General features: G+C 63.1%; 47 protein-coding genes (1 of these 47 cut by a window edge). 21 read left to right on the plus strand and 26 right to left on the minus strand.

What is annotated here, in order from left to right; all coding sequences use genetic code 11:
- Both ASE71_RS29870 and ASE71_RS29875 read left to right on the plus strand, forming a co-directional pair.
- Positions 1–630, plus strand: the 3' portion of a protein-coding gene (locus ASE71_RS29870) for an ATP-binding protein (RefSeq protein WP_060521679.1). Its footprint begins 468 nt before the window's first position; the window shows 630 of its 1,098 coding nt (coding positions 469–1,098); its start codon lies beyond the left edge, outside the window; it ends in the stop codon at positions 628–630.
- A complete protein-coding gene (locus tag ASE71_RS29875; protein ID WP_060521680.1) occupies positions 627–2,183 on the plus strand; it encodes a TniQ family protein in 1,557 nt (518 codons plus the stop codon). The genes ASE71_RS29870 and ASE71_RS29875 overlap by 4 nt, the downstream gene beginning before the upstream one ends.
- Positions 2,184–2,452: 269 nt before the next feature.
- Here ASE71_RS29875 and ASE71_RS29880 read toward each other — a convergent pair whose 3' ends face one another.
- Entirely contained in the window at positions 2,453–3,352 is a 900-nt protein-coding gene (locus ASE71_RS29880) for a GNAT family N-acetyltransferase (RefSeq protein WP_060521682.1), read from the minus strand.
- 252 nt (positions 3,353–3,604) lie between these two features.
- Here ASE71_RS29880 and ASE71_RS29885 point away from each other — a divergent pair, with 252 nt between their 5' ends.
- The 3 genes from ASE71_RS29885 (at position 3,605) to pbpC (ending at position 12,029) form a co-directional block, all read left to right on the plus strand.
- Complete coding sequence (locus ASE71_RS29885; RefSeq protein WP_051659493.1) at positions 3,605–4,270, plus strand: GntR family transcriptional regulator; 666 nt, start codon at positions 3,605–3,607, stop codon at positions 4,268–4,270.
- Between the two features lie 218 nt (positions 4,271–4,488).
- Entirely contained in the window at positions 4,489–9,939 is a 5,451-nt protein-coding gene (locus ASE71_RS29890; protein WP_060521826.1) for an alpha-2-macroglobulin family protein, read from the plus strand.
- 8 nt (positions 9,940–9,947) lie between these two features.
- Positions 9,948–12,029: a penicillin-binding protein 1C gene (gene pbpC, locus ASE71_RS29895; RefSeq protein WP_060521683.1), complete on the plus strand. Its 2,082-nt coding sequence runs from the start codon at positions 9,948–9,950 to the stop codon at positions 12,027–12,029.
- Here pbpC and ASE71_RS29900 read toward each other — a convergent pair.
- Positions 12,019–13,815, minus strand: a complete 1,797-nt coding sequence (locus ASE71_RS29900; RefSeq protein ID WP_060521685.1) for an ATP-binding protein — start codon at positions 13,813–13,815, stop codon at positions 12,019–12,021. The genes pbpC and ASE71_RS29900 overlap by 11 nt on opposite strands.
- A 68-nt stretch (positions 13,816–13,883) precedes the next feature.
- On the opposite strand from ASE71_RS29900, the gene ASE71_RS29905 reads away from it, so the two are divergent.
- From ASE71_RS29905 to hpaH, 3 genes are all read left to right on the plus strand, one after another.
- Positions 13,884–14,543: a response regulator gene (locus ASE71_RS29905; RefSeq protein WP_034799397.1), complete on the plus strand. Its 660-nt coding sequence runs from the start codon at positions 13,884–13,886 to the stop codon at positions 14,541–14,543.
- Between the two features lie 207 nt (positions 14,544–14,750).
- Positions 14,751–15,365 (plus strand): LysE family translocator, encoded by a 615-nt coding sequence (locus ASE71_RS29910; RefSeq protein ID WP_060521686.1) that lies wholly within the window; start codon positions 14,751–14,753, stop codon positions 15,363–15,365.
- Between the two features lie 72 nt (positions 15,366–15,437).
- Positions 15,438–16,241, plus strand: coding sequence for a 2-oxo-hept-4-ene-1,7-dioate hydratase (gene hpaH, locus ASE71_RS29915; protein WP_034799390.1), 804 nt, complete (start codon positions 15,438–15,440; stop codon positions 16,239–16,241).
- Between the two features lie 42 nt (positions 16,242–16,283).
- Here the strand turns inward: hpaH and ASE71_RS29920 are convergent, their stop codons facing one another.
- The 4 genes from ASE71_RS29920 to gcl all read right to left on the minus strand — a co-directional run bounded on the left by ASE71_RS29920 (position 16,284) and on the right by gcl (position 21,358).
- Positions 16,284–17,552: a glycerate kinase gene (locus tag ASE71_RS29920; RefSeq protein ID WP_060521688.1), complete on the minus strand. Its 1,269-nt coding sequence runs from the start codon at positions 17,550–17,552 to the stop codon at positions 16,284–16,286.
- Positions 17,553–17,790: 238 nt separating this feature from the next.
- Positions 17,791–18,675 (minus strand): 2-hydroxy-3-oxopropionate reductase, encoded by an 885-nt coding sequence (locus tag ASE71_RS29925; RefSeq protein WP_034799385.1) that lies wholly within the window; start codon positions 18,673–18,675, stop codon positions 17,791–17,793.
- Positions 18,676–18,680: 5 nt separating this feature from the next.
- Complete coding sequence (gene hyi / locus ASE71_RS29930; RefSeq protein WP_060521690.1) at positions 18,681–19,496, minus strand: hydroxypyruvate isomerase; 816 nt, start codon at positions 19,494–19,496, stop codon at positions 18,681–18,683.
- A gap of 77 nt (positions 19,497–19,573) precedes the next feature.
- Positions 19,574–21,358 carry a glyoxylate carboligase gene (gcl, locus tag ASE71_RS29935; RefSeq protein ID WP_034799378.1) on the minus strand — a complete coding sequence of 595 codons (1,785 nt, stop codon included), beginning with the start codon at positions 21,356–21,358 and terminating at the stop codon, positions 19,574–19,576.
- Between the two features lie 171 nt (positions 21,359–21,529).
- Between gcl and ASE71_RS29940 the strand changes: the two genes are divergently transcribed.
- Positions 21,530–22,351 carry an IclR family transcriptional regulator gene (locus tag ASE71_RS29940; protein ID WP_060521692.1) on the plus strand — a complete coding sequence of 274 codons (822 nt, stop codon included), beginning with the start codon at positions 21,530–21,532 and terminating at the stop codon, positions 22,349–22,351.
- Between the two features lie 89 nt (positions 22,352–22,440).
- Here the strand turns inward: ASE71_RS29940 and guaD are convergent, their stop codons facing one another.
- A complete protein-coding gene (gene guaD / locus ASE71_RS29945; protein ID WP_060521693.1) occupies positions 22,441–23,793 on the minus strand; it encodes a guanine deaminase in 1,353 nt (450 codons plus the stop codon).
- Positions 23,790–25,028 carry a urate hydroxylase PuuD gene (locus ASE71_RS29950; RefSeq protein WP_034799370.1) on the minus strand — a complete coding sequence of 413 codons (1,239 nt, stop codon included), beginning with the start codon at positions 25,026–25,028 and terminating at the stop codon, positions 23,790–23,792. Before ASE71_RS29950 ends, guaD begins: the two co-directional genes overlap by 4 nt.
- A 147-nt stretch (positions 25,029–25,175) precedes the next feature.
- Between ASE71_RS29950 and ASE71_RS29955 the strand changes: the two genes are divergently transcribed.
- Positions 25,176–26,090, plus strand: coding sequence for a LysR family transcriptional regulator (locus ASE71_RS29955; RefSeq protein WP_034799367.1), 915 nt, complete (start codon positions 25,176–25,178; stop codon positions 26,088–26,090).
- A 181-nt stretch (positions 26,091–26,271) separates the two neighbouring features.
- Here the strand turns inward: ASE71_RS29955 and ASE71_RS29960 are convergent, their stop codons facing one another.
- Positions 26,272–26,919 carry a hypothetical protein gene (locus tag ASE71_RS29960; protein WP_200949982.1) on the minus strand — a complete coding sequence of 216 codons (648 nt, stop codon included), beginning with the start codon at positions 26,917–26,919 and terminating at the stop codon, positions 26,272–26,274.
- Between the two features lie 269 nt (positions 26,920–27,188).
- Positions 27,189–28,115, minus strand: coding sequence for a LysR family transcriptional regulator (locus ASE71_RS29965; protein ID WP_060521696.1), 927 nt, complete (start codon positions 28,113–28,115; stop codon positions 27,189–27,191).
- 94 nt (positions 28,116–28,209) lie between these two features.
- Here ASE71_RS29965 and ASE71_RS29970 point away from each other — a divergent pair, with 94 nt between their 5' ends.
- A complete protein-coding gene (locus ASE71_RS29970; RefSeq protein ID WP_060521697.1) occupies positions 28,210–29,019 on the plus strand; it encodes an NAD(P)H-dependent oxidoreductase in 810 nt (269 codons plus the stop codon).
- A 12-nt stretch (positions 29,020–29,031) separates the two neighbouring features.
- Here ASE71_RS29970 and xdhC read toward each other — a convergent pair whose 3' ends face one another.
- Genes xdhC through uraH form a run of 4 tightly spaced genes read right to left on the minus strand, consistent with a single transcriptional unit; the run spans position 29,032 to position 34,124 of the window.
- Positions 29,032–29,898: a xanthine dehydrogenase accessory protein XdhC gene (xdhC, locus tag ASE71_RS29975; protein ID WP_060521827.1), complete on the minus strand. Its 867-nt coding sequence runs from the start codon at positions 29,896–29,898 to the stop codon at positions 29,032–29,034.
- An 18-nt stretch (positions 29,899–29,916) separates the two neighbouring features.
- A complete protein-coding gene (xdhB, locus tag ASE71_RS29980; protein WP_060521699.1) occupies positions 29,917–32,256 on the minus strand; it encodes a xanthine dehydrogenase molybdopterin binding subunit in 2,340 nt (779 codons plus the stop codon).
- Between the two features lie 11 nt (positions 32,257–32,267).
- The gene (gene xdhA / locus ASE71_RS29985; RefSeq protein ID WP_034799360.1) at positions 32,268–33,749 is read right to left on the minus strand and encodes a xanthine dehydrogenase small subunit; all 1,482 of its coding nucleotides are present in this window, start codon (positions 33,747–33,749) and stop codon (positions 32,268–32,270) included.
- 3 nt (positions 33,750–33,752) lie between these two features.
- Entirely contained in the window at positions 33,753–34,124 is a 372-nt protein-coding gene (uraH, locus tag ASE71_RS29990) for a hydroxyisourate hydrolase (RefSeq protein ID WP_060521700.1), read from the minus strand.
- 172 nt (positions 34,125–34,296) lie between these two features.
- On the opposite strand from uraH, the gene puuE reads away from it, so the two are divergent.
- The 3 genes from puuE to ASE71_RS30005 all read left to right on the plus strand — a co-directional run bounded on the left by puuE (position 34,297) and on the right by ASE71_RS30005 (position 37,299).
- Positions 34,297–35,712, plus strand: a complete 1,416-nt coding sequence (gene puuE / locus ASE71_RS29995) for an allantoinase PuuE (RefSeq protein WP_060521702.1) — start codon at positions 34,297–34,299, stop codon at positions 35,710–35,712.
- Positions 35,713–35,722: 10 nt separating this feature from the next.
- Positions 35,723–36,742, plus strand: coding sequence for an allantoicase (gene alc / locus ASE71_RS30000; protein ID WP_060521704.1), 1,020 nt, complete (start codon positions 35,723–35,725; stop codon positions 36,740–36,742).
- A gap of 71 nt (positions 36,743–36,813) precedes the next feature.
- Positions 36,814–37,299, plus strand: a complete 486-nt coding sequence (locus ASE71_RS30005) for an ureidoglycolate lyase (protein ID WP_034799348.1) — start codon at positions 36,814–36,816, stop codon at positions 37,297–37,299.
- An 83-nt stretch (positions 37,300–37,382) separates the two neighbouring features.
- Here the strand turns inward: ASE71_RS30005 and ASE71_RS30010 are convergent, their stop codons facing one another.
- Positions 37,383–38,231 (minus strand): helix-turn-helix transcriptional regulator, encoded by an 849-nt coding sequence (locus ASE71_RS30010; RefSeq protein ID WP_060539366.1) that lies wholly within the window; start codon positions 38,229–38,231, stop codon positions 37,383–37,385.
- Between the two features lie 111 nt (positions 38,232–38,342).
- Between ASE71_RS30010 and ASE71_RS30015 the strand changes: the two genes are divergently transcribed.
- Positions 38,343–39,596 carry a cytochrome P450 gene (locus ASE71_RS30015; RefSeq protein WP_113293792.1) on the plus strand — a complete coding sequence of 418 codons (1,254 nt, stop codon included), beginning with the start codon at positions 38,343–38,345 and terminating at the stop codon, positions 39,594–39,596.
- 42 nt (positions 39,597–39,638) lie between these two features.
- Positions 39,639–39,959: a 2Fe-2S iron-sulfur cluster-binding protein gene (locus ASE71_RS30020; protein WP_043613820.1), complete on the plus strand. Its 321-nt coding sequence runs from the start codon at positions 39,639–39,641 to the stop codon at positions 39,957–39,959.
- 155 nt (positions 39,960–40,114) lie between these two features.
- On the opposite strand, the gene ASE71_RS30025 is transcribed toward ASE71_RS30020, so the two are convergent.
- Positions 40,115–41,407, minus strand: coding sequence for an NCS2 family permease (locus tag ASE71_RS30025; protein WP_034799339.1), 1,293 nt, complete (start codon positions 41,405–41,407; stop codon positions 40,115–40,117).
- A gap of 421 nt (positions 41,408–41,828) precedes the next feature.
- On the opposite strand from ASE71_RS30025, the gene ASE71_RS30030 reads away from it, so the two are divergent.
- A complete protein-coding gene (locus tag ASE71_RS30030) occupies positions 41,829–42,026 on the plus strand; it encodes a heavy-metal-associated domain-containing protein (protein ID WP_034799336.1) in 198 nt (65 codons plus the stop codon).
- An 86-nt stretch (positions 42,027–42,112) separates the two neighbouring features.
- Here the strand turns inward: ASE71_RS30030 and ASE71_RS30035 are convergent, their stop codons facing one another.
- The 7 genes from ASE71_RS30035 to ASE71_RS30065 all read right to left on the minus strand — a co-directional run bounded on the left by ASE71_RS30035 (position 42,113) and on the right by ASE71_RS30065 (position 49,392).
- Positions 42,113–43,783 carry a dihydroxyacetone kinase subunit DhaK gene (locus tag ASE71_RS30035; RefSeq protein ID WP_060521708.1) on the minus strand — a complete coding sequence of 557 codons (1,671 nt, stop codon included), beginning with the start codon at positions 43,781–43,783 and terminating at the stop codon, positions 42,113–42,115.
- Positions 43,784–43,792: 9 nt separating this feature from the next.
- A complete protein-coding gene (locus ASE71_RS30040) occupies positions 43,793–44,788 on the minus strand; it encodes an ABC transporter ATP-binding protein (protein WP_034799319.1) in 996 nt (331 codons plus the stop codon).
- Positions 44,781–45,878, minus strand: a complete 1,098-nt coding sequence (locus ASE71_RS30045; RefSeq protein ID WP_034799317.1) for an ABC transporter ATP-binding protein — start codon at positions 45,876–45,878, stop codon at positions 44,781–44,783. The genes ASE71_RS30040 and ASE71_RS30045 overlap by 8 nt, the downstream gene beginning before the upstream one ends.
- Before the next feature lie 3 nt (positions 45,879–45,881).
- Positions 45,882–46,070: a hypothetical protein gene (locus ASE71_RS30050; RefSeq protein ID WP_034799314.1), complete on the minus strand. Its 189-nt coding sequence runs from the start codon at positions 46,068–46,070 to the stop codon at positions 45,882–45,884.
- On the minus strand, positions 46,067–47,008 hold the full coding sequence (locus tag ASE71_RS30055) for a carbohydrate ABC transporter permease (RefSeq protein WP_043613810.1): 942 nt from the start codon (positions 47,006–47,008) through the stop codon (positions 46,067–46,069). Before ASE71_RS30055 ends, ASE71_RS30050 begins: the two co-directional genes overlap by 4 nt.
- Positions 47,005–47,952 (minus strand): carbohydrate ABC transporter permease, encoded by a 948-nt coding sequence (locus ASE71_RS30060; RefSeq protein WP_043613808.1) that lies wholly within the window; start codon positions 47,950–47,952, stop codon positions 47,005–47,007. Before ASE71_RS30060 ends, ASE71_RS30055 begins: the two co-directional genes overlap by 4 nt.
- A gap of 105 nt (positions 47,953–48,057) precedes the next feature.
- Positions 48,058–49,392 carry an ABC transporter substrate-binding protein gene (locus ASE71_RS30065; protein ID WP_060521828.1) on the minus strand — a complete coding sequence of 445 codons (1,335 nt, stop codon included), beginning with the start codon at positions 49,390–49,392 and terminating at the stop codon, positions 48,058–48,060.
- A 255-nt stretch (positions 49,393–49,647) separates the two neighbouring features.
- On the opposite strand from ASE71_RS30065, the gene ASE71_RS30070 reads away from it, so the two are divergent.
- Entirely contained in the window at positions 49,648–50,670 is a 1,023-nt protein-coding gene (locus ASE71_RS30070) for a LacI family DNA-binding transcriptional regulator (RefSeq protein ID WP_060521709.1), read from the plus strand.
- 184 nt (positions 50,671–50,854) lie between these two features.
- Here the strand turns inward: ASE71_RS30070 and ASE71_RS30075 are convergent, their stop codons facing one another.
- Complete coding sequence (locus ASE71_RS30075) at positions 50,855–51,052, minus strand: hypothetical protein (protein WP_060521711.1); 198 nt, start codon at positions 51,050–51,052, stop codon at positions 50,855–50,857.
- A gap of 632 nt (positions 51,053–51,684) precedes the next feature.
- On the opposite strand from ASE71_RS30075, the gene ASE71_RS30080 reads away from it, so the two are divergent.
- Entirely contained in the window at positions 51,685–52,680 is a 996-nt protein-coding gene (locus ASE71_RS30080; protein ID WP_060521713.1) for a GlxA family transcriptional regulator, read from the plus strand.
- A 66-nt stretch (positions 52,681–52,746) separates the two neighbouring features.
- On the opposite strand, the gene ASE71_RS30085 is transcribed toward ASE71_RS30080, so the two are convergent.
- Entirely contained in the window at positions 52,747–53,685 is a 939-nt protein-coding gene (locus ASE71_RS30085) for an MYG1 family protein (RefSeq protein WP_060521714.1), read from the minus strand.
- A gap of 226 nt (positions 53,686–53,911) precedes the next feature.
- The gene (locus tag ASE71_RS30090) at positions 53,912–54,259 is read right to left on the minus strand and encodes an antibiotic biosynthesis monooxygenase family protein (protein ID WP_060521716.1); all 348 of its coding nucleotides are present in this window, start codon (positions 54,257–54,259) and stop codon (positions 53,912–53,914) included.
- A 362-nt stretch (positions 54,260–54,621) separates the two neighbouring features.
- Between ASE71_RS30090 and ASE71_RS30095 the strand changes: the two genes are divergently transcribed.
- Complete coding sequence (locus ASE71_RS30095) at positions 54,622–57,096, plus strand: heavy metal translocating P-type ATPase (RefSeq protein WP_060521829.1); 2,475 nt, start codon at positions 54,622–54,624, stop codon at positions 57,094–57,096.
- A gap of 99 nt (positions 57,097–57,195) precedes the next feature.
- Positions 57,196–57,666, plus strand: a complete 471-nt coding sequence (gene cueR, locus ASE71_RS30100) for a Cu(I)-responsive transcriptional regulator (RefSeq protein WP_060521718.1) — start codon at positions 57,196–57,198, stop codon at positions 57,664–57,666.
- Positions 57,667–57,671: the final 5 nt, after the last annotated feature.

The following is a 57,671-nucleotide window of genomic DNA, read 5'->3' on the forward strand; positions in this document are numbered from 1 at the left end:
AGGGTACTCTTCGTGCTGATCGACGAAGCGCAACATGCGGTCAATACGGCAAACCGTATTGAGGCCCAAAAGATCGCGGACGCGTTCAAGAACTTGGTGCAGATGCCTGACTGGCCTGTGCGGCTCATTCTTGCGGGCGTGCCGCCACTCGACGAATTCTTGTCGACCGAAAAACAGCTGTTCAATCGGAGGACTCTCATCAGGTTCGAGAAGCTCCACGGCAAACGTGGGCTCGAGAGCATCCGCGAAGTCCTTGGAAAGGTCATCCAAGAACACGCGGGGCTTCAATTGGGGGAAGACCTCGACGGCGATTTCGCTGCTCGCCTCAGTCATGCGAGCGATGGCGACTTTGGGTCCGTCATCCAGATGATCCGAGACGCAGCGGAAATCGTGATCGCAACAGGTCGCGCGGTCGTGGAGAAATCTGACTTCGCTGCAACTTACGACTCTTTCACCGGATGCACACCGGACAACAACGTCTTTCGTCTCAAGGGCGACGCATGGGTCAGTCTCAAACCGCTTCGCGCGTATGCCAGACCGGAAGACCATGACTGGCGCAGTTCGTTCAGCGAGGCCGCCGCAATGCCAAGGTCCAAAAAGAAGACCGTCGCCTTCGGAGACCGGCCATGAGACACCTGACCCTCACGTTGCCCCGCGGTCAGGACGAATCCCTGGCGAGTCACTTCTCGCGGGTCGCCGCCCTGCACGGTCAGCCTACCGCGTCCGCGTTTGCGAGCGTGTTCGGTCTTCGCTTTCGCAAGGTGGCAGCGGGAGCGAGTCCAGATGTGTATGAGGCGGCGGCAGCGCTGGGCGATACTCCCGAGAGCGTCGAGGCGACCCTGACGCGTTACGAAAAGAGGCGTCTCACTATTCGAGGCCATCAATTCACCCGGGATTTCGCGTGCGCGAGCCAGAAGCGCTTCTGCCCATCGTGCCTGCTCGAAGACGAAGAGCAAGGAACGGGTCGACCTGGCCTTCGAGCTTACGGCAGGATCATCTGGCTTCCACGCTTGATCCAGGGATGCCCCGTGCATGAAACGACATTCGTCGAGTTCGACGCGCTCAGGTGGCAACTGGGTCCCGACTTCGCGCTATATCTGCGGTCGAACCAAACGTCGCTGGCCGAGTGTCAAAAACGGACGGAGCCCGCCGTGAACACGGACTTCCAGCAATTCGTGCTCGCCCGTCTCGCTGGCGCGGCCTCAGGTCTCTGGCTCGACACTATCCCGCTGCAAGCAGTGGGCCACCTGGCAACCGTCGTAGGGATGGTCACAAGGGGCGAGACTGCTGTTTCACCACGCGCAGACGAAAAGGTAATCCGCGACTGCGCGCCTGACGGTTTCGCCATCCTCGCGACCGGGGAGAACGCCTTTCGTGAGTTTCTCGCGTCCGCCATCACCCGCAACTACACGCCAAGAAGAAAGATCTCCGCGTTGATCATCTATCGCGAGCTGGCCGCGGAGATGTTATTCCATCAGGATGTGCCTGGTTATCGTGACCTGTTGGCGATCATGCAAAGCGTCGCTCGAGACATGCTTCCGCTGAGTCCAAATGAAGACTTCCTGGAACCGGTCACCCGACGCAAACTTCACTCGATCCACAGCGCTTCCAAGGAATATGAGATCCCTTTCACAATCCTCTGGGCAGCCCTGGAAGAAGAAAGGTTGGTACCGTTGGGTCTCAGCCCCTGGGTCGTCGCCAGAATGACTTTCGAAGCCGAGGCGGTTACCGACGTCGCCCGCGCCCTGCTTGAAAGCGGCTTTGCCGGCTCGGAGGCCCACAAGCGCTTTTCCCTGTCGGCCCGTTTGGCCGCAGCGGTCGACAAAAAGAACTTCGTGCCGGCCGAATGGCTGACCATGGCGCATGCAACCGCGAAGCTCGGCACCACGAATGAAGATCTCACGGCTGCCTTGATTGACGATGGCTATCTGACAGAAATCGATGCTCCTACCAAGCAGTCGCCGCTGCGAATACGAAGAGCCGACATAGAGGAGTTCCGCCGAAAATACGTACTTGGGCCGTCCTTCCATAAATGGGTTTCCCGGAAGACCCGCCTTGAGCCAAACGGCTGGCTCAACTCTTTGGACATCGCTCCGGTGATATCCGAGCACCGAATAGGAATGAACATCTATCCAATGGACTGCTACGCGAAAGCATCACTCGCCATGTCGGCGATGTCCTGAAAAAAGCGAGCCGGGGATGCCCGGCTTCTTTTTTGGCGATATTCCGTGGGAAATTTGAGAGTTTCTTTTGGGAATCGAGGTTTACTCTTGGCGATTTCCGGTCCAATGATATCAATAGGTTGCACAGGGGGTGGGCAATTTGTGCTTACTTTCAACAGCAAACGTACGCCGTGACAGTCCGCCGACCGGCTTGTCGGCAGCGACGTCGAAATAGCTGCGCTTTGAGTTCGATCAGCGACATGGAAGCGCCTCGAGCACACCTCAAGAGCTCACATGAACCCCGGATTGCGGGGCAGATAGCGCGTCCAGTCGCCATAACCGGGAGACGCCATCAGCAGCATTGGAAACGTGATCCGCATCCCCTGATTGACCGCAAGGCTCAAAGCGCCGTCGCATGCCCCGGGCAAGAAGGCCGAAATCCTCTCAGACGTGCCCGCGGCGGCCAATCGCGACGCGGCCGCGAAGGCATCTTGAACATGGTCGGGCCACAGGACGGCGAGTGGGCCGATGTGCCCGTTGGCGCCGATATAGCCGTATCCGGCAGGATCGCTGCCGGCGTAAAACAGAAACCCTCGGGTTGCCAGATCGCCAAGCAGGTAGCGATGATGCTTGTCCCGCGATACGCCGATGGCGCAGCGATCGACCGTCGCCAGCGTCTCCATGGTCGCTGCATCGGGTTCGATCGGCACGGCGCGCAGGACCGTCTCCGGCAACATCCGCATTGCCTCTCGCCTGGCATCGAAAAAATAGATCGGCGTGCGCGGAAAGAAGCCGTGTCGCATGTAGAGCCCCTGCGACACCCGATTGAAGGTGAAGGTGATCAGCGCCTTGTGGGCTGCGCCTGACTTGCGCGCATGTTCCAGAGTTCGTTCCAGCAGCGAATTTCCGATGCCCCGGCCCTGTTGAGCGGGATCGACGAACAACTGGGCGAGAAACCAGAGATCCCCGCAAGTCCAACTCCAGGCGCATCCGACGATGCCCCCGCCCTCTTCGGCCACCCAGAGGCCGTCCGGATCGTCCCTAAGGCAAAAAAGCTGAAAATTGGGAGGGCTTGTCGCCGCCATCGGGCCGAAGCCGTGCCGAATGGTAAGATCGTTGATGCTTGAGACGACCAGTGCATCGGTCGCAGCCAATTCGTCGGCTCGAGCGGGCCTGTAAACGAGCGGCATTGGTAACACCACGAGAGGTTTCCAAGACAAGGCTGGCTTCGCAGCTCGACCATATCACGCTCTGCCGCTCCGCTTCATCAGAGACCTTTCCTCCGTCAGACGATTTCCGGTTCCGGCGACGAGATCGTCGCGCCTACTTTCCAAAGCTCTGTTGCCCGGCGCCCGGATTGGACCTATGACCGTTGACCAACAGCGCGAAAACGCTTCCGAATTCGCCGTGCCGAGGGGCTTGGCCAGCGGGGTTTGAACAGGATGAAACTCGACGCCGTCGATGTCAGGCAAGCCGCCTCAGCGGCCGATATCGTCTATGAGGCCTTGCGCAAGGCGATCATCGAAGGCGACCTTGCCGAAGGCGAGAACCTGCGCCAGGACCACATCGCCCAGATGTTCAACACCAGCCGCATTCCGGTGCGCGAGGCGCTTTCACGGCTGGAGCAGCATGGGCTGATTACCACCGAGCGCTATAAGGGCGCCGTTGTCGCCGGCCTCTCGATTGAGGAAATCGAGGAGATTTTCGAGTTCCGCGCACTGATCGAGGCGGAGGTCATTCGGCTTGCCGTACCCAGTCTCGACCGCCGTACGCTGGACCTTGCACGCCAGCATTGCGAGGAATTCGAGCAGGAGGAAAATTCCGACCGCTGGGGCGAAATCAACCGCAACTTCCACTACAGCCTCTACGAGGCAGCACGTCGCCCCTATTACCTGCAGATCGTTCGCGCCTCTCTCGATCGCATCGACCGTTACCTGCGGGCGCAGCTGACGCTAACCTCGGGCGTCGCGCGTGCGCGCCGCGAACACAAGGCGATCCTGGATGCCTGTGTGGCGCGCGACGCCGAGCGGGCCAGCGCCTTGACGCGCGATCATATCCTCGATGCCGGTCGCTCGCTGACCGTCTTCCTGAGAGAACAAAGAGGCTAGCGGCGCGGTTTCTCCCGCGGCTTTGGCCGACCGTCATAATAGTTTGATTTACATATCGTTTTATCGTGTTTCATTCCGGATCGATGCTCGATCCTTCACAGCAGTGCTCCCGCTGAAATTGCGCCGCACGTCGACTGCTCTCCGGTTGACAAGCGGGGCGGAAGCCTGAAAAGTGAAGCCTCTATCGAGACCGGCAGCGTTGGGAGGACTTGATGTCTGTGCGCGCGTTTTTCGGCCTTTCCACCCTCTTCCTGTCGCTTTTGACCGCCGGCATCCCCGCCGTTGCCCAGGAGAGTGGACGGCAGATCGAGATCACTCAGGACGGCGATTATTTCGGTTTCGACCTCAGGACCGAACAGAACGTCTCGCTCGACGAATGCCAGCAGACATGCATCGCGGACCAGGCCTGCCGCGCCTTCACCTACAATCCCAAGGTGAAGTGGTGCTTCCTCAAGTCCGACTATAACCAGCTCAACACCTTCCCCGGCGCCATCGCCGGCAAGGTCGTGCAGCCGCAGGTCACACAAGCCGACATCGGGGCGCCGCCGCGCCTGAAATTCCTGTCGGATCAGTTGCTGCAGGACGCCCGCAACACCAAGGCCAATCTTACCCTTGCCGACGATCAGCAGGGCATGGGCGTCAATACGCTCATCGACATGGCACGCGGCCAGGCCGGCATGGGCAATATCGAAAATGCGCTGAAGGCCTTCCAGGGCGCGTTGGCGATCAATCCTGATGACGCCGAACTCTGGCTGGAGGCGGCGCGAACCGCGAACCGCATCACCAACAATTCAAGCGTATCGATCCAGGCGGCGATCGCCGCGATCAACGGCTACGAGCTGACCCGCACCACCGAGAGCCGGGCGCATGCGCTTGCCGTCATGGCCAAATCGCTGGAAGGCGCCGAGAATTTCCGCGCCGCACTGAACGCCTACAAGGCGAGCCTGGAACTGGTGAAGGCAAAATCGGTCGAGGCAGCCTATCTCGACCTTAAGCAGCGCAAGGGCTTCCGCGTCGTCGAACATACGATCGATTCCGACGCTGCGACGCCGCGCGCCTGCGTGCAGTTCTCCGAGCAGCTTTTGAAGAGCGGCGCCGACTATGCCTCCTTCGTCACCGTCAATGGTGCTGCGCCAAAGGCGCTTGAGGCGAAGGGCGACCAGATCTGCATCGAAGGCCTATCGCATGGCGAGCGCTACAAGCTGACCCTTCGCGCCGGCCTGCCGTCCACCGTCGACGAAATGCTCGAAGCGCCCGTCACCCTCGATATCTATGTCGCGGACCGCGCCCAAATGGTGCGCTTCACCGGCGACAGCTTCGTGCTGCCGTCGACCGCGCGCCGCGGCATCCCGCTCGTTTCCGTCAACACCGACAGCGCCAAGCTGAAACTCTACCGCGTCGGCGATCGCAGCATCGCCCAGGTGCTGCAGAGCTCGCAGTTCCTGACCCAGCTCGACGGCTACAGCGCCCAGCGCATCGAGGATGAGATCGGCGAACTCGTCTGGCAGGGCTCGATCGACATCGAGCGCGACGTCAACAAAGAGGTCGTCACAAGCTTCCCGGTCGACGAGGCACTGCCTCAACGCAAGCCCGGCGTCTACGTCCTAACCGCCGCACCGACCACCGGTATCAGCCAGGAATGGGATGCGCGCGCGACGCAATGGTTCGTCGTTTCCGATATCGGTATCTCCACCTATGCCGGCACAGACGGGCTGAACGTCTTCGTGCGCTCGCTTGCGACTGCCGAGCCGATCGAAGGCGTCGAACTGCAGCTCGTCGCCAAAAACAACGAGATCCTCGGCACGGCGGTGAGCGATGATGACGGCCGCGTGACCTTCACTGCTGGACTGATCCGTGGCACGGCCGGCCTCACGCCCGCCGTCATCACCGCCAAGAAGGGCGAGGACGACTATGTCTTCCTCGACATGAGCCGCGCCGGCTTCGACCTTTCGGATCGTGGCGTCACCGGGCGCGCGGCTCCTGGCGCCATCGACATTCTCGCCTGGACCGAGCGCGGCATCTATCGTGCCGGCGAAACCGTGCATGCGGCAGCGCTTGCCCGTGACGTTGACGGCATGGCGATCGAGAACCTGCCGCTGACCTTCGTCTTCCTCCGCCCGGATGGTGTCGAATATCGCCGCATGACCAGTGCCGGCGGCAAGCTCGGCGGCCATACGCTCGACCTCGACACCCAGGCAAACGCCATGCGCGGCACCTGGACGATGCAGATCTTCACTGACCCGAAGTCGCCTGCGATCGGCGAGAAGCAGTTCCTGATCGATGACTTCGTGCCGGATCGCACCGAATTCGATCTCACCAGCGACGCCAAGGAAATCGCCGTCGGTGAGACGGCAAGCGTGGCAGTCGACGGGCGCTATCTCTATGGCGCACCGGCTGCCGGCCTCGAACTTGAAGGCGAAGTGACGATCAAGCCGACACGCGAAAACGCCGCCTTCAAGGGCTATTCCTTCGGTCTTGCCGACGAAGAGGCGAGCGAAGACACGCGCCTGCCGCTCGAAGAGCTTTCGTCGCTCGACGAAGAAGGCAAATCCAGCTTCGACGTCCTCATCGACGAAGTGCCCTCGACCACGCAGCTGCTAAATGCCACCGTGACCGTTCGCATGCGTGAAGCCGGCGGCCGCGCCGTCGAGCGCTCGCTGAAACTGCCGGTGCGCGCCGAGGGCCCGATGCTCGGCATCAAGCCGGAATTCGAGGGTGAGCTCGCCGAAAACTCCGTCGGCAAGTTCCGCGTCATCGCCGTCGATCCGGCCGGCAGCAAGGTCGCCATGCAGGGGCTCCTCTGGAAGCTGATCAGCGTCGAACGGAACTATCACTGGTATCGCGACGGCAGCGCCTGGAAATACGAGCCCGTCGTTACCACCAAACAGGTGGCCAACGGCAGCGTCGACCTGACGGAAGACGGCGGCGATATCTCCGTGCCCGTCGGCTGGGGGCGCTATCGCCTGGAAGTCGAGACGGCCGCGGTCGATGGCCCGACTTCGAGCGTCGAATTCGACGCCGGCTGGTATGTCGCGGCCACCTCGACGGAAACGCCTGACGGCCTTGAGATCGCGCTCGACAAGGAGAAGTATGCGGTCGGCGACACGGCCAAGCTGAAGGTCTCGCCGCGTTTTGCCGGCGAACTGCTGGTCACCGTCGGCACAGAGAACCTGATCACGACCGAGACGGTATCGATTGCGGCTGAAGGCGGCGAAGTCGAATTGCCGGTCACCGACGCCTGGGGCGCCGGCGCCTATGTCACCGCCACGCTCTACCGGCCGGGCGATGCCCAGGAAAGCCGCATGCCGATGCGCGCCATCGGCATCAAATGGCTCACCGTCGATCCGGCCGAGCGCAAGCTCGCCGTCACGCTTAACGCGCCCGAAAAGATGGAGCCGCGCCAGCCGCTCGACATCAGCCTCCAGGTCGCCGGTGCCGGTGCCAATGAGGAAGCCTATGTGACGATCGCCGCCGTCGATGTCGGCATTCTCAATCTCACCCGCTACGAGCCGCCGAACCCGGAAGCCTGGTATTTCGGCCAGAGACAGCTCGGCCTTGAAATCCGCGACCTTTACGGTCGCCTGATCGACGGCTCGCTCGGCGCGACCGGAAAACTGCGCACCGGCGGCGATGGCGGCCAGGTCGCGCTTCAGGGCAGCCCGCCCACGGAAAAGCTGGTCGCCTTCTTCGAAGGACCGGTACAGCTCGACGGCGACGGCAAGGCAACCGTCAGCTTCGACATCCCGCAGTTCAACGGAACGGCGCGACTGATGGCCGTTGCCTGGACGAAATCCGGTGTCGGCCACGCCACGCGCGACGTGGTGATCCGCGACCCCGTCGTCGTTACCGCCAGCCTGCCGCGGTTCCTGGCGCCCGGAGACCGGTCGGACCTGAGGCTCGATATCGCCAATACCGACGCACCGGCCGGCGATTACCAGATCCATGTGACGACCAGTGGCCAAGCCACGGTCGAGCAACCGGGGACGGGCAGCACGGTCACCCTGGACCAGGGCGGTCGCTCCTCCATCACCTTGCCGGTCGTCGGGCAATATCCCGGCAACGGCGTCGTCACCGTGGCGCTGACCGGCGCCAACGGCCTTTCGCTCGAGCAGTCGCTCGACCTGCTCGTGCGTCCGGCAACCCTGCCGGTGACACAGCGACAAGTGGTTTCGATCGCGCCAGGAAGCAGCCTGACGGTCGACGGGCAGTTGCTCGCCGACAGCATCCTGCAGGGCGCTTCCGTCAACCTCAGCGTCACCCGCTCTGCCGCCTTCGATATGCCGGCACTGCTGATGACCCTCGATCGCTATCCCTATGGCTGCACGGAGCAAACGACCAGCCGCGCGCTGCCGCTGCTCTACCTGAGCGAACTCGCCAAGCAGTCCGGCCTTGCCGATGACGAGGGCGTGACGAAACGGGTGCAGGAGGCGATCTACCGCGTGCTCTCCAACCAGTCCTCGTCGGGCAGCTTCGGGCTTTGGGGCCCGGGCTACGGCGACCTCTGGCTCGACGCCTATGTCACCGACTTCCTGACCCGCGCCCGCGAGCAGAAATATGACGTGCCCGAGGCCGCAATGGTTCAGGCGCTGGAAAACCTGCAGAACGGCGTCAGCTACGACACCAACGCCAAGGATCGCGGCAACGAGATCGCCTATGCGCTCTACGTGCTTGCCCGCAATCGCAAGGCGGCGATCAACGACCTGCGTTATTACGCAAACACGCTGATCAACGATTTCCCGACGCCGCTCGCCAAGGCTCATATCGCCGCAGCGCTTTCGCTGTATGGCGATGCTCAAGGGGCGCAGGACACGTTTGCCAACGCGGCGAACATGTCGACGGGCCTCGTCAATGTCAGCCTGTCGCGCTCCGACTACGGCTCGTCGCTGCGTGACGGCGCGGCGGTGCTGGCGCTTGCGGCCGAAAGCCGACCGGTCCCGCCGATCGTTCCAGAGCTATCGAAAATGGTCGCCCGCGAATGGGAACAGAAGACCTATACCAGCACCCAGGAACAGGCCTGGATGCTGCTTGCCGCCCGCGCCATCCAGAATGGCGACGAGGACATGGCGCTCGACGTCAACGGCGCATCGAAGTCCGGCAGCTATGCCGCCCAGATGACCGGCGACGCGCTCATCACCCACCCGGTGGTGATCCGCAACCAGGGTGCCGATCCGGTTTCGGCCGTGGTCACCACGGTCGCCGCCCCCGCCCAGCCGCTTTCGGCCGGCGGCGACGGCTTCACCATCGAGCGCACCTACTACACGCTCGACGGAGCCGAGGCGAACGTCATGGAAGCGCGGCAGAACGAACGCTACGTCGTCGTGCTGAAAGTCACGGAGGCCAACGACTGGCCGTCGCGCGTGCTGGTCACCGACCTGCTGCCGGCCGGTTTCCAGATCGACAATCCGAGCCTCGTCGACAGTGCCCAGCTCAGCAATTTCGAGTGGCTCGGCGAAATCACCGCGACCCATACGGAGTTCCGTAACGACCGCTTCGTCGCAGCACTCGACCGCAGCATCGGCGCCGGCCGCGAGGTCACGCTGGCCTATGTCGTGCGCGCGGTAACGCCGGGCACCTATGACCATCCGGCCGCAACTGTCGAGGACATGTACCGGCCGCAGCTTTCGGCCCGCACCGCGACCGGGCGCATGGAGGTGCTGGCCGCGCAATAGGCAAGATCATGTCGATTGGGCGCAAACTGCTGATCGCCTTGCCCGTCTGCCTGCTGGTGACGGGGCTGACGGGCTTTGCGATCGAAAAGGCTGACGAGGCCTTCCCGCCGCCGCTTGCGGAGGCGGACGTCGTCTCGCGCGAGGTGGACGACGCCAACGGACAGCTCTTGCGCGCCTTCGCAACGCCGGATGGCCTCTGGCGACTGAAGACCACGGTCGACGATGTCGATCCGCAGTTCCTGAAGATGCTGATCGCCTACGAAGACCAGCGTTTTGAGGAGCATTCCGGCGTCGATATCTTGGCGCTTGGCCGCGCCGCGCTTCAATTCGTCAGCAATGGCCGGATCGTCTCGGGCGCCTCGACGCTTTCCATGCAGGTCGCCCGGCTGATCGAGCCGCGGCAGCAGCGCTCGATAACCGCCAAGATGTTGCAAATCGCACGCGCGATCCAGATCGAGCGACGGCTATCGAAGGACCAGATCCTCAATCTCTATCTCACCCATGCGCCTTATGGCGGCAATATCGAGGGTGTGCGCGCCGCGAGCCTCTCGTGGCTAGGCAAGGAGCCGAAACGGCTGACGGCCGGCGAAGCGGCCCTGCTCGTGGCACTACCGCAATTGCCGGAGAAGCGCCGCCCGGACCGCAACCATGCCGCCGCTGTCGCCGCCCGCGAACGGGTGCTGACGCGTCTCGCCGTTGCTGACGTGATTGGCGACGGCGAAGCGGAACGCGCAATCGCCACGTCCGTTCCGTCGCGCAGGCTGCAACTCCCGGCCTATGCCGCGCACCTCGCCGAACGGGCGTTGCGCAAGGACCCGCGGGCGGTTCGGCATGAGACGAGCTTGCGCCTTGCCGTCCAGCGCAACCTCGAAGCCGTGGCAAAGGAAGGGGCAGCCAAGCTCGGACCGAAGGTTTCGGTCGCCATGGTGATGGCCGATGCGAAGACCGGAGAGATCGTCGCTTCGGTCGGATCGGCCGACTATTTCGATGCGAGCCGCTCCGGCTGGATCGACATGACGCGCATCACGCGTTCGCCGGGCTCCACCCTCAAGCCCTTCATCTATGGCCTTGCCTTCGAAGAAGGGCTCGTCAGCCAGGAAACGATCATCGAGGACCGGCCGGCGGACTTCTTCGGCTACCGCCCACGCAACTTCGACATGAGCTACCAGGGCGATGTCAGCGTGCGCGAGGCGCTGCAATTGTCTCTGAACGTTCCGGCGATCCGCCTGCTCGACGCGGTCGGCCCGGCCGAGCTGATGATGCGCTTTCGCCGCGGCGAGGTGAAGCCGGCACTTCCTGCCGGCGAAGCACCCGGCCTTGCGATCGGTCTTGGCGGCGTCGGACTTTCCCTGCGCGATCTCGTGCAGCTCTATGCGGCGCTTGCCAACCGCGGCTTCCCGCTCCGGCTCGGCGACGGCGTTGAGGGCAAGGCGGGCCTGATCGAAGCGGAACCGGTGCTTTCGCCGGTCGCCGTCTGGAATGTCTCCGACGCGCTCTCCGGCGTGTTGCCGCCCGCTGGCAGTCGCCAGCGCGGCATCGCCTATAAGACCGGCACCAGCTATGGCTACCGTGATGCCTGGTCGGTCGGCTATGACGGCCGCCATGTGCTCGGAGTCTGGGTCGGACGGCCCGACAATGGGGCGGTTCCCGGCCTCACCGGCTATGGCAGCGCCGCCCCCATTCTCTTCGAAGGCTTCGCCAAATCCGGCTTCGGCATCACGCCGCTGCCCGATGCGCCGGCCGGCGCGATCCGCATTTCTCAAGCCGAACTGCCGATCAGCCAGCGCCGCTTCTCGCTGACGGCAAGCGGCCTCGTCAACGCTTCGGCCCGCGAGCCGGCACCGCAGATCGTGTTTCCGCCCGAGGGCGCACGCGTCGAGCTCAGTGCGAACCATCAGGCGCTTTCGCCGCTGACACTCAAGCTCCAGGGCGGACGCGCGCCGTTCCGCTGGCTTGCCAATGGCAAGCCTCTGCCGGAGCTCACCCGCCGGCGGGTCACGCAGTGGCAACCGGATGGTGCCGGCTATTCGACGCTGACGGTGATCGATTCCGTCGGCCGCGCCGCCAGCGTGCGCGTCTTCATCGAGTAACAGTGCGGATCTCGCGTGCCGCGTCTTCAGCCCGCTCGGCGAGGAGCGCTTCGATCTCCTCCTCCAACCGCACCGCATCGAGCGGCTTGTGGAGAAGACGGTGGCCGCTTGCGGTCACTTCCTTCAGCCGTGTCGGCGACGTATCGCCGGAAAGGATCAGCGCCGGCACCTCCCGCCCGAGATGGGCCCTGATCTCCCGGATCGCATCGATCCCGGTCTTGCCGGCCTCGAGACGGTAATCGGTGATGACAAGATCGACCGGCACCTCTCCTAAGCGCGCAGCCTTCGCAAGCTCCTTTCGGGCCCCGGCAGCCGAACGCCCGGCATAGACCGCATAGCCGAGCGTGCGGAGCAACAGCGCCGTCGCATCCAGCGCGTCGCGCTCATCGTCGATGACGACGATGCCCCCATGCTGCGTCGCAGCGGCCGGATGGGCGCGTCCGGGCTGTGCCAGCGAAGGCGGCGCGACCACCGGCAAAGTGATGGAAAACATCGAACCGCGACCCTCCGTCGAGACCACCTTGACCGGGTGGCCGAGCAGAGCGGCGGTACGCTGGACGATAGCAAGGCCGAGCCCGAGCCCTTGCGCCCGGTCGCGCGCCGGGTTCTGAAGCTGTACGAACTCCTCGAAGATTGCGTCCTGTTCGGACGCCGGGATGCCGACACCGGTGTCCCAGACCTGCACCTCCAGCGCAGCACCGCGGCGTCGGCAACCGATCAGCACCGTGCCGGTCCGCGTGTAGCGGAAGGCATTGGAAAGAAGGTTGTCGAGGACACGCTTCAGCATCATCGGGTCGGTATCGACCCAGACATCCGTCATCACCACGCGCCATCCGAGGCCCTGGTCCTTCGCAATGCCGGAGAACTCCGCCTTGAGGTCGTGGAACAGTCGCCGTAGGGACACCGGTTCTCGCGCGACGGTCACGATTCCCGCGTCAAGCTTGGAAATGTCGAGCAACGCGTCGAGCAGACCGCCGAGATTGCCGATAACCGAGCGCGCGCGATCGGCGAGGTCGCGGGCGTTCTTGGCCGGAACGTCACCGTTGCGACCGAGTGCTGCGAGCGTCGAGGTGAAAAGGCTGAGGGCGTGGATCGGCTGACGCAGGTCGTGGCTTGCGGCAGCGAGGAACCGCGACTTGGAGCGATCGGCGCTCTGCGCCTTGTCGCGCTCTGCCTCAAGGCTCGTGATCAGCGACAGATTCTCGAAACGCAGCCGCACCGTTTCGGCGAGCGTCCTGTGGGTGACGCGGCTGTAGTAGAGGTCGACGCCGAAGAGGCAGATGGTGAAAATCAGATAGGTGTCGTAGATCGGCCCTTCGCCGAGGAAGCAACGGATCGCGAAGGGCAGGAGGATCGCAACCAGCGAGCCAGCATAGGCGAGCGGAAAGGCAGACAGCGACGGCACCGCACCGCTGGCAATGCCTGTGATCACGATGCAGACGAAGGCAAGCGTCTGCGGCTCGTCCGGATGGAAGGCAAACCAGCCAAGCGCGCCCCAGAGACCGCTGGAAACCCACGAAAGCAGCGTGAAGCGCCAGGCCCATCGCCGCCAGTCCCGCGTCCGCCCTTCATCGGTCTGACGCCGATATCGCCAGTCGAGAAGAATGCGGGCGAACGTCAGCAGATAGAGTGCGGCACCCCATGAAAACAGCAGATCCCACGACACAAGATCGCGCAGGACATAAGCAACCGGCAGTGGAATTGCGAAATTGGCAAAAAGCACCGCGTAAGATTGACGAAATAATAAGCCTATCAGGAGAGGTTGCAGGTGTTCGCGAGTCTCCATTGCCGCTCCTGTCTCGATGCAACGCCATGTCGGCGGAGAATTGCCGATTTCGATGAAGGATTGCTTACATGCGCAAACTGCTGACGATCGTGGTGGCAGACGATCACGCCATCGTTCGCGAGGGCCTGAAGCTGCTGCTCTCCACCATGGACCACGTATCGGTGGTTGCGGAAGCGGCCGACGGCGAGACGCTGACGACCATCGTTCGCGCCAGCAGTCCTGATCTGGTGATCCTCGACCTCGGCATGCCGGGGGTTGCCGGCGTGCAGTTCATCAACGAACTCCGGGCGGTCGCGCCGCGCATGAAGATCCTGGCGCTGACCGCAAATATCGAGCCGCGAACCGTGCGGGCCGTGATCGCCGCCGGGGCCAGCGGTTACCTGACGAAGACCGGCGACCCGGCCGAACTGAATGCAGCACTCGACGCAATGCTGCGAAACGAAATTTATCTCAGCCAATCGGTTCGTTTCGCCATCGACGATCCCCGCAGCCACCAGCCGCCGCCGACAACCGATACGGCGCTCTCCCCCATCCCCCTCACCCGCCGCGAAATGCAGATCCTCTCTCTCGCCGCCCAGGGGCTCACCGCGCGCGAGACCGCCGATCGCCTCGGTATCAGCCCGCTCACGGCCCGCAAGCATCGCGAGAACCTGATGCGCAAGCTCAGTCTGCACAACACGGCAGAGATCGCGGCCTATGCGCTGCGCATCGGCCTGCCGATCGGTTGATATCGCAGTCCTCGCCGGTCTTTCCGGAAGTCACCTTCCCTTAACCACGGCAAAACAGGCGATCCTGCCACAACGCCGAAATACGGCACCTGCCGTATGTCAATCGGATACAACCAAGCGTAGTTCTCCCGCTCTATCGCGCCACCGAGATGGTTCGACGCCAAGACGTCGGCCCGGGGCGTTCCGGCTATTTCGGGAGGAGCCCCCATGCCGTCGCTGGAGCATTGGATTTCGTTCGCACTGGCAACGGCGATTTTCGCCTTCATGCCGGGTCCTGCCATTCTCTATATGACGGCGCAGACGTTGGCGCATGGCCGCAAGGCCGGCCTCCTGGCGGCGCTCGGCATTCATATCGGCTGCTACGTCCACATCGCCGCCGCGGCGCTCGGGCTTGCCGCCCTGCTTCACCATGCACCGCTTCTCTATGGGGCGATCAGGCTTGCCGGCGCCGTCTATCTGGTCTGGCTCGGCGCGACCATGCTGCTCGGAGTCGGCAAACATGCCGCCCACGCCGAGGCTGCGAAACCCGGCGTCCTGCGCGACAGCATCGTGGTGGAGGTCCTCAATCCCAAGACCGCCTTGTTCTTCGTGACCTTCCTGCCGCAGTTCGTGGATCCGGCCGTGGCGATGCCGATGTCGCTGCAGTTCCTGATGTTCGGCCTGCTGGTGAACCTTGCCCTGTCGGTCGCCGATATCGCGGCCGTCTTCCTCGCCTCCTTCACGCTCGGTCGGCTGGTTGGTGGCGCCGGCAATCTTGTTCCGCGCACCTGCGGTTCGATCCTCATCGGCCTCGGCCTGATGCTGGCAAGTCAGCCGATCTGATCGCCCAAAGACGGTGCGCGCGCCGGGTCCGACCTTGGTGTATCCTTAAGGACGCTGAAGTCGGGGGGCGCCATGCTGAATGCAACCGAGATCGCCAAGGCCGCCGAAAGCCTGCATCAGGCCGAACGCGATCGAAAACAGATCGGGCTCCTCTCGCTCAAGCATCCCGAAATGACGGTCGACGACGCCTATGCGATCCAGGCGGCTCTGGTCCGGCGCAAACGCGACGACGGCCACCGCATCATCGGCTGGAAGATCGGGCTGACGTCCAATGCCATGCAGCAGGCGCTCGGCATCGACACGCCCGATTCCGGCGTGCTCTTCGACAACATGCTGTTCGACGACGGCGCAAGCATACCCGCCGATCGCTTCATCCAGCCACGGGTCGAAGCGGAGATCGCGTTCATCATGAAAACCGGGCTCAAAGGCCCGCGGGTCAACATCGTCCAGGTCCTGAACGCCACGGATTATGTCATGCCGGCGCTGGAAATTCTCGACAGCCGGATCGTCCGCACGGATCCGAAAACAAAGAAGGCGCGCATCCTCGTCGATGCGATCGCCGACAATGCCGCCAATGGCGGCCTCATCCTCGGCGGCCGCGCCGTGCGCCCCGATACGGTCGACATGCGCTGGATGGGGGCGATCGTCTCGCGCAATGCGGTGATCGAGGAAACGGGACTTGCGGCCGGTGTGCTCAACCATCCGGCGCGCGGCATCGCCTGGCTCGCCAATCGTCTCGCGCAATGCGGCGACGCGATCGAGCCCGGCCAGATCGTTCTCTCAGGCTCTTTCATCCGCACGCTCGAAGCCAGGAACGGCGACACGATCGTCGCCGATTTCGGCGCTTACGGCTCGGTCAGTTGCCACTTCGCGTGAAGTGTATAACGACAGGCAGGCTACACACCCGCCGCGCGGATATCACTGCACCAGGATGGCGCGGAAATCGTTGACGTTGGTGCCGGTCGGGCCGGGCTTGAAGAGATCGCCGAGCGCATCGAACGCCGACCAGCTGTCGTTCTTTTGCAGGAATGCCGCGGCATCCAGCCGTTGCGCCGCGAGACGGGCGATGGTGGTGTCGTCGGCGAAAGCGCCGGCGTTGTCCTCGGAGCCGTCGATGCCGTCGGTGTCTGCGGCGAGCGCCGAGACCCCTTTGGCACCGTCGATGCCGAGCGCCAGCGCCAGCAGGAATTCGCTGTTGCGTCCGCCCTTGCCCTTGCCGCGGATGGTGACGGTCGTCTCGCCGCCCGAGAGAACGACGACCGGTTTGGTGAACGGTCGACCGCGGCCGGCGACTTCCCGGGCGATCGCCGCATGCACACCGCCAACATCACGCGCCTCTCCCTCGATCGCATCGGAAAGAATGATCGCGTCGATGCCGGCGGCACGCGCCTCTGCAGCCGCGGCCTCGAGCGAGACGGATGCGGATGCGATCAGCCGGACTTCGTTACGGGCAAAACGCGGGTCATCAGGAGATGGCGCGACGCTTTCCGGGCTATCGATCCACGCCATAACCTTTGCCGGCAGGTCCAGACTGTAGCGCTCGATCAGCGTCAGCGCATCCTCGCGCGTGCTGGCGTCCGCCAGTGTCGGGCCGGAGGCGACCAGCGCCGGATCGTCGCCCGGAATATCGGAAACGATCAGCGAGACGACCTTGGCCGGATAGGCGGCGGCAGCCAGCCGACCGCCCTTGATCATCGAGACGTGCTTGCGCACGGCATTCATGGCGCTAATCGGCGCGCCGGAGGCAAGCAACGCCCGGTTGACCGCGATCTCGTCTTCGAGCGTCAAGCCGGGTGGTGGCGAGGGCAAAAGCGCCGAGCCACCGCCGCAGACGAGCGCGACGACAAGATCGTCCGCCGTCAGGCCGCCGACTTCGGCGAGCAAGCGCTTCGAAGCCAGCAAACCGTTTTCATCAGGCAGGGGGTGCGACGCTTCCAGCACCTCGATCGTCTCGCATGGGGCAGCATAGCCATAGCGGGTGACGATCACGCCCGAGAGGGGACCATCCCAATGGCGTTCGAAGGCGGCTGCCATCTGGGCCGCACCCTTGCCGGCCCCAACCACCACCGTCCGCCCCTTCGGTCGCGCCGGCAGGTTGGCCGCGATCACTTTCTCCGGATCAGCCGCGGCAACGGCCGAGGTGAACAGCGCTTCGAGGAAACGGCGTGGATCGGTGATGGCTGGCATTGGTCTCCCCCTGGAGGATGTCGCGTCGCTCCATCCTTATATGTCATCCCAGCGCAAATCGCGGTTGGAACTGCATGAAAGTCTCGGGCGGCGGTTCCTCCAACCGCCGCCCGGACGCATGACCGGTCCGGTACAATGGGACGCCGGACGAGTCATGCGCATTTAAGGTCGTCGCCTGATCTTTTCAAAGCGGCGCAATTCCTAACGGAAAACCGCTTCGCACGTTTCCTGGAATTGCTTAGGCAACCTGGTGGTTCGCCATGCGCTCCAGCGCCCGGACGAGGCCGGAGTGGTCGAGGCCGCTGTCGCCGTTGGCGGCGCAGTTGTTGAAGAGTTCCTGCGTTGCCGCCGTGTTCGGCAGCGAGATGCCGAGCGACTTGGCACCCTGGAGAGCCAGGTTGAGGTCCTTCTGGTGCAGCGAGATGCGGAAGCCCGGATCGAAGGTGCGCTTGATCATGCGCTCGCCGTGAACTTCGAGAATGCGCGAGGAGGCAAAGCCGCCCATCAGCGCTTCGCGGACGCGCGCCGGATCAGCACCCGCCTTGGAGGCGAAGACAAGCGCTTCCGAGACCGCTTCGATCGTCAGCGCAACGATGATCTGGTTGGCGACCTTGGTGACCTGGCCGTCGCCGCAATCACCGACGAGCGTGATGTTCTTGCCCATCAACTTCAAGAGCGGCAGGGCGCGGTCGAAGCTCTCCTGGGCGCCGCCCGCCATGATCGAGAGCGAAGCATTCTTGGCGCCGACTTCGCCGCCGGAAACCGGGGCGTCGATGTATTCGGCACCGGTCTCGCGAACTTTCTTGGCGAATTCCTTCGTCTCGATCGGCGAGATCGAGCTCATGTCGATGACGAGCTTGCCCTTGGAAAGACCGTAGGCGACGCCGTTTTCGCCGAAGAGAACATCCTTGACCTCAGGGGTATCCGGCAGCATCAGGATGATGGTGTCGACTGTTTCGGCCAACGCCTTCGGCGAGTCAACGAACTTGAGGCCGTTGTCGAGCAGCTCCTGGCGCGGCGGGATGACGAACTTCGAGGTGACGATCGTGTGGCCGGCATCCTGCAGGTGGCGCGCCATCGGCGTGCCCATGATACCCAGTCCAATGAAACCGATTGTTGCCATGGTGTTTAGCTCCTGATCTTGATGATGTCTGCGGATTGGGTGCGCTGGCGCTCGGCGCCGAGCCAGCCGAGGCCGTCGGCCGTCGTGGTGCGCGGCTTATATTCGCAACCGATCCAGCCGTCGTAGCCGGCCGCTTCCAGCGCGTCGAAGACGAAGGGATAGTTGATCTCGCCGGTGCCCGGCTCGTTGCGGCCCGGATTGTCGGCAAGCTGGACATGAACGATGCGATCGGCAAAGCGCTTGTAGGTGCCGATCAACTCGCCCTGCGTGCGCTGCTGGTGGTAGAGGTCGTACTGGATGAACAGGTTGTCGCTGCCGACCTCCTCAATGATCGAAGCCGCCTGCTCGACCGTGTTGAGATAGAAGCCCGGAATATCGAAGTCGTTGATCGGTTCGATGAGCAGGCGAATGCCCTGCTTGCCGAGTTCGCTTGCAGCAAGCTTGAGATTGGCGACCAGCGTGTCGCGCAGCACCTGTTCAGAGACACCGTGAGGCGCGATGCCAACCAGGCAGTTGACCTGCTTGCAGTCGAGCGCCGTCGCGTAGTCGATGGCGCTCGCCACGCCTTTGCGGAACTCGTCGACCCGGTTAGGCAGGATGGCGATGCCGCGTTCGCCGCTCGCCCAGTTGCCGGCCGGCAGGTTGTGCAGAACTTGGGTCAGGCCATGGCGCTGAAGCTCTGCGCGCAGGCTCACCTTTTCGAATTCGTAGGGAAACAGATATTCCACGCCCTCGAAGCCGGCCTTGGCAGCAAGGGCGAAACGATCGAGGAACGGCACCTCGTTGAACAGCATTGTCAGGTTCGCAGCGAACTTCGCCATGCGATGTTTCCTCCTTGTGTTTGTCTTGTGAGCGATGCGGGCGGCGGAGCGCCCGCATCTCCTCAGTCATTCAAGGCTCAGTCGAGCAGGGCCGTGATCGCGGTCGGCACGTCCTCGCCGCGCAGCGCCAGTTCCTCGAACTCGACGACCGCATTGATGTCGGCGCCCATGGAGATGTTGGTGACGCGCTCGAGGATGAACTCGATGACGACGGGAACCTGGTGCTCGTCCATCAGCGCACGCGCCCGGTCGAAGGCTTCCTGGAACTCGTTCGGACTGCGCACACGGATCGCCTTGCAGCCGAGACCTTCGGCAACCGCGACGTGGTCGACGCCGTAACCCTTCTCCGCATCGCCCGACGCGTTGATGTTGTCGAAGGCGAGGCTGACCTCGAAGTCCATGTTGAGACCGCGCTGCGCCTGGCGGATGAGGCCGAGATAGGAATTGTTCACGACCACATGCAGGTAAGGCAGCTTGTGCTGGGCGCCGACAGCCAGTTCCTCGATCAGGAATTGGAAGTCGTAGTCGCCTGAGAGTGCCACGATCGTCCGGTCCGGATCGGCAGCGCGAACACCGAGTGCCGCAGGCAAGGTCCAGCCGAGCGGTCCGGCCTGGCCGCAATTGATCCAGTTGCGCGGCTTGTAGACGTGCAGGAACTGGGCGCCGGCGATCTGGCTGAGGCCGATGGTCGAAACGTAGCAGGTGTCGCGGCCGAAGGCCTTGTTCATCTCTTCATAGACGCGCTGCGGTTTCAGCGGCGTCTGGTCGAAGTGGGTCTTGCGCAGCATGGTGCGCTTGCGTTCGCGGCACTCTTCCGCCCAGGCGGACCAGTCACGCAGCTTGCCCGCCGTCTTCCATTCCGTCGCGACATCGAGGAAGAGCTTCAGCGCAGCGCCGGCATCCGAGACGATACCGAAATCGGGCGCAAAGACGCGGCCGATCTGCGTCGGCTCGATGTCGACGTGAACGAACTTGCGGCCTTCCGTGTAGGTCGGAACGTTGCCGGTGTGGCGGTTTGCCCAGCGGTTGCCGACGCCGAGCACGAAGTCGGAGGCGAGCATGTTGGCATTGCCGTAGCGATGCGAGGTCTGCAGGCCGCACATGCCGGCCATCAGCGGATGGTCATCCGGGATCGTGCCCCAGCCCATCAGCGTCGGAATAACCGGAATTCCGGTGATTTCGGCAAATTCTGTCAGAAGGTCCGATGCATCGGCGTTGATGATGCCGCCGCCGGCAACGATCAGCGGGCGTTCCGCTTCGTTCAGCATCGCGATCGCCTTCTCGGCCTGGGCCCGCGTCGCCTTGGGCTTGTAGGCTTCAAGCGGCTGGTAGGTGTCCGGATCGAATTCGATCTCGGCAAGCTGGACGTCGACCGGCAGGTCGATCAGCACCGGGCCGGGACGGCCGGAGCGCATGATGTGAAACGCCTTCTGGAAGACGAAGGGAACGAGCGCCGGCTCCATGACGGTAACCGCCCACTTGGTGACCGGTGCTGCGATCTTGGCGATATCGACAGCCTGGAAATCTTCCTTGTCGAGACGGGCGCGCGGCGCCTGGCCGGTGATGCAGAGGATCGGGATCGAATCCGCCGAGGCCGAATAGAGGCCGGTGATCATGTCGGTGCCGGCCGGGCCCGACGTGCCGATGCAGACTCCGATATTGCCGTGCTTGGCGCGCGTATAGCCTTCGGCCATGTGGGAAGCGCCTTCGACGTGGCGCGCCAGGATATGACGAACTGAGCCGCGCGCCTTCAGCGCCGAGTAGAACGGATTAATGGCGGCACCCGGTACGCCGAAGGCACAGTCGATGCCTTCCTTTTCCAGAACAATAACAGCCGCGTCAACGGCACGCATCTTAGCCATGGGAACTCCTCCAATTTCCTGAAACAATAATCCATTATCATCGATACGCAACACACAAATGGAAATCATTTCCATCATGTGGAAATAAAGATTTTCAATAATTCGGAGAAAATCGCGGCATGGCCTGATAGAGGATGATGGGCGAGACACGTGATTTTCAGAGAGGCTTTTATGGACGGCAACGGCAGGGGAAAACGCGGACGCAAGGCGGGCGAGAACGCCGCCCCTTCATCCGTCCAGGTGCTTGATCGCAGTCTCGCCCTTTTGACGGTCGTGGCCGAAGGCGACGGCTCAACCCTCACCCAGCTCGCCGACGAGACCGGCATGGCGCCGTCGACCGTGCACCGGCTGCTGGCAACGCTTGCCGGCCACGGCATGGTGATGAACGACCCGGACACGGGCGCCTGGACAGTCGGTTTGAAGGCGTTCGAGATCGGCAACGCCTATCTGCGCTTCCGCAAGCTCGGCACCATCAGTCGGCCGTTTCTAAAAGGACTGATGGAGGAAAGCGGCGAGACGGCGAATATCGGCATCGAAGAAGGCGGCGACGTCGTCTTCATTTCGCAGGTCGAAAGCCACGCGCCGATGCGCGCTTTCTTCCGTCCCGGCCGCCGCGGTCCGGTTCATGCCTCCGGCATCGGCAAGGCCATCCTGTCCACCTGGTCCGACAAGGAGATCGCCCAGCTGCTCCACGGTCGCGAACTCGCGCATTTCACCGACAAGACGCGCGATACGCTGCCGGCGCTGTTGAAGGATATCCAGGAGATCCGCCACCGCGGCTGGTCGGTCGACGACGAGGAGCACACGCTCGGCATGCGCTGCGTCGCCGCTCCGATCTTCAACGAATATGGCGAAACGATCGCCGGCATATCCATCTCGGGGCCGTCGGTCCGCGTCAGCGATCAGAAGCTCTCGACCTTCGGCCCCATCGTGCGCGAACGCGCGGATGCGCTGACCAAGGCGATGGGCGGCAAGCGACCGGAAGAGCTTTAAACCCCGACCAACAGAAACGCCGCGCGTCCGATCCGGACACGCGGCGTTATAATAAGCAATGCTGGCGAGCCAGCAGGGGCGGACGCGCCTTAGGCCGTTTCGAGGCTCTTTACTGCCGAGGTGACTGCGTCCTTCGCAGCGCGTGCAGCTCCCTTCATCGGCTTGCCGGCGACATAGGTCTCGGCCACGCATCGGTCGTCACCCATCGTCTGCAGGATGAAGAGTTCCTCGACAAGCGAACCGGCAACCCGCATGCGCAAGTCCATCGACGGCTTGGCGCGGCTATCAAGCACCACGATATCGGCATCCGCGCCGACATGCAGCGAGCCGATACGGTCGTCGAGATCGAGCGCCCGGGCGTTGCCGAGTGTCATGCGGTAGAAGGAGTTGAATGGCGTCAGCCGCTGGCCCTGCAGGTGCAGAACCTTGTAGGCCTCGTCCATCGTCTCCAGCATCGAGAAGCTGGTGCCGGCGCCGACATCGGTCGCGACCGACCAGCGGGCGCCGAGCTTGTCGAAGCGATCGCGATCGAAGAGACCCGAGCCGAGGAACAGGTTCGAGGTCGGGCAGAAATTGCCGACGGCACCGGTTTCGGCGAGTACTGAAATCTCGCGGTCGCTCAGATAGATGCAGTGGCCGAGCAAGGTCTTGCGCGTCAGCAGATCGTAGCGCGCGTAAATGTCGGTATAGTCCTTCGCTTCCGGATAGAGCGACGTGGCGAAGGCGATTTCGTCCCTGTTTTCAGAGAGATGCGTCTGGACGTAGCACTCCGGATGCTCGGCGACGAGCACGCGGCTCGCCTCCATCTGCTCCGGCGTCGAGGTGATGGCAAAGCGCGGACTGATGGCGTAGTGCGCGCGGCCACGGCCGTGCCACTTGGCAATCAGCGCCTTCGTCTCGTCATAGCCCTGCTGCGCCGTGTCGCGCAGCGCATCGGGCGCATTGCGGTCCATCATCACCTTGCCGCCAATCATCAGCATGCCGCGCGCTTCGGCGGCCCCGAAATAGGCGTCGACGCTCTCCGGATGCACTGAGCAATAGGCGGCCGCCGTCGTCGTGCCGTTCGCCAGCAGTTCGTCCAGGAAGCGGCCGGCGATGAAGTCGGCGTGCTCCGGTTTGCGGAACTTCTGCTCCTCGACGAAAATGTAGGTGTTCAGCCATTCGAGAAGCTGGGCGCCGTAGGAGGCGATCGCCTGCGTCTGCGGGAAATGCAGATGCGTATCGATCAGGCCTGGCAACACCAGATGAGGGCGATGGTCGGCGACCTTGACGCCGGCACCGGCACGACGGGCGACATCGGCGTGATCACCGATATCGGCGACCTTGCCGCCGCGCACGAGCACGGCGCCGTCTTCGAAGTAGCGATAGGAGGTGGTGTCGTCGATGCCCTTCGGTTCCTCGACGAAGGTCAGCACACGGCCGCGGATCAGCAGATCGGTCATTGGGTCTTTCCTCCATTCACGACGGATTCGTACCAGGCGACGAGCAGCTGCCGCTCCTCGTCCGATACGCCGGTGACATTGGCGGGCGGCATCGCGTGGCTGCGGCCGGCCTGCAGGTAGATTTCACGCGCGTGATTGGCGATCTCAGTGTCGGTCTCGAGCATCACGCCCTTCGGCGGGACGACGATGCCCTCCCAGCCCGGCTCCTTGGCATGGCACATGGAACAGCGGCCAAGCACCGTGTCGCGAACCTTCGGAAAGGCTTCCGCGGTGACGAACGGCTGTTGCGCGGCGGAAATCTTCGCCTCCTCGCCGCCGGCAAGAATCTTCGGCACGGTCGACAGCCACATGATGACGACGAAGAGCAGCGCAGTGACCAGCCAGGTCCAGGTCGGGTTGCCCTTGTTCGCGTGACGGGTGTTGAAATAGTGGCGGATGGTCACGCCCATCAGGAAGACCAGCGAGGCGATGATCCAGTTGTACTGGGTACCGAACGCCAGCGGATAGTGGTTCGACAGCATCAGGAAGAGAACCGGCAGCGTCAGGTAGTTGTTGTGGGTCGAGCGCTGCTTGGCGATCACGCCGTATTTGGCGTCGGGCGTGCGGCCAGCGATCAGGTCGCCGACGACCACCTTCTGGTTCGGAATGATGATGAAGAAGACGTTGGCCGACATGATCGTTGCGGTAAACGCACCGAGATGCAGGAAGGCTGCGCGGCCGGTGAAGAGCTGCGTGTAGCCCCAGGCCATGCCGACCAGAATGAAGTAGAGCAGCACCATCAGTCGGGTGTTGTCGCGACCGAAGGGCGACTTGCAGATCGTATCATAGGCGAGCCAGCCGAAGGCAATCGAGCCGAGCGAGATGGCGATCGCCACCGGCTTCGAGACGTCGAGCACGTTCGGGTCGATCAGGTAGAGGTCGGCGCCGGCGTAGTAGACCAGGCAGAGCATGCCGAAGCCGGAGAGCCAGGTGACGTAGGACTCCCATTTGAACCAGATCAGGTGCTCCGGCATGTTGGCCGGCGCAACCAGGTATTTCTGGATGTGGTAGAAGCCACCACCGTGCACCTGCCATTCTTCGCCATAGGCGCCGACCGGCAGGCCGGGATGTTTCTTCAGACCGAGGTCGAGGGCGACGAAGTAAAAGGACGAACCGATCCATGCAATGGCGGTGATGACGTGCAGCCATCTCACGGCAAAGGTCAGCCAATCCCAGGCGATGGCATAGTCGTACATGAAATTCTCCCATTTCTCCTCGGACCATTATGTGTCATTGCTGGAGGTCGCGGGAACGTCGCTGCTTCACCAACACTTTCAAAAAAATCTATAAAATAGCGACGGAATGGATAGGCTAGAGAGAGCCTGAAGGAGTGGGACGGAGGCATGTCTTATCTGGACAATGTGCGCGTCTTCGTACGCGTCGTAGAGCTTGGAACCCTGTCGGCAGCGGGTCGCGACCAGCGCGTGACGCCGGCGGTTGCAAGCAATAGAATCAAAGAGTTGGAACGCCATATGGGCGTTCGCCTGTTCAATCGGACGACGCGCAAGCTGACCCCGACGGAGCACGGTCGCGTCTTTTACGACGGCGCGGTGAAGATCCTCGAGGCTGTCAACGAAGCAGAAAATGCGATCGCCGATCTCTCGCGCAATCCGAAGGGCGCGCTGAAGATTACCGCTCCTTTGGGGATAGGTCGGCGGCTAATTGCATCGGGCATTCCGGAGTTTCACGACAAGTATCCCGACATCGAAGTGCGGCTTCGCCTGTCGGACCACAATGTCGATATCCTGTCGGAAGGCGTCGACGTCGCCTTCAAGCTCGGCATCCTCGAAGATTCGAACCTGCGCATGCGCGGCATCATGAATTGCGAGCGCGTTGTCTGCGGTGCGCCTGCCTATTTCGAGAAGCGGGGCATCCCTCAGACGCCCGACGCACTCATCGCCGACAAGCACGACTGTCTGCTGCTCAGGTATCCCGGTTCGAAAGAGTATTTCTGGACGCTCCAGACCATGGAAGGCGTGCGCAAGCTCGAAGTCACCGGACCCTATGATTCCGACGACGGCGACGTCCTGACGCAGTGGGCGCTCGACGGCCGCGGCATTATCAACAAGCCGCTGTTCGAGGTGAAGGCGCACATCAATTCCGGCGCACTCGTGCCGATCCTCGTCGACACGCCGCCGCTCAGCGTGCAGCTTGCGGCGATCTATCCGCACAAGCGGTTCCAGGACCCGAAGGTGCGACTGATGATCGATTACATGGCCGAGCGCTGTCAGCGCCTGATCAACGGAATGCTGGCCTGACCGTTCGTCTTCCGGCCGCTTCGGCCTGGACCAAGGAGCAAGACTGCACACCCTAGGCATCCTGCCGGCGGCTCCTATCGACGGAGAGCCGATTCTTTCGCCCGGTGCCGGGCGATCTCAACGTGGTTTGCAAAAGAAAGAAGGCGCGCCGATGCGGCGCGCCCTCAATATTTTTCAGAGATCAGCGTTTCACGTCGCTGTGCTTCGACTTGCCGGGAACTCCGTCACCGCCGCCGTTGCCGAAGCCGTTGTTGGCGTGCTTGGGCTTGCCGCCACCGCCGCCGTCACCGCCGGTGCCGCCACCGTCACCACCCGTACCGCCGCCATCGCCGCCGGTACCACCACCGTCGCCACCGGTGCCGCCGCCATCACCGCCCGTGCCACCACCGTCACCGCCCGTGCCGCCGCCATCGCCACCGGTGCCGCCGCCATCACCGCCCGTGCCACCACCGTCGCCACCGGTGCCGCCGCCATCGCCACCAGTGCCACCACCGTCACCGCCCGTGCCACCACCGTCACCACCGGTGCCGCCGCCATCACCGCCCGTGCCACCACCGTCACCACCGGTGCCACCGCCATCGCCGCCCGTGCCGCCATCACCACCGGTGCCGCCCGTGCCGCCATCGCCCCCCGTTCCACCGTCACCGCCGGTACCACCCGTACCGCCATCACCGCCCGTACCACCATCACCACCGGTGCCGCCCGTGCTGCCTTCACCACTGGTAGTACCCCCATCGGCGTGGGCAACGCCGATCATGAACGGCGCGCTATAGTGCGTCAGCACCGCGAATGCCGTGGACAAGAGCAGAGCACGCGTCAGTTTCTTCATAGTCGTCTCCCGATCTGATGCGTCCCCGTCTCTGTGCAATTGCGTAAAACGCGATTTGTCTGAAAAGCACTAAAGAAAATCCTGGACGCGTTACTTCCGCTAAGGTCGACCTCAGCGTCAACCTTATTTTAGAAACTACTGATGATAGACAGATCCGGAAGCAAAGGGTAAGCGACACATTTGTGGTATGGCTTACGGCGCACGGGTCATGCGACCGATCCATTCGGGTTAGGGATCACGCTGTCGCAGCTGGCGGACGGCCGAGGCCGCTAGGCTCTGGACCTCTCGATCCCCGGAAGGTTGCCGATCGCCTCGACCAGGAAGTCAACCAACAGACGAACACGGGCGATGCCAGAGCGTTCCGGCACGATCAGCAGGCTGAGCGGCACCGCAGGCAATGAATAGTCCGGAAGCAGCGGCACCAACAGGCCGGCCTCGATCAGATCGTCGACGAGCCATCGGTGGGCAGGCGCGATGCCCCGGCCGGCGACGAGGGCCTCACGTGCAGCAAGCCCATGATCGATGCGAAGGTGTCCACCGAAGGGCACGGACAGATGCCGTCCGTCTGTGGCTTCGAAGTTGAGCCTGTCACTGCCGGCAATGTTCGACATGCGGATCCCCTCATGCGCCGAGAGGTCGCTTGGGGCGCGCGGAAATCCGCGCGCGGCCAGGTAGGCCGGAGCAGCCACCAGAAGACGCCGGCTCTGCCCAAGCGGCCTAAGCTTCATGGAGCTGTCGCTAAGCGGCCCGAGCCGCAACGCGACGTCGATGCCTTCCCGCACGAGGTCGATGCGCTCGTCGGTCAGGCTCAGATCGACGCCGATGTCGGGATGCCTGTCCTGGAAAGCAAAGATCAGCCGGGTAACGTGCAGCACTCCGAATGCGGACGTGCAGGACACACGAATGGTACCGGCAGCAGCCCCACGCGCACCGCGCGCTTCGTCGCCGGCCTGTTCTACCAGTCGCAGGATCTGGACGCTATCGGCGTAGTAACGGCTGCCTTCGTCGGTCACCGTGACGCGACGGGTGGTGCGGCTAAGCAGCGGCACGCCGATCGCTTCCTCGAGTTCTCGCAGCTGCCGCGTCACTGTCGACTGGCCGATGCCGAGTTCACGTGCAACAGCCGAAAGACTGCCCCGCTCGGCGACGCGCACGAAGGTGCGCATGCGTTCAAGCGTAACATCAGATTTATCCATTTTTCGGAATGATCCTATGCATTTCGAATATCTACCGCATAGGGCTGCGGCGGTCTACCTAGAGTCTCAGTTGATGGCACCAAGGATATCGACCATGAAAGTTCTGCTTGTTTATGCCCACCCCGAACCGCGTTCACTGAACGGCGCGCTGCGCGATATCGCCGTCAAGGCGCTTGAGGCGGAAGGCCATGAGGTTCGTGTCACCGATCTCTATGCCGAGGGATGGAAGTCCGAGATCGGTCGTTCCGATTTTCCGGCCCTTGCCCCCGATGCCCGGTTCAAGCCGAGCCGCGCGTCGAAGGAGGCCTTTGCCACCGATACGCTGACCGCCGACGTCAAGACCGAGCAGGAAAAGCTGCTCTGGGCCGACGCGCTGATTCTGCAGTTTCCGCTGTGGTGGTATTCAATGCCGGCGATCCTGAAAGGCTGGGTCGATCGCGTCTATGCCTATGGTTTTGCCTATGGCGTCGGCGAGCACAGCGACAAATATTGGGGCAGGCGCTTCGGCGAGGGAACGCTGGCCGGCAAACGCGCCATGCTTGTCGTGACGACGGGCGGCTGGGAGGAGCACTATTCGCCGCGGGGCGTGAACGGGCCGATCGACGACCTGCTCTTCCCGATCAACCACGGGATCCTCTTCTATCCCGGTTACGACGTGCTCCCGCCGTTCGTCGCCTACCGCGTAGACAGCCTTGACGACGCTGGTTTTCAAGCCACGGCGGAACAACTGAAAGAAAGAATGCACACGCTCGCGACAACTGCGCCCATTCCCTATCGCCGGCAGAACGGCGGGGACTATGCGATCCCGACGCTTGAACTCCGACCGGAGGTCGGCGACCCGCGCATCAACGGCTTTGCGCTCCACCTCAACGGTGCGCACCGGGGCGAAACGGCGCTCCGCTGACGGGCGGATTTGCTAACGAGCAAGCTTGGCGGCAGCCGGCCGACGCGAGATGTCCACTTGCACCGGCTGGCGAAAATTGAGCGCAGCTGCCATGACTTCGGCGGCGGCAAGCGCAGCGATCACCGCTGGCCGCTTGTCCTTCACCGTCGTGCCGCCGATCGGGCAGACCAGCCGGTCGAAGAGGTCCGGTCGACCGATCTCGCGCGACAGCCAGTTCTTGAAAGTGGAGCGCTTCGTCTTCGACCCGATCATACCGACATAGGAGGCATCGTCGCGGCGAAGCGCTTCTGCCGCGATCAGGAAGTCGAGCGCGTGGTCGTGGGTGAGGATGACGAAGGCGCTGCCGGGGGGCGCGTCGCGCACCACTGCCTCCGGCATCGCCGTCAGGCAGGTCTCGATGCCGGGAATGTCGGCAACGGCCGAAAGCTCGTTCTCGCGGGTATCGACGAGAACGGTGCGCACCGGCACCAGGGAGAGCGCCATCGCCAGTGCATCGCCGACATGGCCCGCGCCGAAGACATAGACATGCGGCCGGCTGGCGATTTCCAGGTCGCTGCGTTCAATCAGCATGGCGGCTTTCTCCCGATCGATTCGTGTAAAGGCAAGCGCCACGCGCCCGCCGCAACACTGGCCGATCTCCGGTCCGAGCGGGATTGTCATCGCCTCCGGCGCGTCGCCGCGCTTCAGCGCCCGCCGGCCATGGTCGATCGCCATGTATTCGAGTTGCCCGCCGCCGATCGTGCCGAACAGGCTATCGGCGGCGACGAGCATCCAGGCGTCGGTATCGCGTGGCGTCGAACCGGCGGCACCGGTCACCTCCACAAGCACGCAGTCGCGCTCGCGTCGGAGAAAGTCCCTGATATCCTCGCGGCTCGCCACCATGACAATCAGCCCCTGTTACCCTTTCTGCCGTGCGGCCGCCCGCAGCCGCTCGATCGCCATCAGCACCCTTTCCGGCGTTGCCGGCGCATCGAGGCGCGGTGCTATACGATACTCCGCAACGCTCGCGGCCGCCATCGACAAGGCTTCCAGCACGGAGATGCCGAGCATGAAAGGCGGTTCGCCGACAGCCTTCGAGCGGCGAATCGTTTCTTCGCGGTTGACCGACCACTCGGCAAGCCGGGTGTTGAAGACGCGCGGGCGATCGGATGCCAGCGGGATCTTGTAGGTCGAGGGCGCGTGCGTGCGCAGCCGGCCCTTGGCATCCCACCAGAGCTCTTCCGTCGTCAGCCAGCCCATGCCCTGAACGAAGGCGCCTTCGACCTGACCAAGATCGAGCGCCGGGTTCAGCGAGCGGCCGACATCGTGCAGGATGTCGGTGCGGTCGACCTGATATTCACCGGTCAGCGTATCGACGCTGACCTCGGAGCACGAGGCGCCATAGGCGTAGTAGAAGAACGGCCGGCCCCGGCCTTCGGCGCGGTTCCAGTGGATCTTCGGCGTCTTGTAGAAACCGGCGGCCGAAAGCTGGATGCGGGCGCCATAGGCGATCTTGATGAACTCGTTGAAGCTCAAACGTTCCGCTCCGATCCGCACCACGTTCGGTTCGAAGGCGACATCGGCCTCGGCGACGTTCCAGCGCTCGGCAGCAAACTTGACCAGCCGTTCCTTGATCTGTTGGGCGGCATTGGCAGCGGCCATGCCGTTGAGATCGGAGCCGGAGGACGCCGCGGTTGCAGACGTGTTCGGCACCTTGCCGGTCGTCGTCGCCGTCACCTTGATCCGGTCGAGATCAACCTGGAACTCGTCGGCCACCACTTGGGCGACCTTGGTATAGAGCCCCTGCCCCATCTCGGTGCCGCCATGGTTCAGATGGATCGAACCATCCGTATAGACATGCACGAGCGCGCCGGCCTGGTTGTACTCGGTCTTGGTGAAGGAGATGCCGAACTTTACCGGCGTCAGCGCGATGCCGCGCTTCACCACATTGTTCTCGCGGTTAAACGCGATCACCGCTTCGCGACGCTTGGCATAATCCGCCGAGGTTTCCAGTTCCTCGATAATGCGGCCGATGATGTTGTCTTCCACGGTCTGGTGATAGGGCGTGAGGTTTCGTCCCTCGCCGCCGTAGAAGTTCAGCTTGCGGATTTCCAGCGGATCCTTGCCGACGGCATAGGCGATGTCCTCGATCATTCGTTCGCCACCGACCATCCCTTGAGGGCCGCCAAAACCGCGGAACGCGGTGTTGGAAACGGTGTTGGTCTTCAGCGGACGCGAACGCAGGCGCACGTTCGGATAGAAATAGCAGTTGTCGGCATGGAAGAGCGCGCGGTCGGTGACCGGACCCGAGAGATCAGCCGAGTAACCGCAGCGTGCCGAAAAGACAGCGTCCACCGCCTCGATGCGCCCCTCGTCGTCGAAGCCGAGCTTGTAGTCCACGTGGAAGTCGTGACGCTTGCCGGTGGCGCTCATGTCGTCGTCGCGGTCCGGCCGGACCTTGACCGGGCAGCGGTATTTCTTGGCCGCGACGGCCGCAACGGCGGCGAAAATGTTGGCCTGGGTTTCCTTGCCGCCGAAACCGCCGCCCATGCGGCGCACATTCACGGTGACCGCGTTCGACGGAACGCCAAGCACGGTCGCGACCATGTGCTGCGTCTCGGCCGGGTGCTGGGTCGAGGAATAGACGAGCACCTCGTCGTCCTCACCGGGAATGGCAAACGAGATCTGGCCTTCCAGATAGAAGTGGTCCTGGCCGCCGATGCGCATCTCGCCTTCGAGAATGTTCTTCGCCTTGGCAAAGCCGGCGTCGATGTCGCCACGCTCGAGCTTCAAGGGATCGATGACCAGCGGATAGTTGGCGGCAGCCGCTTCGAGCACGTCGGTCACATGCGGCAGATCGCGATACTCGATCTTGACCTTGGCGGCCGCGCGCCGCGCCGCTTCGCGCGACGTGGCGACAACCGCGAAGATCGGCTGGCCGTGGAACTCCACCTTGTCGGTGACGAAGATCGGTTCGTCGTGCTTGTGCGCCGGGCTGATGTCGTTTTCACCGGGAATGTCGGCGGCCGTCAGAACGCCGATCACGCCTTCGCTGGCGTTCACGGCCTCAAAGTCAATCGACAGGATGTCGGCGTGCGCCCGCTGCGAGAGGCCGAGATAGCCGTGCAGGGTGCCCTGGGGCTCAGGAATATCGTCGATATATTCGGCCGTTCCGGACACATGCTTGTGGCCGGACTCGTGCCGTTCGTTTTCGTGTACGCCGCCGCGGATGCGGTCGATGGGCTGCATCACGTTCATGGCTTCCTCCCTTAAACCGCGACAGCAATGGTGCGATCGAGACGGAGCTGGCCGCCACTCGACTGCGTTTCGAGATAGAAGCGGCGAAGCAGGTTCTTCGCCACCAGTTGGCGGTACTCCGCCGAGGCGCGCCAGTCCGTCAGCGGCGTGAAGTCCTGATCGAAGGCAGCGACAGCGCGCTCGATCGTCTCCTCGTTCCACTCGGCGCCTTTTAGCACCGCCTCCACATGAGCGGCTCGCTTCGGCGTAGCGGCCATGCCGCCGAAGGCGATGATGGCGTCGCTGACCCGACCTGCCTCGAAGGCGATGTTGAAGCCGCCGCAGACGGCGGTAATGTCCTCATCCAGACGCTTCGTCACCTTGTAGACGGCCACACGCGCCTTATCCGAAACGAATGGAATGCGCACGCTTTCCACGAACTCGCCCGGCTCGCGGTCCTGTTTGCCGTAGGCGATGAAGAAGTCCTCGAGCACCACCGTGCGGCGGCGATCGCCCTTGCGCAGCGTGATCGCGGCGCCAAGCGCAATCAGCGCCGGCGGGGTGTCGCCGATCGGCGAGCCGTTGGCAATGTTGCCGCCCACGGTGCCCATGTTGCGGACCTGCTGGCCGCCGATGCGATCCCAAAGCTCGGTCAGTTCAGGGAAGTGCGCGACGATAACGGGGTAGGCTTCGGCGTAGCTGACGCCGGCGCCGAGCGTCACGCCGTCGGCATCGACCGTGATGCGGCGCAGTTCTTCAAGATGGGTCAGGTGTATGACCGGTGAGATGTCGCGCATGAATTTGGTGACCCAGAGGCCGACATCGGTCGAACCGGCAACGATCGTCGCCTTCGGGTTGGCTTCGAGCACGGCGGCGAAATCATCGACCGAGCCCGGCAGGATGAAGCGCTCGGTCTCGGAGCCGATTTCCACGCGACGGCCATCCTGAAGTGCTGCCAGTTCGCCTGCGATCCGGTCGCGTTCGGCCACCAGCGGATCCTTGCCGATATCGCCGATCGTCGAGATCGCCTCGGCGGCGCGAATGATCGCGGCATAGCCGGTGCAGCGACAAAGATTGCCCTGCAGCGCCTTTTCGATTTCGGCGATCGACGGCTTCGAGTTCTCCATCCAGAGGCCATAGAGCGACATCACGAAGCCCGGCGTGCAGAAACCGCACTGCGAGGCATGCGTGTCGACCATTGCCTGCTGCACCGGATGCAACGGGCCAGCCGGCTGCGCCAAACTATCCACCGTCACGATATGACAGCCGTCGAGCGAGCCGACGAAACGGATGCAGGCATTGACGGATTCATACTTGAGCTTGCCGTCGAGCAGGCGGCCGATAAGCACGGTGCAGGCACCGCAGTCGCCCTCGGCGCAGCCTTCTTTCGTGCCCTTCAGATTGCGGTCGATGCGCAGAAAATCGAGCAGAGTCTGAACCGGCGAAACATCGGCAAGTTCGACGAGGCGGTGGTTCAGGATGAAGCGGATGGTGTTGCGGATTTGGATCGTCATTGCTCAGCTCCCGCGATAGGTGGAGTAGCCATAGGGCGAAAGCAGCAGCGGCACGTGATAGTGCGCGCCCTGGTTATCGATGCCGAAGCGGATTGGGATCACGTCGAGGAACGGGTTGTCACCGCGCTTGGCTGTGCCGCCGAGATAATCGCCCGCATGGAACTGCAGCTCGTAGGTACCGGTCTGCATGCGCTCGCCGCTCAAAAGCGGCTCGTCACAGCGGCCGTCGTCATTGGTCTTGACGGACTTGATATGCGTCTGGCGATCGCCATCGACCCGGTAGAGCTCGATGCGCAGCCCTTCGGCCGGTTTGCCGCTGGCCGTATCCAGCACGTGCGTCGTCAAACGGCCGGCGTTTCCACCCTGAGATTGCATAGTTTTCGCTCCTCCCGAAGTCAGCTTTCCACCTCGCAGTATTCCGGCATTCCCACCCGCTTGGTAGCGACCGGATCATTCGAGACTTTCAAATTTTTTGGGGGGAATGGCTCGAAACAAATGCCGCTAGAAATTGGATGCAGAGACGAAAATGTCTGGAGGAGCTGCTTAGATGAGATACCCCCGCGATCTTCACGGCCACGGCCCGAACTTCAAGATCACATGGCCCGACGGCGCGCGGATCGCCGTGCAATTCGTCATCAATTACGAGGAAGGCGGCGAGAACTGCGTGCTGCACGGCGACGCAGCCTCCGAGGCATTCCTGTCGGAAATCGTCGGTGCGCAGGCTTGGCAGGGCCAGCGCCACTGGAACATGGAATCGATCTACGAATATGGCGCACGCGCCGGCTTCTGGCGGCTGCATCGCATGTTCACCGAGCGCGGCGTGCCGGCGACCGTCTATGGCGTCGCAACCGCGCTGAAGCGCTCACCGGAACAGGTCGCCGCCATGCAGGACGCCGGCTGGGAAATCGCCTCGCACGGCCTGAAATGGATCGAACACAAGGACTTTTCGCCGGAGCGCGAGCGCCAGGAGATCGCCGAGGCGATCCGGCTGCACACCATCGTCACCGGCGAGCGCCCGCGCGGCTGGTATACGGGGCGCTGTTCCGACAACACGCTCGACCTCGTGACGGAAGCCGGCGGCTTCGACTACGTGTCGGACGCCTATGCCGACGACCTGCCCTATTGGCATGAGCATGCGGGGCGCCATCAGTTGGTCATCCCCTACACGCTCGACAGCAACGACATGCGTTTTGCTACGCCGCAGGGTTTCAACAGCGGCGACCAGTTCTTCAGCTACCTCAAGGACAGCTTCGACGTGCTCTACGCCGAAGGTACGGCCGGTGCGCCGAAGATGCTGAGCATCGGGCTGCACTGCCGCCTCGTCGGCCGGCCCGGCCGCGCCGCGGCACTCGCCCGCTTCCTCGATTATGTGCAGGGCCACGAGAAGGTGTGGCTCGCAAAACGCGTCGATATCGCCCGCCACTGGGCCGAAAACTACCCGTACAAGGCCTGGGACGATCGTCCGTCGCGGCTTGGCGAAGAGGCGTTCGTCGCCAGGTTCGGCGGCGTCTTCGAACATTCGAAGTGGATCGCGAAGCGCGCCTTCCAGGGCGAACTTTCGCCGGCCAACGACACCGCGATCGGCCTTGCCGCCGCCCTTTCCGCAGTCTTCCGCGAAGCTTCGGCCGAGGAGCGGCTTGCTGTGCTGATCGCCCACCCCGATCTCGCCGGCAAGCTGGCGCAGGCCAAGCGCCTGACCGAAAGCTCGACCAACGAGCAGGCCGGTGCCGGCCTCGATGCGCTGACCGATGCCGAGCGTGAACGCTTCACCACGCTCAACGCCGCCTATGTCGAGAAGTTCAAGTTCCCGTTCATCATGGCGGTCAAGGGCCGCAGCAAGGACGAGATCCTCGCCGCCTTCGAAAGCCGGATCGGCAACGATCGCGATACGGAGTTCGAGACCGCGTGCCGGCAGGTGGAGCGGATCGCCTATCTGCGCCTCAAGGACATGCTGCCGAGCTGAGGGTCTCGCGATGACGATCGACGGCGTGAACCCGCCCGAATTCGCGCTGAACGCGATCAACCTTGCCTCCGCCGGTCTCGGCGCGCGGCCGGTCTTTGCAACCGACGAGTTCTTCGCGCCGCTCGAACGCATGCTGCAGGACGCGCCGCCGGTCTATCATCCCGGTGTCTATGACGAGAACGGCAAGTGGATGGACGGCTGGGAGACGCGGCGACGCCGCGGCCCCGGCAACGACCACGCCATCGTGGCACTCGCGACGAACGGCCTCATCCGGGGCTTCGAGGTTGATACCGCTCATTTCACCGGCAACTACCCGAGCGCTTGCGCCATCGACGCCTGCCTGGCACCGGATGGCCCGGACGATCGGACGGTCTGGACGGAGCTGGTCTGCCCTCGGCCGCTTGGCCCGAGCGCGCTGCATCACTTCGAAGCGCGGTCGGATTCTGTCTGGAGCCATGTGCGCTTGCGCATCTATCCCGACGGCGGCGTCGCCCGCCTTCGGGTTTACGGCGCGCCTGCGCTAGACCGGGCAGCGATCGGCGACACGGTGGTCGATCTGGCCTCATCATTGCTCGGCGGGCGCATCATCGCCTATTCCAACGGACACTACGGCCACCAGCGGCTGCTTGCGCCCGGACGCGGCATCAACATGGGCGACGGTTGGGAGACCCGCCGGCGGCGCGAGCCCGGCAACGACTGGATCGTGGTGAAACTCGCCGCGCGCGGCGAGATCGACCGGATCGTGGTCGATACCGCCCACTTCAAGGGCAACTACCCGGACGCCTGTTCGCTGCAGGCGGCAGACCTTGGAGCGAACGCTTGCGAAGTGGCCGCATCCATTACGGCATCGTCGATGTTCTGGCGCGAGGTCCTGCCGCCGCAGAAACTCGCCGCCGACAGCATCCACACCTATGAAGCAAGCGCACTCGCGATCGCGGGTCCGGTAACCCACGTGCGCTTCAACATCTTCCCCGACGGCGGCGTCAGCCGGCTGCGTGTCTTCGGGCGTATTGCGAAAGCCGGCATCTAGATCGTTTCGCCGAGGAGGCGAAGCGATCAAACTTCCAGGCAACCCATCAACATTGGACGGAGGAGCGTCACATGAAGGAGATCGTCATACAGCCGTTGACCCGGGAGGCCTTTGCGCCTTTCGGCGACGTGATCGAAACGGAGAATGCCAACAACTTCCCCATCAACGGGGGCAATGCAACCCGCTACCACGACCTCGCCAAGATCGATACAACCGGCGAAAAGGCCCGGCCCATGATCAGCCTGGTGCGCGGCGTACCCTATCCGCTGCCGCTGAAACTCACCATGGTCGAGCGCCATCCGCTCGGCAGCCAGGCCTTCATCCCCTTGAGCGACAACCCGTTTCTGATCGTCGTCTCCCGGGAAACCGACGAAGGCCCGAGTGAACCGATCGCCTTCAAGACCACCCCGGGCCAGGGCGTCAACATCGCCCGCAATGTCTGGCACGGCATCCTGACGCCGCTCGATGACGTCTCGGATTTCGCGGTGGTCGATCGCGGCGGCGAAGGCGTCAATCTCGAGGAACATTTCTTCAAGGAGCCGTTCCTGATCGTGTGAATCAATGCATGACCCGGTCGTCCGGTCGGGTTATCGGTGCGCCAGGGCCTCGCTGGCCGCCGAAATCGACGAAGACTGCGACCTCAATAGCCGCCATCCCGCCGGAATTTTGTCGGCGTGTATCCGGTCACGCGGCGAAAATCGCGCGAGAAATGATAGGGATCCGGATAGCCGCAGACGGCGGCCACCGCCGAGACCTTGGCATCGGGTCCAACCAGCAGGCGTTTCGCCTGGTTGATCCGCTCGTGGCGCAGCCAGTCCATCGGCGTCGTTCCCACCATGTCGCGAAAGCGACGAAAGAGTTGCGACGGGCTCAGCCGCGCAAGCGCCGCAAGTTCGTCGATCGTCCAGGGCCTGGCGAGATCGCCGCGCATCACCGACAGCACCTGAAGCAAACGGTCTTCACCGGACCTGTCCTCGGCCGGTTCGGCTCCGATCAGCCGTGGCGCGATCATGTCCGCCATCAGCCCCGCGATCGCGGCGCTCGACAGGGCGTCCGTCGCCGGCGAGCGCTCTGCAAGAAATCCCCTCACACTTTCGAACGCCGCCTGTGCTCTCCGCAGGTCTCTCGGCACGAACAATGGCGACTGCTGCACGCCGAGAAACTGGTAGAGCGCATCAAGCCCGTGTCCCTCGATCCCCATCCAGAGATAACGCCAGCTTTCGCTGTCGGCAGCGCAGCTATGCGCATAGGCCTGAGAGGTATCTAGCCAGGCGACACTGCCGGTTTCGGCAGGGAAACGTTGACCGTGCACCTCGATCAACCCGCGTCCGCCTGTTGTGTAGACGAAGACGTGCTGGTGGAACCGTTTGCGGATCGGCGCCTCGTCAGGGCGCGCCGTCCGGCTTCCGGCCACCAGCGCCAGATAGGGAAACGCACCTGCGAATTTTGCCGGGGTGTGGAAATGGATCTCTTCGCTTTCGGTCAGCATGCCATTTTCTGGCATCCGACGCGAGTTTTGTCCATCATCTTGCGACAGGGCGCCATTCACAGAGCTACGGCAGTGACGTTATCATGCAGCTTTATGCACGGAGAATTGCCCATGACCGAAGCCGCGCCGAATGGCGATGCCGCGAATTTCACCTTCGCGCCGCTGTCCCCGGATTTTGCTCGCGATCCCTATCCGACCTATCGCGCGCTGCGCGAAAAAGAGGGGCTGCACTACTTTGCGGATTTCGACATCTGGCTTGCCTCGCGCTTCGAGGACGTCTCGGCGATCGTCATGGACAAGCGCATGGTGCGCTCGCTCGAAGACCTCGCAACCAAGGAAGAGCTCTCAAAACTGCAGCGCGCCGCCAATTGGCACGACATGCCGCACCACGAGCGCTTCGTGCAGTTCAGCTTGCTCGACAGCGATGGTGCCGTGCATGACCGCTTGCGCAAGCAGGTCTTCAAACTATTCACGCCTGCGATGATTGCGAAGCTCCGCGACCAGATCCAGGCCTATGTCGACCGGCTGATCGATAGCCTCGCCGATCGCGGCGAGATCGACTTTGTCGATGATCTGGCCGCCCATGTTCCCGGCCATATCATCGGCCGCCTGCTCGGCGTGCCGGACGAGGACTGTCCGCAGCTGCGGATCTGGTCGGAAAACATCGTGCAGTTCTTCGACGTCGACCGATCCGACGCGCGCAAGGAGCTCGCCGAGCGCAATACGACCGAGTTCTACGAATACCTGACGGCCTTGAAGGCCGAACGTGAGCGGGCGCCGAAGGATGACCTCATCTCGGTGCTGATCGAGGCGGAGCGCACCGGCGCCATGAACTTCGACGAATTCATCTCCACCTGCATGCTGATCCTGATGGCCGGCCACGGTTCCACGATCGATGTGCTTGGCAGCGGCATGCATTCACTCTTGCGCTTCCCCGAGCAGATGGCGCGGCTGCGGAGCGAACCCGGCCTGATCCAGACCGGCGTGCAGGAAATGTTCCGCTACGAGTCGCCGCTTCCGTTCTTCCACCGCCATTGCGTCGAGGACATCGAGATCTTCGGCCATCGCTTCGAGCGTGGCACCAAGTTCGGCCTGCTCTATGGCGCCGCCAACCGCGACCCCAAGCAGTTCGAGAATGCCGACACGTTCGACATCGGCCGGACGCCCAACCGTCATCTCGCCTTTGGCGGCGGCGTGCATTTCTGTCTCGGCAACCACCTCGCGCGCCTCGACATGGATATCATCTTCAGCACCCTGCTTCGCCGTTTCCCAACCATCGAACTCGTCGACCGGGAGCCGGAATACAAGCGCGGTCTTTCGGTCCGTGGACCCAAGCGGCTGACGATCGCCATCCGGCCGGCCTGATCCCATATCCTCGACATTAACATACGCTATCGGAGAATACCCATGCCCAAGATCGTCTTCATCGACGCGGACGGCACGACGAAAGAAATTCAGGCGGAGATCGGCCAATCGCTGATGTCAGCCGCCGTGCAGAACGGCATCGACGCCATTGCCGCCGAATGCGGCGGCTCCTGCGCCTGCGGCACCTGTCACTGTTACATCGACGGCGAATGGAGCGACCGCCTGCCGGCGCCCGAGTTCCAGGAACAGGACATGATCGAGTGCGTCGTCAATCCGAACGAGCGCAGCCGCCTGAGCTGTCAGATCACGGTGTCGGCCGAACTCGACGGCCTTGTGGTGCATCTGCCCGCCGGGCAATACTGAGCAAATCCAGGAAAAGTGCGAAGCGGCTTTCCGTTCGGATTTGCGCTCTTTAAGCCAGATCGAGGCAAAAAGGCCGAAGCAACATTTCGTTGCTCCGGCCAGCACTTACGGGGAAGTTCTGATCGGCCGAGGCGGCATGCCCCGGCCGATTTTCGTTATTCGGCGAAGAACGCGAAGCGCACGATGAAGAGCGCTGCCACGAGCTGGGTTGCCGGGTGGATGACGCTCCACTTACCGGTGAAGACCTTCAAGACGACATAGCTGACGAAGCCGAAGGCGAGGCCGTTGGCGATCGAGTAGGTGAAGGGCATGGCGAGTGCTGTAAGCGCTGCCGGAGCCGCTTCCGTCAGGTCGTCCCACTCGACTTCCGTCAGTTCGCGCATCATCAGGCCGGCAACGTAGAGCAGAGCCGGGGCCGTCGCATAGGACGGAACGGCAGCTGCCAGCGGCGAGAAGAACAGCGCGGCCAGGAAGAGCACGCAGACGGTGAGCGCGGTCAGACCCGTGCGGCCGCCGGCCTGGACGCCCGAGGCACTTTCGACATAGGCGGTCGTGCTGCTGGTACCGATCAGCGAGCCGGCGACGATCGCGGTGCTGTCGGCGAGAAGCGCGCGGCCCAGACGGTTCGGCTTGCCTTCTTCCACCAGTTTGGCGCGCTTGGCGACACCGATCAGCGTGCCGGTAGCGTCGAAGACTTCGACGAGCACGAAGACGAGGATGACATGCAGCAGGCCGCCGTGCAGGGCGCCCATGATGTCGAGCTGCAAGAAGGTCGGCGCGATGCTCGGCGGTGCCGAGACGATGCCCTTGAACTCGCTGACGCCGAGGATCATCGACAGGACGGTGACGACCAGGATGCCGATCAGGATCGAGCCGCGAACTTTTAGCGAGTCCAGAACGGCAATCACGAAGAAGCCGAGGATCGCGAGCAGCGGGCCAGTCTGCTTGAGGTCGCCGAGACCGACGAGCGTTGCCGGGTTGTCGACGACGATGCCGGCGTTCTTCAGGGCGATGATGCCAAGGAAGAGGCCGATACCGGTGGCGATCGCGCTTCGAAGCGAATGCGGAATGCCGGCGATCAGCCAGCTTCGGACCCCCGTCACGGTCAGGATCAGGAAGATCACGCCCGAGATGAAGACAGCACCCAGCGCCTGCTGCCAGGTGAAGCCAAGCGCCGCAACGACGGTGAAGGCGAAGAAGGCGTTGAGGCCCATGCCCGGCGCCATGCCGATTGGCCAGTTGGCGACGAGCGCCATGACCGCAGAGCCGAGTGCCGCGGCAATACAGGTTGCGACGAAGACGGCATCCCTATCCATGCCCGTGCTCGACAGGATGTCGGGGTTGACGAAGATGATGTAGGACATCGTCAGGAATGTCGTGATACCGGCGATCACCTCGGTGCGCGCCGTCGTCTGATGCTCTTTCAGCTTGAATAGTCGTTCAAACATCTTTCCTCCCTTGGCGGCGTCACCACGACGCAGCCGAACGACAGTGAGCGGGAAACCGTCTCCTCCAGTTCCCGACCAGTGCATTTCGAACGCCCGGACAGTCCGGAACGATCGCTTCGCTTTAGGCTTCGTGCCGGCTGGCGATCGTCCGCCCTCTTTCGGACGACGCGAATGCCTCTTGCACAGCCTTTGGATTGTGCGACTTCCGGACGCAGACCGCTAGCCGTCCATTCCCGGGATCGATGATGAAAGACTTTCAAATTTTTCGGAGAATTTGAGGGGCCGCTGGCCTACACTTGCGGGGGTATTTTCCACCGTTCGCGCGACTGGAAATGCCGTGAACAAATATCTTGAAGGCCTATTGACCTTCCAACGGTGGGAGACGCCATGTTTGTCTCACAACCGAACCAAGGAGACAAGCATGCAGAACTACAAGATCGACAACATGACCTGTGGCCACTGCGCCGGCGTCGTCCAGAAGGCGATCCTGAGCGTCGACCCGCAGGCAACGATCAAGGTCGATCTCGGCAATCGGGAAGTCAGCGTCGAGACCGCCGCAGCGGCAGGGCCGATCGCAGACGCCCTGAAGGCGGCCGGATACGAGAGCCGCGCGCTCTGAGCGCACGCTCCCCTCCGACACCTCCCGTCACGAAACGCCCCGGCTTTCCGGGGCGTTTTGTTGTCAGGGCAATGTTTCGGTCACCGTCAGCCGGCGACGGCTGCAGCCCCCTCCGGCTGGCGCCCGAGCATATCCGGATGCCGTGCCAGGTGCTCGAACAGGCGAGCGACCGCTTCGGCGCCGGGATCGATGTGCCCTTCGAGTTGCTTGGCATTGATGTAAGCGGCACGCCCTGCCCTTGCCCGCACCAGCGTCGCGGTCAGATTGGCGCCGTCGCGCGCCGCCTTGGAGGCCGCGCCGATGCTCGCGTCGAGCGCGTCCAGTGCCGGAGAAAGCGCGTCGACCATGGTGCGGTCGCCGATCTGCGCCCCGCCGATTTCCTGCATGCGCGCCAACCCGGCTTTCAGCGCTTCGCGGATCGAAAGCCCGCTCGAGGCGCCATCCCCGGCGGCGGCAAAGAAGATCGCCAGAAGCACGCCCGAAGAGCCGCCCATCGTCTGGCTCAACTCCTGCCCGATGGCGCGGAAGAGCTGCGTGTGGTCGGATAGCGGCAGGCGATCGAGGGCCTGAATGAGTGCCCGTGCGGCGCCGGCGAGCGTCGAGCCGGTGTCTCCGTCTCCGGACTTGGCATCGAGTGCATTCAGGTCCTTTTCCGCATCGATCAGCAGGTTGCAGCAGGCAAGCAGGAACTGCCGCGTCGCATCGTGCCGCGAAGGCAGAGGCGAAATCGGCGTCAGGCCATCAGGCAGGGCGCGTACATTCACCGGCCTGACGGCGGTCACGCCTGGCCAGGCCGGAAGCGCCACGGGCCGGGACAACAGCTCCAGCTCGGCCTTGTCAGCTGGGTAGACGGAGACGGAAAAGCCGCGCATGTCCAGCGACGTCATCATCGGCGCAGGTCCGACCAGATGCACGATCCGATCGGCGATCGCCGACTGGGCGAGTTCGTGCATGAGAATAGACATTTCCAGGATAGACGTTCCGCCGAGATTGTTGACGAGCACCACGTGCGGCTTGTCCTCCATCGCCGCCTGCAGACGCTCGACCATGGCGGCAACAGCGCTTCTCGCATCGGAATGCACAATCTGCTCGACGCCAGCTTCTCCATGGATGCCGAGGCCGAGTTCCGCATGGCCCTCGGGGATGCGATGTTCCTTCGGCGAGCCCGGAACGGTGCAGGTATCGAGCGACATGCCGATGGTGCTCGTGCCCGATATGACCTTGCGCGCCGCATTGGCGATCGTATCGAGGTCCGCCCCGCTTTCTGCGAGCGCTCCGGCGATCTTGTGGACGAACAGGGTACCGGCGACACCGCGTGCCTGCGGAAGGTCCGGCAGCGCGATGTCGTCATCGACGATGACCATGCTCACATTGAGGCCGTAGGCGCGGGCGCGTTCGGCCGCGAGGCCGAAGTTCAGCCGGTCACCGGTGTAGTTCTTGACGATCAGCAGGCAGCCGGCAGGTCCCGTCACCGCCAGGATACCGGCGAGGATCGCGTCCACGCTCGGCGATGCGAAGACGTCGCCGCAGACGGCGGCCGTCAGCATTCCCTTGCCGACGAAGCCGATATGCGCGGGCTCGTGTCCCGAGCCGCCACCGGAGACGAGCGCGACCTTGCCCTTGTCCCAGTCAGAGCGCAGGACGACGCGAATGTGCGGATATCCGTCGAGGCGGCTGAGCGCGCCGCCGGATGCGGCAAGAACCCCGTCGATCGCTTCAGTAACCGCATTTTCCTTGCGGTTGATAAACTGATTCATGTTCGCCTCCTAAGCGATGCGCATTCCGGCCGCGTCGAAGAAGAGCGGCTTGTCTGGCTGGATCTTGATGGTCTCGCCGCCGCGGAACCCGGTGTGGGGGTCCGTGACCGTCACGAGGTTGTGCTGCTTGAACGTGAGATGCAGGCGCGTCTGGTCGCCCAGATGTTCGACACGGGTCACGAGTGCATCTTCTCCGGCTCCCTGGACGATATTTTCGGGGCGAAGGCCGATCGACTGCGCCTTGTCCGGCGCGCCCGCAAAAAGCTTGGCAGGCAGGACGTTGATGCGCGGCTGGCCGAGGCGGGTCGCGGCGTAAACGCTGACCGGCGCTTCGTAGACCTCTCTTGGTGATCCGAACTGAACAAGCCTGCCCTCTTCGAGCACACCGATATGCGTTGCCATGGTCATCGCTTCGATCTGGTCGTGGGTGACGTAAAGAAGCGTCGCCCCGGACTTTGCCTGAATGTTCTTCAGTTCGACGCGCAGATCGGCTCGAAGCTTCGCGTCCAGCGAACTCAAGGGCTCGTCCATCAGGTATATCTGCGGGTTTCTGACAAGCGCACGCCCGATCGACACGCGCTGCATTTCGCCACCGGACAAGGCGGTCGCCTTGTTGTCGAGCTTGTGCGAAATCTGCAAGACCTCGGCGATGGCGTTCACCTTTTCGTCGATCGTCTTCTGCGGCGTTTTCAAGAGGGGGGATTTCAGCGGAAATTCCAGGTTCTGCCGGACGGACAGATGCGGATAGAGCGAATATTGCTGGAATACCATCGCCACGTTGCGCTGCGCCGGCGTCAGTCCTTGCACGGACATCCCGCCGATAAAGATCTCGCCGCTATTAGGCGTGTCGAGCCCCGAGACCATGCGCAACGTCGTCGTCTTTCCGGCGCCTGTCGGGCCCAGGAGAACCACGAACGACCCGTCCGGGATCGTCATCGAGACATCGTCCAGCGCTGTGTGGGTGCCGAATGTCTTCGTCACGTTTCTTAGGATGACTTCAGCCACGGCGCAGCACTCCCTCGTTGGCTTCGGAGACAAGAGCACGACCCGTCTCCGCATTGAAGAGCGTCAAGGTCCGCGCGTTGAAATCGAGACCGAGAAGCTCGTCGGTACGGGCTGCCTGACTGGAGGGCGTGCGCGCCTTAATCTCGCCGTTCGGCGTTTCGATCGTGACGATCTGTGTCGTGCCGAGATACTCGACGGCGATCACGCGGCCTCTGTAGCTGGAGTCGTCGACGAAACGGACATGCTCGGGACGCACACCGAGCGACAGCGTGCCGGCCCTGCCCTCACGCGACGCCGGCACCGCCACCTTTTTCCCACCGAGATCGATGCTGTCGCCGCCGACACCGATCATGCCCTCGAACTCCAGAAAGTTCATGGACGGGGAGCCGATGAACTTGGCGACGAACTTCGTCGCCGGCCAGTCGTAGATCTGCTGCGGCCGGCCGAATTGCTCGATGACGCCGTGGTTCATGACGACGATCTTGTCGCCCATCTGCATCGCTTCCAGCTGGTCATGGGTCACATAGACGGTGGTCGCGCCCATGCGATCGTGCAGCGCCCGCAGTTCCCCCGCCATGTGTTCGCGGAACTCCGCGTCGAGCGCGCCGAGCGGCTCGTCCATGAAGAAGGCCTTCGGGTTGCGGACAATCGCCCGGCCGAGCGCAACACGCTGGCGGTCACCGCCCGAGAGCCCGCCAACCGGCTTGTCGAGAATGCCTTCAATTCTGAGGATCCTTGCCACCTCGGCGACACGCGCGGCGACATCCGCCTTTTTCATCCCCTGGCTGACGAGCGGATAGGAGATGTTCTTGCGTACGTTCATGTGGGGATAGAGGGCGAACATCTGGAAGACGAAGGCGATATCGCGCTCCCTCGCCCGCTTCATGCCGACCTCTTCGCCGCCGATATAGATCTGGCCGCTCGTCGGCAGCTCCAGTCCCGCCATCATCCGAAGCGTCGTCGTCTTGCCGCATCCCGATGGGCCGAGCAGCATGAAGAACTCGCCGTCTTCCACCGTGAAGCTCGAAGACTGGACAGCCGTGAACGCTCCGAACTCCTTGCGCACATTTTCAATTCTGATCTGTGCCATGGGTCACTCCGGAAAATGGCTGACGATGATGAACATGACTGTTCCAAGCAGCGTCACGAGGAAGGAGAAGGAGTAGAGCGTGAGCGACACTGGCTGCATGAGCATGACCACGCCGAGCGCGATGAGCACCGATGCCACCATTTCCCATGCGCCACGGCGAAGGCGGAGCAACTGGTTGAGGAAAGCTGTCATTTTCTTACCGCTCCGAAGGTGATGCCGCGCAGCAGGTGTTTGCGAAGCAGGATCGTGAACACCATCACGGGGACGAGGAAGAGGGTCGCACCGGCCGCCACCGCCGGCCAGTCCTGCCCACCGACCCCGATGATCGTCGGGATGAAGGGCGGTGCGGTCTGCGCGGTGCCCGACGTGAGCAGCACGGCGAAGGCGTATTCGTTCCAGGCGAAGATCAGGCAGAAGATAGCCGTCGACGCGATGCCGGTCGCCGCCTGGGGCAGCACGACCTTGTAGAAAGCCTGGAAGCGAGTGTAGCCGTCGATCAGCGCTGCCTCTTCATACTCGATCGGGATCTCGTCGATGAAGCCCTTGAGCAGCCAGACCGAGAGCGACAGGTTGACTGCCGTATAGAGCAGGATCATGCCGGCATGGGTGTCGTTTAGCCCGAGCGAGCGGAACATCAGGAAGATCGGAATGGCGACCGCGATCGGCGGCATCATGCGCGTGGAAAGGATGAAGAACAGCAGGTCGTCCTTGAGCGGCACCTTGAAGCGCGAGAAGGCATAGGCCGCGGCCGTTCCGAGCACGATGCACAGCACCGTCGAGCCGAACCCGATGATGACGGAATTGTAGAAGCGCTCCGGGAACCGCGACGGGCCGGCGATGATCAGCCCATCCTTGCGAACGAGACGCTCGTACCAGGTCTTCGGTTCGCCCATTTCCTTCAGTTGTTCTTCCGAAACGCGGGTGCGCGTCGTGAAGAGGTTCACATAGCCTTCGAGCGTCGGCTCGAAGAAGGTCTTCGGCGGATAGGCGATCGCGTCAGAGGGCGATTTGAAACCCGTTCCGATGATCCAGAGCAACGGGAGAATGGTGATCACCGCATAAAGCACGACTAGGGCGCCTGCGAACCACTTCTGCCGTGCGGATGGCTCCGTTACAGAAAAGCTGCTCATCTCTGCTTCACCTTGTTGAGTGCTTTGACATAGATCGACGCAAGGCCGAAGACGGTCACGAAGAGGATGACGGCATAGGCGGACGCGTATCCGGTGCGCCATTTCTCGAAGGCTTCACGCTTCAGGTTGATCGACGTCAGCTCCGTGATCGAGCCCGGGCCACCGCCCGTCAGCTGCACGACCAGGTCGAACATCTTGAAGTTCTCGATGCCGCGGAAAAGGATGGCCAGCATCAGGAACGGCAGCACCATCGGGATGGTGATGGTCCAGAACTGGCGCCAGCTGCTGGCCCGGTCGCACTCCGCCGCCTCATAGATGCTGCTCGGAATGGAGCGCAGCCCGGCAAGGCAGATGAGCATGACGAACGGCGTCCACATCCAGGTGTCGACGATGATGATCGCCCAGGGCGCCAGCGACGTGTCGCCGATCATCGAGAAGCTGGACGGGTCTGCTCCGGTCAGGAACCCGATCGCGTAATTGAACAGGCCGATCTGTGGCTGGTAGAGAAAGGTCCAGAAGTTTCCGACGACGGCCGGGCTCAGCATCATCGGGAGCACGATGATGGTCGTCCACAGGTCGTTGCCGCGGAACTTCTTGTTGATGAGATAGGCGAGAGCAAAGCCGATCAGCACCTGCAGGACGATCGTCCAGATCAGGAAATGGGCCGTCGCCTGCATCGTCAGCCAGATGTCCTTGTCGGTCAGGATGTTGAGGTAGTTGCGCAGACCGACGAACTGAACAGGTTCGTTCGGGCGGTTTACGCGAAAATTGGTGAAGCTCAGCCGGACGGTCCAGATCAGCGGAAAGATGTTGATCGCAAGCAACAGCACAATGGACGGTGCGACGAAGATCCAGGCGATCGCGCGGTCCGACAACCCTCTGATGCGCCGTGCAAGCACGGGCGGCGTCGCGTGCGCAGCGCGATCGATCGAAGAATGGAGCATGGTATTCCCCTAAGGCATTGACAAATTGGCATGCAGGGCCGGCGCGAGAGATCGGCCGGCCGGCCCCGCATGGACGCTTCCGCCGGGAGGCGGCGGGTGTTTGCGTCAATACTTGCCTTCGTCTTCGAAGATGTCCTTCCAGTCCTCAGAGAGACCATCAAGCGCATCCTTCGCCGTGCCCTGGTTGGCAACGACGTAATCGTGGAAGCGCTTCTGCGAGGCCTGCAGCAGCGAGGCGTAGGACGGCTCGGCCCAGAAGTCCTTCACGATTGCCATCGAATCCAGAAAGGTCTGCGCATAGGGCTGGCTCGTGGCGAAGCTCGGGTCCTCGACCACCGAGCGCAGTGCGGAGTATCCGCCGAGCGCCCACCACTTTTTCTGGATTTCAGGCTGCGCAAACCACTTGATGTAATCCAGCGCTTCCTTCTGCTTGTCGGACGCTGCGACGACCGAGATGCCCTGGCCGCCGAGCTGGGCGAACTGCACACCGGTCGGTCCAGCAGGATTGGGGAAGTAGCCGGACTTGTCGCCGCCGACATTGGCGTCGGCATGGATGCCGGGCCAGGTGAAGGCAAAGTTCATCTGCAGGGCGACCTGGCCGGACTTGTAGGCGTCGATATCCTCCGACATGTAGGCGTCGGAATGGCCGGGCGGTGTGCAGCAATCGTAGAGCGCCTTGTAGAATTCCAGGCCCTTGACTGCGTCCGCCGAGTTGACGAAGCCGTCGAGCTCATAGGCTTTCTTCGGATTTCCGTACTCGAAGCCGTAGCTGTAGAGCACGTCCATCACGCCCATGGTAATGCCTTCTGAGCCGCGCTCCGTATAGATGGCAGCGCCATAGACGGTCTTGCCGTCGACCTGGCGCTTCTGGAAGAATTCGGCGATGTCCTTGAGTTCGGCGAAGGTCTTCGGCACGGCGAGATCCCGGCCGTATTTCTGCTTGAACTCCGCCTGGAGTTCGGGACGCGAGAACCAGTCCTTGCGATAGGTCCAACCGACCACGTCACCGAACGCCGGCAGAGCCCAGTAGTTCGGCGAATTCTTCGGCCATTCCGCGTAACCGATGACGGTTGCGGGAATGAAGTCGTCCATCTTGATCCCTTCCTTGTCGAAGAAATCATTGAGCTTGATGTACTGGCCATTCTCGGCGGCGCCGCCAATCCACTGGCTGTCGCCGATCATGAGATCGCAGAGCTTGCCGCCGGAATTCAGCTCGTTCAGCATCCGGTCGGCGAAGTTCGGCCACGGCACGAATTCGAACTTCATCGTGTTGCCGCTCTTGGCTTCGAAATCCTTGCTGAGCTCGACGAGCGCATTGGCCGGATCCCAGGCGGCCCAGCAAAGGGTCAGTTCGGCTGCGGAAGCGTGCGTACCGGACGCACCCGCAACGGCAAAATACGCTCCGACCATGACTGTCGAGCTCAACAGAATCCGTTTCATCATTGGGTTCCTCCCCCTTGTACCTTCTGACCTCCATCAGAAGGAATGCGCCCTGACCGGGCGGTTGGCGTACCTAAATCCTCTTGGCACTAGCGGTGGGCGCGGCCGCACTCAGGGCCTGCGTTCTTCGCTGAAGGATTCATAACTGAGGTGCGCACCTCAGCGCAAGCGATTTTTGAGGTGCGCACATCAATTCTTGATTTCGCGGCGATTTTGGTGGAGTAGATTGGAGACGATACACACTGGGAGTTCCGCATGCGGCCAACAGCCAAAGATCTTGCTGAGGCAGCGGGCTTGAGCCTCGCAACCGTCGACCGCGTGCTGAACGACAGGCCGAATGTCAGCCCGAGGGCCGTTCGCAGTGTCAACGAAGCCATTGAGCGCATTGGATTTATTCGAAACCCGGCAGCCGTCAGCCTTGCCCGCAACAAGAGCTACCGGTTCCGGTTCGTGCTGCCGACGAGCGGCGATCTGTATCTGGCGGAACTCATCCATCGGGTGGAAGAGGCGCGGGTGTCGATGAAGGGGGATCTCATCGACCTTGATGTCGTCCAGATCCCGATAGACGACCCGCATAAGGTCGCCAAGTACCTCGCCGATATAGACGAGAACGAATTCGACGGGATCGCGATGATGGCGCCGGAATCGCCGCAAGTGCGCGACGCGATCGGCCGCCTGATCGAACGCGGCGTCAAGTTCGTGCAATTTCTGTCCGGACAGGAAAAGCTCCCGACCGCCGATTTCGTGGGCGTCGACAACTACGCCGCCGGCGCGACGGCGGCCAAGATCATCGGCCGGTTTGTCGGCCGGAGGGCGGGAAAGGTCCTGATCGTGGCCGAGACGATGCAGTCGCTCGACAGCATCCAGCGACGCTTCGGCTTCGACGATATCGTCAACTCACAGTTCCCTCACCTGCAATGTCTGCCCTCGGTCGAAACCCACGGCGACAAGCGCAGGGCCACCCAGATCCTCCAGAGGGTTCTTGAAAACAATCAAGAGGTTGCGGCGATCTACGTGTTGAGTTCCGAGGCCCGGATCCCGCTCGAGGGCGCCGCATCTTTCACCGATCTGCAAAAGATCACGGTGGTCGTCCACGAACGCACCCCCTTCAGCGAACGTGGCCTGCGCGACGCCAGCGTTGACGCCGTCATCGCCCAGGACCCGGGACACGCGGTGCGCAGTGCCATCCGCATCATGCGCGCGCGAACGGATTTTCGCGAACCGCACGCCGCACAGGACAAGATCAGAATAGAGGTCCTCCTCAAGGAGAACCTCTGACCCTCGGAGAGCGCATCTTTGACGTGCGCACCCCAAGCAGATGGGGGCAACGCCTGATCGCGACCGCGCCGCCGGCAGGCGCGTGAGGAGGCCCGCCCAACGCACCCGACTATGACCAGGCCCCTTCGTTCAAGGCGATCCAGGACAGGCGCGGACCGCTAAATGACGTGGGTGGATGCGGAGATCAGGCGCGCGCTTTGGCGCGCACCTTCTGCGGCTGCGCGGACGGTTGCTGGCTGGCGCCGCCGCCATAATTCACCAGCATCTGCATGGCTTTCTCTATTCCCGCGGGACTGTTCGGGTCGGTGTCGTTCGCGCGACACCAATCCTCGTGCTGCTGTTTGATCACGTCCATGTCGGCGGTAGAGAATGTGCCGGGCATTCTTCGCCCTCCCTTTAAAAAATCACACCAAAGAGAAAACTATCACAACGGCGGAAAGAGGCTCCCCGCACAACTAGGGGGTTTGCGCCCTCGAACAGCAAATTCCTTTGCGCAGCCGCCTTTGCGCAGAGCTATGACGGGCACCTGAACATTGCTCGCGCCGAGGCAAGCTTGACACGATCGCCGGCATCGCCGCAGCATGAGGGGTAACTCAAAGCCGTGACTTGGCGAGACCTGCAGTTCGGCGGAAGCCCGAGCAAACGCGTTCTGGCCCAGTCGGGAGGGAGGGAAGTGAAGTGATGGGGTATGATTGGAGCGGCTCACGCGAACGGCGGATGAAGGTCGCACGGTTCAGTGCGGCGCTGACACTGGCCGCAATGTTCGTAACCGTAGCGGCGCAGGTCGTGACGAGAGCAATTTGAGCCCGTCCTCTTCGTTATGATGTGGACGAAGACGCCTTCATCCGGGCGTCGACCTCCCGCGCCACACCATGGGGTGCCGGAAGAACGGACCCCAGGCTCCCATGGACAGCGAAAGGCAAGTCTCGGCCGCCAGCGGCTACCTCTCCCTGATATGTCCGAGCATGCTCGATAGGCAACGGGAGGTCTTGGCGGCGCGAGCATGAAGGGCACATGACAACGACCATCAAATCCAGCGAGACACAGCCCGAACGTCTCAAGATCGGCTTCGTTCTGGCGCGGTCCTTCACCCTTTCGGCATTCGCGCTCTTCATCGACACGCTGCGACTTGCGAGCGACGAGCTCGACAAGTCCGGCCGCATCCGTGCCGACTGGCAGGTGCTGGGCAACACGCGGCATCTCATCGCCTCCAGTTGCGGCGTGCAGGTGGCGCCGACATCCGACCTCGTTGATCCCGCCGGGTTCAACTACATCGTCGTGGTCGGCGGCCTGCTCAACAGCAAACAGCCGATCGCCGACGACACCGTCCGCTTCCTCCAGAAGGCGGCGGCGCGCAAGGTGCCTCTGATCGGTCTCTGTACAGGGACATTCGTCCTTGCCGAAGCGGGCCTGATGACCGGGCACACCGTCTGCGTCAGCTGGCTTCATTATCAGGCGTTCCGCGAGCGGTTCCCCGATCTCAAGGTTCGCTCGGACCGTCTCTTCAATCTCGATCGCACCCGTGGATCCTGCGCTGGCGGCAGCAGTGCCGCCGACATGGCGGCCCATATCGTGCGCCTGCATATCAGCAAGGAAGCCGAGCGAAATGCGCTCGAGGTGCTGCAGATCGACAAGGCCCGCTCGCATCTTCATGTCCAGCCGAGAAAACCGCTGGCGATCGAGAGCAACGACCCACGCCTGAATGCCGCTCTCATCATCATGGAGCAGCACACGGACAACACGCTGTCGATCCCGGAGCTGGCCGCATCCGTCGGCTTGTCCCGACGGCAGCTCGAACGCCTGTTCATGGACAAGGCGAAAATGTCGCCGGCGCTCGTCTATCGGAAGTTTCGGCTGGAACGCGCCAAGCATCTGCTGACGCAGACGAAGGCGCCGTTGATCGACATCGCGCTCGAAGTCGGGTTCGAGAACGCCGGCCACTTCTCGCGGATTTTTGCAAAAACCTACGGTCAATCGCCGAGCAAGTTCAGGGCCACGCTTTCGGCGTGACCCGTCACAGGCGATCCTGCCGACAGCGCACTGGCCATAGCCGCCGCCGTCGGCTCATCAGTTTCCTCAGGCCTGACCGCTGCCCGCCGATACTGCTTCCTTGACGGCGAGCTCGGCCATGGCCAGTGCTGCCTCCCGCGTCGCTGCCGCCGCGATGAAGCGGCCGTTGTGGCAGAACCGCGCGCCAGCCACGCCGCAAGCCGCCTCCAGCTCGCCGTTCGTCAGGCCGGCCCAGGCAGCCGGCAGATCGGCGCGCAGCTCAAACCCTTCATCGGCCTTGCGAATGCCCGTCAGGCACCAGTCATTCTCGCGCGGATGAACGACGAACAACAGGTGGTCGGCGCCAGCTTTCACGATCGCCGGGCGGAACGGCATGCCCCGCGGCAGTTCGAGCACTCGGCTCTCACCGGCAAGGGCGATCTGCTGCAGCACGAGCGCCTCGGCCCGAAGCTTGGCGGCGCGTTGCGACACGCCAGCCTCGACGAAGGCGCGCGCGATCGAAAGGGCCCGATGGAAGCTGCGGTCCTCGGCCTCCTGGCCGGATTCGTCGAAGACAGGCTTCAAGGTTTCCAGCAGCGCCGACAGCGTCAGCCCCGCCAAGGGGCCGGCCACGGAGGGGTCGAGCGCGCCGTTATCGACCAGATCCACCGGCAGCACGAAGCGCGCATCGAAGGCCGCATGGACCGCCTCCACATGGGCCTCGGGAACGCCGAACGCTGCCAAATAGGCGCGGCCGTAATGCTTCCAGATCAAGCCGAACGAACTGTAGGGCTGGCCATCCTCTCTAACCGGCGCCCCGCGCTGATGATGATCGAACAGTCCGGCTGCGGCATCATACTGCCCGCCAACATCATAAATGATACGGTCTGCCCCCGGCTTCAGCCATTCCGGCGCCCGGCTGCGAACGAGGCGAGCCTCAGGGAAAAGCCGCGTAAGGATGACGCTGGAAAGCAGCTCGTCGGCGTGGAAGCCACCGGAATGTGTAACGAGAAAGTCTGGGATCATTCCGAATGGCCTTATGGTTCGTGACGCGTGTGTGCGGCACGACATAGCCATTGCCCGCGGTGACCTCAACCCGTCATCGCGCCTTCGTCGCAGTGTTCTGCTCTCAAGCTATCCAAAATCCGGCGCTAGATGTCGTGCCCGTCCTGCTGCTACCCCACGCGTTCGCAAGCCGACAACATCACTGTTATCGGGTCCGCGACCTTAGCAGCCAAGGCCGACCTCCCCGTCAACCAACCGACGGAGCTGTTGCCGTCACGCCTTGCGCAGCATATTGCTCTAACGCCATTTCAAAGATCGCCTCGCCGGAAATCGGGTCCGTGACCCCAAGATCCTGGCTGAGTTCCAGGAGTGTATCGCGGAACGTGTCGAGGTTCGCCTTCATCATGGGCCGTGCCGCGGCGATCGCCTCAAGGCTTTCCCATTCGGCAATTGAGAAATACGATCCATCCGCTGACTTGCTGAGCGCCATCTTCCTCAAGCCTTCAAAGTCGCGACCAGCGCTGCGAAAAAGCTGCTCAAACCGTTCCTCTTGACCGGGTCTCACGCGGAAACGGACACAATTGTAAGCCGTCATCCTAACCTCCCTATGGGACGCAACTTCTACAGGATGGATCCGATGCAGTTCACTCGCAAGAGGCAGGCGAACCACGGTCGCAGCCTTGCGATCGCCGGCAAGCCGGGAGCCATTCGAACTGCGCTTTGACAAACCTGCCGGGCCTCGCGGCTGAACTTGCGTCAAGGCGGCTTCCATCGTGAATCGGGCCATTGTCGCTACGGTGGCAGACCTCTCCCAGCCGCTCTGAAGATGGCGTGCAGAAATCTCTTTTGCGCCCTTGACCTTCCCATCGTTGGAAGCCCCATGTTGTGACAAAAGACAGAGAAAGGAGCACGATCATGGGATCTGTGACCCCCATTAGAACAAACGATCTCGAAGCGATGTCCGCCGCGGCATTGAGCGCCAGCATTCCCGTCGAGGGCATGACCTGCGCATCCTGTGTGGCGCGCGTCGAAAAGGCTATTCGCGCTGTGCCTGGTGTGACCGAAGCCTCGGTCAACCTCGCAACGGAACGCGCCGACGTCCGCTTCGATGCCAGCACCAAGTCGGCCGACATCGTCAAGGCGATCGAGAATGCCGGATATGGTGCGGCCGAAGACACGGTCGAGCTCACCATCGAAGGCATGACCTGCGCGTCCTGCGTCGCCCGCATTGAAAAGGCGCTGAAGACCGTGCCGGGCGTCACCGAAGCCAACGTCAATCTGGCGACCGAGCGCGCGTCGGTGCGCATAACCAGGGGCATCGCCACCGCCGCCGCACTCGAAGAGGCGGTTCGCGTTGCCGGCTATGCCGCCAAGCGCATCACCGGCGACGAAAGCGTCGACCGCGAAGGCGAGAAGCGCGAACAGGAGACGCGAAAGCTTGCGCGCGCGCTGCTGATTGCCGGCGTCCTGACGCTGCCGATCTTCGTGCTTGAAATGGGCTCGCACTTCATCCCGGGCGTGCACGAATTCGTCATGAACAATATCGGCATGCAGGAAAGCTGGTATCTGCAGTTCGCGCTGACGACGCTGGTGCTCTTCGGCCCGGGCCTGCGTTTCTACCAGAAGGGTGTCCCCGCCCTCTTCCGCCTGGCGCCGGACATGAACTCATTGGTCGCGATCGGCACCTCCGCCGCCTGGATCTATTCGGTCGTCGCCACATTCGCGCCGGACCTTCTGCCCGACGGTACCGCCAACGTCTACTATGAAGCTGCAGCCGTCATCGTCACCTTGATCCTGCTCGGCCGGTTCCTCGAGGCGCGCGCCAAGGGCCGGACCTCCGAGGCGATCAAGCATCTGATGGGCCTGCAGGCAAAGACCGCCCGCGTCATCCGCAACGGCGAGACGGTCGAGGTGCCGCTGTCCGACGTGCAGACTGGCGACACCGTTGTCGTGCGCCCGGGCGACCGGGTTCCGGTCGACGGCGGCGTCCTCGACGGAAACTCCTATGTCGACGAATCGATGATCACCGGCGAGCCGGTTCCGGTCGAAAAGGTGGCCGGCAGCGAAGTCGTCGGCGGCACGATCAACAAGACCGGCTCCTTCACCTTCCGAGCCACCAAGGTCGGCGCCGATACGGTGCTGGCGCAGATCATCAAGATGGTCGAGCAGGCCCAGGGCGCCAAGCTGCCGATCCAGTCGCTGGTCGACCGCGTCACCGCCTGGTTCGTGCCGGCCGTCATCGCCGTTGCGCTGATCACCTTCGGCATCTGGCTGGTCTTCGGTCCGGATCCGGCGCTCACCTTCGCGCTCGTCAACGGCGTCGCCGTGCTGATCATCGCCTGCCCTTGCGCCATGGGCCTTGCCACCCCGACCTCGATCATGGTCGGCACCGGCCGCGCCGCCGAAATGGGTGTGCTCTTCCGCAAGGGCGAGGCGCTGCAGACGCTGCGGAACGCCGCCGTCATCGCCGTCGACAAGACCGGTACGCTGACCAAGGGCCGTCCGGAACTGACCGACCTCGAAACCGCCGAAGGCTTCGATCGTGATACCGTGCTGACGCTGGTCGCCGCCGTGGAAACCCGCTCCGAGCACCCGATCGCCGAAGCAATCGTCGACGCAGCCAAAGCAAAGGGACTGGCGATCGCCGAACCGGCCAGGTTCGAGGCAATCCCCGGTTTCGGCGCCAGCGCCGAAGTCTCGGGCCGGACCGTCCATGTCGGTGCCGACCGCCTGATGACGCAGCTGAAGCTCGACGTGTCGGCCTTCGCCGACCAGGCGGCCCGCCTTGGCTCGGAAGGCAAGAGCCCGCTCTATGCCGCGATCGACGGCAAGTTGGCGGCGATCATCGCCGTTGCCGACCCGATCAAGGAAACGACGCCGCAGGCGATCCGCATGCTGCACGATCTCGGCCTGAAGGTTGCGATGATCACCGGCGATAACCGTCGCACCGCAGAGGCGATCGCGGCCAAGCTCGGCATCGACGAGGTGATCGCCGAAGTGCTTCCAGATGGCAAGGTCGCGGCTCTGAAGAAGCTGAAGCAAGGCGGACGCGCGGTCGCCTTCGTCGGCGACGGGATCAACGATGCGCCGGCGCTCGCCGAAGGCGATGTCGGCCTGGCGATCGGCACCGGTACGGACGTCGCCATCGAGAGCGCCGACGTGGTGCTGATGTCCGGCGATCTCCTGGGTGTGCCGAATGCGATCGCGCTGTCCAAGGCGACGATCCGCAACATCAAGGAGAACCTGTTCTGGGCCTTTGCCTATAACGCGGTGCTGATCCCGGTTGCCGCCGGCGCGCTCTACCCGGTCTACGGCCTCTTGCTGTCGCCGATCTTTGCGGCCGGTGCCATGGCGCTGTCGAGCGTCTTCGTGCTGGGCAACGCCCTGCGGCTTCGGGCCTTTCGCCCGGTTGCCGCAGCACAGGCGGCCTAGGTTCGATCGTCTCCCCGGCTATTGCCAGCATGGCGGAAGCCGGGGAGAGCCCTTATATTCTCAAGGGAATGGCCGCACGGCGGTAAAAAGGATGACATCATGAATATCGGCGAAGCTTCCCGCGCCTCCGGCGTCTCGACGAAAATGATCCGCTACTACGAGACAATTGGCCTCATCCCGCAGGCCGACCGCAGCGAAGCCGGCTATCGCAACTATGGCGACAACGACGTCCATACGCTGCGCTTCATCCGCCGCTCGCGCGATCTCGGTTTCACTGTCGAGCAGATGGCGGACCTCTTGGCGCTCTGGCGCGACCGCGAGCGCGCCAGCGGCGAGGTCAAGAAGATCGCGCTCGAACATGTCGAGATCCTGGAGCGCAAGGCCGAGGAACTGAAGGCGATGAGCCGGACGCTGAAACACCTCGCCGCCCATTGCCATGGCGACGGCCGCCCGGACTGTCCCATTCTCGAAGATCTCGCAGACGCCACGAACGCGCCGACGAAGGTAACCGAGCCCGCCCGCTTCGGTACGGCCGGCATCGATCCGGTCCGCAACCGGCGGCACGGGTGACGACG

It is taken from the genome of Ensifer sp. Root954 (assembly GCF_001429005.1).
GTDB classification, from domain to species: Bacteria; Pseudomonadota; Alphaproteobacteria; order Rhizobiales; family Rhizobiaceae; genus Ensifer; species Ensifer adhaerens.

What these genes read in the sequence shown, in the direction of transcription:
- pbpC (WP_060521683.1), top strand. Translation starts at nt 9,948, where the DNA reads ATGTCGATTGGGCGCAAACTGCTGATCGCCTTGCCCGTCTGCCTGCTG.
- ASE71_RS30095 (WP_060521829.1), top strand. Translation starts at nt 54,622, where the DNA reads ATGTCCGCCGCGGCATTGAGCGCCAGCATTCCCGTCGAGGGCATGACC.
- ASE71_RS29965 (WP_060521696.1), bottom strand. Translation starts at nt 28,115, where the DNA reads ATGGATAAATCTGATGTTACGCTTGAACGCATGCGCACCTTCGTGCGC.
- ASE71_RS30005 (WP_034799348.1), top strand. Translation starts at nt 36,814, where the DNA reads ATGAAGGAGATCGTCATACAGCCGTTGACCCGGGAGGCCTTTGCGCCT.
- ASE71_RS29940 (WP_060521692.1), top strand. Translation starts at nt 21,530, where the DNA reads ATGGACGGCAACGGCAGGGGAAAACGCGGACGCAAGGCGGGCGAGAAC.
- xdhA (WP_034799360.1), bottom strand. Translation starts at nt 33,749, where the DNA reads ATGACGATCCAAATCCGCAACACCATCCGCTTCATCCTGAACCACCGC.
- ASE71_RS29970 (WP_060521697.1), top strand. Translation starts at nt 28,210, where the DNA reads ATGAAAGTTCTGCTTGTTTATGCCCACCCCGAACCGCGTTCACTGAAC.
- ASE71_RS30020 (WP_043613820.1), top strand. Translation starts at nt 39,639, where the DNA reads ATGCCCAAGATCGTCTTCATCGACGCGGACGGCACGACGAAAGAAATT.
- ASE71_RS30075 (WP_060521711.1), bottom strand. Translation starts at nt 51,052, where the DNA reads ATGCCCGGCACATTCTCTACCGCCGACATGGACGTGATCAAACAGCAG.
- puuE (WP_060521702.1), top strand. Translation starts at nt 34,297, where the DNA reads ATGAGATACCCCCGCGATCTTCACGGCCACGGCCCGAACTTCAAGATC.
- ASE71_RS29910 (WP_060521686.1), top strand. Translation starts at nt 14,751, where the DNA reads ATGCCGTCGCTGGAGCATTGGATTTCGTTCGCACTGGCAACGGCGATT.
- ASE71_RS29950 (WP_034799370.1), bottom strand. Translation starts at nt 25,028, where the DNA reads ATGTACGACTATGCCATCGCCTGGGATTGGCTGACCTTTGCCGTGAGA.
- gcl (WP_034799378.1), bottom strand. Translation starts at nt 21,358, where the DNA reads ATGGCTAAGATGCGTGCCGTTGACGCGGCTGTTATTGTTCTGGAAAAG.
- ASE71_RS30065 (WP_060521828.1), bottom strand. Translation starts at nt 49,392, where the DNA reads ATGAAACGGATTCTGTTGAGCTCGACAGTCATGGTCGGAGCGTATTTT.
- ASE71_RS30070 (WP_060521709.1), top strand. Translation starts at nt 49,648, where the DNA reads ATGCGGCCAACAGCCAAAGATCTTGCTGAGGCAGCGGGCTTGAGCCTC.
- guaD (WP_060521693.1), bottom strand. Translation starts at nt 23,793, where the DNA reads ATGACCGATCTGCTGATCCGCGGCCGTGTGCTGACCTTCGTCGAGGAA.
- ASE71_RS30080 (WP_060521713.1), top strand. Translation starts at nt 51,685, where the DNA reads ATGACAACGACCATCAAATCCAGCGAGACACAGCCCGAACGTCTCAAG.
- ASE71_RS30035 (WP_060521708.1), bottom strand. Translation starts at nt 43,783, where the DNA reads ATGAATCAGTTTATCAACCGCAAGGAAAATGCGGTTACTGAAGCGATC.
- xdhB (WP_060521699.1), bottom strand. Translation starts at nt 32,256, where the DNA reads ATGAACGTGATGCAGCCCATCGACCGCATCCGCGGCGGCGTACACGAA.
- ASE71_RS30050 (WP_034799314.1), bottom strand. Translation starts at nt 46,070, where the DNA reads ATGACAGCTTTCCTCAACCAGTTGCTCCGCCTTCGCCGTGGCGCATGG.
- alc (WP_060521704.1), top strand. Translation starts at nt 35,723, where the DNA reads ATGACGATCGACGGCGTGAACCCGCCCGAATTCGCGCTGAACGCGATC.
- ASE71_RS29880 (WP_060521682.1), bottom strand. Translation starts at nt 3,352, where the DNA reads ATGCCGCTCGTTTACAGGCCCGCTCGAGCCGACGAATTGGCTGCGACC.
- hpaH (WP_034799390.1), top strand. Translation starts at nt 15,438, where the DNA reads ATGCTGAATGCAACCGAGATCGCCAAGGCCGCCGAAAGCCTGCATCAG.
- ASE71_RS29875 (WP_060521680.1), top strand. Translation starts at nt 627, where the DNA reads ATGAGACACCTGACCCTCACGTTGCCCCGCGGTCAGGACGAATCCCTG.
- hyi (WP_060521690.1), bottom strand. Translation starts at nt 19,496, where the DNA reads ATGGCGAAGTTCGCTGCGAACCTGACAATGCTGTTCAACGAGGTGCCG.
- ASE71_RS30055 (WP_043613810.1), bottom strand. Translation starts at nt 47,008, where the DNA reads ATGAGCAGCTTTTCTGTAACGGAGCCATCCGCACGGCAGAAGTGGTTC.
- ASE71_RS29925 (WP_034799385.1), bottom strand. Translation starts at nt 18,675, where the DNA reads ATGGCAACAATCGGTTTCATTGGACTGGGTATCATGGGCACGCCGATG.
- uraH (WP_060521700.1), bottom strand. Translation starts at nt 34,124, where the DNA reads ATGCAATCTCAGGGTGGAAACGCCGGCCGTTTGACGACGCACGTGCTG.
- ASE71_RS29905 (WP_034799397.1), top strand. Translation starts at nt 13,884, where the DNA reads ATGCGCAAACTGCTGACGATCGTGGTGGCAGACGATCACGCCATCGTT.
- ASE71_RS30060 (WP_043613808.1), bottom strand. Translation starts at nt 47,952, where the DNA reads ATGCTCCATTCTTCGATCGATCGCGCTGCGCACGCGACGCCGCCCGTG.
- ASE71_RS30045 (WP_034799317.1), bottom strand. Translation starts at nt 45,878, where the DNA reads ATGGCACAGATCAGAATTGAAAATGTGCGCAAGGAGTTCGGAGCGTTC.
- ASE71_RS30030 (WP_034799336.1), top strand. Translation starts at nt 41,829, where the DNA reads ATGCAGAACTACAAGATCGACAACATGACCTGTGGCCACTGCGCCGGC.
- ASE71_RS29955 (WP_034799367.1), top strand. Translation starts at nt 25,176, where the DNA reads ATGTCTTATCTGGACAATGTGCGCGTCTTCGTACGCGTCGTAGAGCTT.
- ASE71_RS30085 (WP_060521714.1), bottom strand. Translation starts at nt 53,685, where the DNA reads ATGATCCCAGACTTTCTCGTTACACATTCCGGTGGCTTCCACGCCGAC.
- ASE71_RS30025 (WP_034799339.1), bottom strand. Translation starts at nt 41,407, where the DNA reads ATGTTTGAACGACTATTCAAGCTGAAAGAGCATCAGACGACGGCGCGC.
- ASE71_RS29960 (WP_200949982.1), bottom strand. Translation starts at nt 26,919, where the DNA reads ATGAAGAAACTGACGCGTGCTCTGCTCTTGTCCACGGCATTCGCGGTG.
- cueR (WP_060521718.1), top strand. Translation starts at nt 57,196, where the DNA reads ATGAATATCGGCGAAGCTTCCCGCGCCTCCGGCGTCTCGACGAAAATG.
- ASE71_RS30015 (WP_113293792.1), top strand. Translation starts at nt 38,343, where the DNA reads ATGACCGAAGCCGCGCCGAATGGCGATGCCGCGAATTTCACCTTCGCG.
- ASE71_RS29920 (WP_060521688.1), bottom strand. Translation starts at nt 17,552, where the DNA reads ATGCCAGCCATCACCGATCCACGCCGTTTCCTCGAAGCGCTGTTCACC.
- ASE71_RS29900 (WP_060521685.1), bottom strand. Translation starts at nt 13,815, where the DNA reads ATGGAGACTCGCGAACACCTGCAACCTCTCCTGATAGGCTTATTATTT.
- ASE71_RS30090 (WP_060521716.1), bottom strand. Translation starts at nt 54,259, where the DNA reads ATGACGGCTTACAATTGTGTCCGTTTCCGCGTGAGACCCGGTCAAGAG.
- ASE71_RS29885 (WP_051659493.1), top strand. Translation starts at nt 3,605, where the DNA reads ATGAAACTCGACGCCGTCGATGTCAGGCAAGCCGCCTCAGCGGCCGAT.
- ASE71_RS30010 (WP_060539366.1), bottom strand. Translation starts at nt 38,231, where the DNA reads ATGCTGACCGAAAGCGAAGAGATCCATTTCCACACCCCGGCAAAATTC.